57 protein-coding genes and 2 pseudogenes (2 of these 59 running past the window's edge) are annotated in these 55,811 nt (G+C 57.0%); 22 read left to right on the top strand and 37 right to left on the bottom strand.

Features of this window, described 5'->3' with window-relative positions; translation table 11 throughout:
* A pseudogene (locus BLM14_RS05900) lies at window positions 1–127 on the bottom strand (SDR family NAD(P)-dependent oxidoreductase) (its annotated part extends 294 nt beyond the left edge of the window); the annotation flags it as partial.
* Window positions 128–168: 41 nt separating this feature from the next.
* Window positions 169–560: pseudogene (locus BLM14_RS05895) on the bottom strand (DoxX family protein).
* A gap of 130 nt (window positions 561–690) precedes the next feature.
* Between BLM14_RS05895 and BLM14_RS05890 the strand changes: the two are divergent.
* Window positions 691–1,071, top strand: a complete 381-nt coding sequence (locus tag BLM14_RS05890) for a winged helix-turn-helix transcriptional regulator (protein WP_099998531.1) — start codon at window positions 691–693, stop codon at window positions 1,069–1,071.
* Window positions 1,072–1,108: 37 nt separating this feature from the next.
* Here the strand turns inward: BLM14_RS05890 and BLM14_RS05885 are convergent, their stop codons facing one another.
* Window positions 1,109–3,034 carry a potassium transporter Kup gene (locus BLM14_RS05885; RefSeq protein WP_099998530.1) on the bottom strand — a complete coding sequence of 642 codons (1,926 nt, stop codon included), beginning with the start codon at window positions 3,032–3,034 and terminating at the stop codon, window positions 1,109–1,111.
* A gap of 204 nt (window positions 3,035–3,238) precedes the next feature.
* Here BLM14_RS05885 and BLM14_RS05880 point away from each other — a divergent pair, with 204 nt between their 5' ends.
* The 4 genes from BLM14_RS05880 (at window position 3,239) to BLM14_RS05860 (ending at window position 7,878) form a co-directional block, all read left to right on the top strand.
* Entirely contained in the window at window positions 3,239–3,511 is a 273-nt protein-coding gene (locus BLM14_RS05880; protein WP_099998529.1) for a hypothetical protein, read from the top strand.
* Between the two features lie 191 nt (window positions 3,512–3,702).
* Window positions 3,703–4,197, top strand: coding sequence for a nucleoside deaminase (locus BLM14_RS05875; RefSeq protein WP_099998528.1), 495 nt, complete (start codon window positions 3,703–3,705; stop codon window positions 4,195–4,197).
* Window positions 4,198–4,528: 331 nt separating this feature from the next.
* Window positions 4,529–5,941 (top strand): DUF1254 domain-containing protein, encoded by a 1,413-nt coding sequence (locus BLM14_RS05870; protein ID WP_099998527.1) that lies wholly within the window; start codon window positions 4,529–4,531, stop codon window positions 5,939–5,941.
* Between the two features lie 713 nt (window positions 5,942–6,654).
* Window positions 6,655–7,878 (top strand): alpha/beta hydrolase, encoded by a 1,224-nt coding sequence (locus tag BLM14_RS05860; protein WP_418314222.1) that lies wholly within the window; start codon window positions 6,655–6,657, stop codon window positions 7,876–7,878.
* 44 nt (window positions 7,879–7,922) lie between these two features.
* On the opposite strand, the gene BLM14_RS31695 is transcribed toward BLM14_RS05860, so the two are convergent.
* The 3 genes from BLM14_RS31695 to BLM14_RS05845 all read right to left on the bottom strand — a co-directional run bounded on the left by BLM14_RS31695 (window position 7,923) and on the right by BLM14_RS05845 (window position 9,353).
* A complete protein-coding gene (locus tag BLM14_RS31695; RefSeq protein ID WP_099998525.1) occupies window positions 7,923–8,144 on the bottom strand; it encodes a hypothetical protein in 222 nt (73 codons plus the stop codon).
* Entirely contained in the window at window positions 8,141–8,953 is an 813-nt protein-coding gene (locus BLM14_RS05850) for a DUF2092 domain-containing protein (protein WP_099998524.1), read from the bottom strand. The genes BLM14_RS31695 and BLM14_RS05850 overlap by 4 nt, the downstream gene beginning before the upstream one ends.
* 169 nt (window positions 8,954–9,122) lie before the next feature.
* Window positions 9,123–9,353 carry a hypothetical protein gene (locus tag BLM14_RS05845; RefSeq protein ID WP_099998523.1) on the bottom strand — a complete coding sequence of 77 codons (231 nt, stop codon included), beginning with the start codon at window positions 9,351–9,353 and terminating at the stop codon, window positions 9,123–9,125.
* 728 nt (window positions 9,354–10,081) lie between these two features.
* On the opposite strand from BLM14_RS05845, the gene BLM14_RS05840 reads away from it, so the two are divergent.
* Window positions 10,082–11,125: a porin gene (locus BLM14_RS05840; protein ID WP_099998522.1), complete on the top strand. Its 1,044-nt coding sequence runs from the start codon at window positions 10,082–10,084 to the stop codon at window positions 11,123–11,125.
* A gap of 96 nt (window positions 11,126–11,221) precedes the next feature.
* On the opposite strand, the gene phnN is transcribed toward BLM14_RS05840, so the two are convergent.
* The 14 genes from phnN to phnG form a co-directional block, all read right to left on the bottom strand.
* Window positions 11,222–11,836 carry a phosphonate metabolism protein/1,5-bisphosphokinase (PRPP-forming) PhnN gene (gene phnN, locus BLM14_RS05835; RefSeq protein ID WP_237143469.1) on the bottom strand — a complete coding sequence of 205 codons (615 nt, stop codon included), beginning with the start codon at window positions 11,834–11,836 and terminating at the stop codon, window positions 11,222–11,224.
* A gap of 11 nt (window positions 11,837–11,847) precedes the next feature.
* Window positions 11,848–12,987, bottom strand: coding sequence for an alpha-D-ribose 1-methylphosphonate 5-triphosphate diphosphatase (locus BLM14_RS05830; RefSeq protein ID WP_099998520.1), 1,140 nt, complete (start codon window positions 12,985–12,987; stop codon window positions 11,848–11,850).
* Complete coding sequence (locus tag BLM14_RS05825) at window positions 12,988–13,695, bottom strand: DUF1045 domain-containing protein (protein WP_099998519.1); 708 nt, start codon at window positions 13,693–13,695, stop codon at window positions 12,988–12,990.
* 67 nt (window positions 13,696–13,762) lie between these two features.
* The gene (gene phnE, locus BLM14_RS05820) at window positions 13,763–15,094 is read right to left on the bottom strand and encodes a phosphonate ABC transporter, permease protein PhnE (protein ID WP_099998518.1); all 1,332 of its coding nucleotides are present in this window, start codon (window positions 15,092–15,094) and stop codon (window positions 13,763–13,765) included.
* Window positions 15,091–16,059 carry a phosphonate ABC transporter, permease protein PhnE gene (gene phnE / locus BLM14_RS05815; protein ID WP_099998517.1) on the bottom strand — a complete coding sequence of 323 codons (969 nt, stop codon included), beginning with the start codon at window positions 16,057–16,059 and terminating at the stop codon, window positions 15,091–15,093. Before phnE (BLM14_RS05815) ends, phnE (BLM14_RS05820) begins: the two co-directional genes overlap by 4 nt.
* A gap of 74 nt (window positions 16,060–16,133) precedes the next feature.
* Window positions 16,134–17,045 (bottom strand): phosphonate ABC transporter substrate-binding protein, encoded by a 912-nt coding sequence (gene phnD / locus BLM14_RS05810; protein WP_100001054.1) that lies wholly within the window; start codon window positions 17,043–17,045, stop codon window positions 16,134–16,136.
* A gap of 86 nt (window positions 17,046–17,131) precedes the next feature.
* Entirely contained in the window at window positions 17,132–17,965 is an 834-nt protein-coding gene (gene phnC, locus BLM14_RS05805; protein ID WP_099998516.1) for a phosphonate ABC transporter ATP-binding protein, read from the bottom strand.
* Between the two features lie 118 nt (window positions 17,966–18,083).
* Window positions 18,084–18,698, bottom strand: a complete 615-nt coding sequence (locus tag BLM14_RS05800; protein WP_099998515.1) for a DapH/DapD/GlmU-related protein — start codon at window positions 18,696–18,698, stop codon at window positions 18,084–18,086.
* On the bottom strand, window positions 18,695–19,405 hold the full coding sequence (gene phnL, locus BLM14_RS05795; protein ID WP_100001053.1) for a phosphonate C-P lyase system protein PhnL: 711 nt from the start codon (window positions 19,403–19,405) through the stop codon (window positions 18,695–18,697). Before phnL ends, BLM14_RS05800 begins: the two co-directional genes overlap by 4 nt.
* Window positions 19,406–19,473: 68 nt before the next feature.
* Window positions 19,474–20,250, bottom strand: a complete 777-nt coding sequence (phnK, locus tag BLM14_RS05790; protein ID WP_099998514.1) for a phosphonate C-P lyase system protein PhnK — start codon at window positions 20,248–20,250, stop codon at window positions 19,474–19,476.
* Window positions 20,247–21,128 (bottom strand): alpha-D-ribose 1-methylphosphonate 5-phosphate C-P-lyase PhnJ, encoded by an 882-nt coding sequence (locus BLM14_RS05785; RefSeq protein ID WP_099998513.1) that lies wholly within the window; start codon window positions 21,126–21,128, stop codon window positions 20,247–20,249. The genes phnK and BLM14_RS05785 overlap by 4 nt, the downstream gene beginning before the upstream one ends.
* On the bottom strand, window positions 21,125–22,231 hold the full coding sequence (locus BLM14_RS05780; protein WP_099998512.1) for a carbon-phosphorus lyase complex subunit: 1,107 nt from the start codon (window positions 22,229–22,231) through the stop codon (window positions 21,125–21,127). Before BLM14_RS05780 ends, BLM14_RS05785 begins: the two co-directional genes overlap by 4 nt.
* A 3-nt stretch (window positions 22,232–22,234) precedes the next feature.
* Window positions 22,235–22,846, bottom strand: a complete 612-nt coding sequence (gene phnH, locus BLM14_RS05775) for a phosphonate C-P lyase system protein PhnH (protein ID WP_099998511.1) — start codon at window positions 22,844–22,846, stop codon at window positions 22,235–22,237.
* Complete coding sequence (gene phnG, locus BLM14_RS05770; RefSeq protein WP_099998510.1) at window positions 22,846–23,328, bottom strand: phosphonate C-P lyase system protein PhnG; 483 nt, start codon at window positions 23,326–23,328, stop codon at window positions 22,846–22,848. Before phnG ends, phnH begins: the two co-directional genes overlap by 1 nt.
* Window positions 23,329–23,418: 90 nt before the next feature.
* On the opposite strand from phnG, the gene phnF reads away from it, so the two are divergent.
* Window positions 23,419–24,165, top strand: a complete 747-nt coding sequence (gene phnF / locus BLM14_RS05765; protein WP_099998509.1) for a phosphonate metabolism transcriptional regulator PhnF — start codon at window positions 23,419–23,421, stop codon at window positions 24,163–24,165.
* Window position 24,166: 1 nt separating this feature from the next.
* Here the strand turns inward: phnF and BLM14_RS05760 are convergent, their stop codons facing one another.
* Window positions 24,167–24,784 (bottom strand): pyridoxamine 5'-phosphate oxidase family protein, encoded by a 618-nt coding sequence (locus BLM14_RS05760; RefSeq protein ID WP_099998508.1) that lies wholly within the window; start codon window positions 24,782–24,784, stop codon window positions 24,167–24,169.
* Between the two features lie 138 nt (window positions 24,785–24,922).
* On the opposite strand from BLM14_RS05760, the gene BLM14_RS05755 reads away from it, so the two are divergent.
* The gene (locus BLM14_RS05755; protein ID WP_099998507.1) at window positions 24,923–25,840 is read left to right on the top strand and encodes a sugar kinase; all 918 of its coding nucleotides are present in this window, start codon (window positions 24,923–24,925) and stop codon (window positions 25,838–25,840) included.
* On the opposite strand, the gene BLM14_RS05750 is transcribed toward BLM14_RS05755, so the two are convergent.
* From BLM14_RS05750 to BLM14_RS05740, 3 genes are all read right to left on the bottom strand, one after another.
* On the bottom strand, window positions 25,837–26,856 hold the full coding sequence (locus BLM14_RS05750) for an aldose epimerase family protein (RefSeq protein ID WP_099998506.1): 1,020 nt from the start codon (window positions 26,854–26,856) through the stop codon (window positions 25,837–25,839). The two genes, BLM14_RS05755 and BLM14_RS05750, sit on opposite strands and share 4 nt — an antisense overlap.
* Before the next feature lie 5 nt (window positions 26,857–26,861).
* Window positions 26,862–28,319 (bottom strand): NAD-dependent succinate-semialdehyde dehydrogenase, encoded by a 1,458-nt coding sequence (locus BLM14_RS05745; protein WP_099998505.1) that lies wholly within the window; start codon window positions 28,317–28,319, stop codon window positions 26,862–26,864.
* A 144-nt stretch (window positions 28,320–28,463) separates the two neighbouring features.
* Window positions 28,464–29,420 (bottom strand): AEC family transporter, encoded by a 957-nt coding sequence (locus tag BLM14_RS05740; protein ID WP_099998504.1) that lies wholly within the window; start codon window positions 29,418–29,420, stop codon window positions 28,464–28,466.
* 105 nt (window positions 29,421–29,525) lie between these two features.
* On the opposite strand from BLM14_RS05740, the gene BLM14_RS05735 reads away from it, so the two are divergent.
* The 6 genes from BLM14_RS05735 to BLM14_RS05710 all read left to right on the top strand — a co-directional run bounded on the left by BLM14_RS05735 (window position 29,526) and on the right by BLM14_RS05710 (window position 35,043).
* Window positions 29,526–30,110: a histidine phosphatase family protein gene (locus BLM14_RS05735; protein ID WP_157929478.1), complete on the top strand. Its 585-nt coding sequence runs from the start codon at window positions 29,526–29,528 to the stop codon at window positions 30,108–30,110.
* Window positions 30,111–30,215: 105 nt separating this feature from the next.
* Entirely contained in the window at window positions 30,216–30,497 is a 282-nt protein-coding gene (locus tag BLM14_RS05730; protein WP_099998502.1) for an acyl carrier protein, read from the top strand.
* 73 nt (window positions 30,498–30,570) lie between these two features.
* Window positions 30,571–31,755: a beta-ketoacyl-ACP synthase gene (locus BLM14_RS05725; RefSeq protein ID WP_099998501.1), complete on the top strand. Its 1,185-nt coding sequence runs from the start codon at window positions 30,571–30,573 to the stop codon at window positions 31,753–31,755.
* Between the two features lie 11 nt (window positions 31,756–31,766).
* Window positions 31,767–33,044, top strand: coding sequence for a beta-ketoacyl-ACP synthase (locus tag BLM14_RS05720; protein ID WP_099998500.1), 1,278 nt, complete (start codon window positions 31,767–31,769; stop codon window positions 33,042–33,044).
* A 31-nt stretch (window positions 33,045–33,075) separates the two neighbouring features.
* Window positions 33,076–34,101: a zinc-binding dehydrogenase gene (locus tag BLM14_RS05715; RefSeq protein ID WP_099998499.1), complete on the top strand. Its 1,026-nt coding sequence runs from the start codon at window positions 33,076–33,078 to the stop codon at window positions 34,099–34,101.
* Window positions 34,102–34,110: 9 nt separating this feature from the next.
* Window positions 34,111–35,043, top strand: a complete 933-nt coding sequence (locus tag BLM14_RS05710; RefSeq protein ID WP_099998498.1) for a lipid A biosynthesis lauroyl acyltransferase — start codon at window positions 34,111–34,113, stop codon at window positions 35,041–35,043.
* 2 nt (window positions 35,044–35,045) lie between these two features.
* On the opposite strand, the gene BLM14_RS05705 is transcribed toward BLM14_RS05710, so the two are convergent.
* From BLM14_RS05705 to BLM14_RS05685, 5 genes are all read right to left on the bottom strand, one after another.
* A complete protein-coding gene (locus tag BLM14_RS05705) occupies window positions 35,046–35,951 on the bottom strand; it encodes a dimethyl sulfoxide reductase anchor subunit family protein (protein ID WP_099998497.1) in 906 nt (301 codons plus the stop codon).
* 3 nt (window positions 35,952–35,954) lie between these two features.
* Complete coding sequence (locus BLM14_RS05700; protein WP_099998496.1) at window positions 35,955–36,722, bottom strand: 4Fe-4S dicluster domain-containing protein; 768 nt, start codon at window positions 36,720–36,722, stop codon at window positions 35,955–35,957.
* Window positions 36,719–39,574, bottom strand: a complete 2,856-nt coding sequence (locus tag BLM14_RS05695; protein WP_099998495.1) for a molybdopterin oxidoreductase family protein — start codon at window positions 39,572–39,574, stop codon at window positions 36,719–36,721. The genes BLM14_RS05700 and BLM14_RS05695 overlap by 4 nt, the downstream gene beginning before the upstream one ends.
* Window positions 39,575–39,822: 248 nt before the next feature.
* Entirely contained in the window at window positions 39,823–40,188 is a 366-nt protein-coding gene (locus BLM14_RS05690) for a hypothetical protein (RefSeq protein WP_099998494.1), read from the bottom strand.
* Entirely contained in the window at window positions 40,185–40,385 is a 201-nt protein-coding gene (locus BLM14_RS05685; protein WP_099998493.1) for a hypothetical protein, read from the bottom strand. Before BLM14_RS05685 ends, BLM14_RS05690 begins: the two co-directional genes overlap by 4 nt.
* A gap of 344 nt (window positions 40,386–40,729) precedes the next feature.
* Between BLM14_RS05685 and BLM14_RS05680 the strand changes: the two genes are divergently transcribed.
* Genes BLM14_RS05680 through BLM14_RS05660 form a run of 5 tightly spaced genes read left to right on the top strand, consistent with a single transcriptional unit; the run spans window position 40,730 to window position 46,991 of the window.
* On the top strand, window positions 40,730–42,001 hold the full coding sequence (locus BLM14_RS05680) for an acetylornithine deacetylase/succinyl-diaminopimelate desuccinylase family protein (protein ID WP_099998492.1): 1,272 nt from the start codon (window positions 40,730–40,732) through the stop codon (window positions 41,999–42,001).
* Window positions 42,002–42,054: 53 nt separating this feature from the next.
* Window positions 42,055–43,536, top strand: a complete 1,482-nt coding sequence (locus tag BLM14_RS05675; RefSeq protein ID WP_100001052.1) for an ABC transporter substrate-binding protein — start codon at window positions 42,055–42,057, stop codon at window positions 43,534–43,536.
* A gap of 34 nt (window positions 43,537–43,570) precedes the next feature.
* Window positions 43,571–44,518: an ABC transporter permease gene (locus BLM14_RS05670; protein ID WP_099998491.1), complete on the top strand. Its 948-nt coding sequence runs from the start codon at window positions 43,571–43,573 to the stop codon at window positions 44,516–44,518.
* Window positions 44,515–45,369, top strand: coding sequence for an ABC transporter permease (locus BLM14_RS05665; RefSeq protein ID WP_099998490.1), 855 nt, complete (start codon window positions 44,515–44,517; stop codon window positions 45,367–45,369). Before BLM14_RS05670 ends, BLM14_RS05665 begins: the two co-directional genes overlap by 4 nt.
* Entirely contained in the window at window positions 45,369–46,991 is a 1,623-nt protein-coding gene (locus BLM14_RS05660) for an ABC transporter ATP-binding protein (RefSeq protein ID WP_099998489.1), read from the top strand. The genes BLM14_RS05665 and BLM14_RS05660 overlap by 1 nt, the downstream gene beginning before the upstream one ends.
* On the opposite strand, the gene cbiB is transcribed toward BLM14_RS05660, so the two are convergent.
* Genes cbiB through cobA form a run of 4 tightly spaced genes read right to left on the bottom strand, consistent with a single transcriptional unit; the run spans window position 46,988 to window position 51,136 of the window.
* The gene (cbiB, locus tag BLM14_RS05655) at window positions 46,988–47,968 is read right to left on the bottom strand and encodes an adenosylcobinamide-phosphate synthase CbiB (protein WP_099998488.1); all 981 of its coding nucleotides are present in this window, start codon (window positions 47,966–47,968) and stop codon (window positions 46,988–46,990) included. The genes BLM14_RS05660 and cbiB overlap by 4 nt on opposite strands.
* Before the next feature lie 29 nt (window positions 47,969–47,997).
* Entirely contained in the window at window positions 47,998–49,008 is a 1,011-nt protein-coding gene (gene cobD, locus BLM14_RS05650; protein WP_099998487.1) for a threonine-phosphate decarboxylase CobD, read from the bottom strand.
* Window positions 49,008–50,306: a cobyrinate a,c-diamide synthase gene (locus BLM14_RS05645; protein WP_099998486.1), complete on the bottom strand. Its 1,299-nt coding sequence runs from the start codon at window positions 50,304–50,306 to the stop codon at window positions 49,008–49,010. The genes cobD and BLM14_RS05645 overlap by 1 nt, the downstream gene beginning before the upstream one ends.
* Window positions 50,303–51,136 carry a uroporphyrinogen-III C-methyltransferase gene (gene cobA, locus BLM14_RS05640; RefSeq protein ID WP_100001051.1) on the bottom strand — a complete coding sequence of 278 codons (834 nt, stop codon included), beginning with the start codon at window positions 51,134–51,136 and terminating at the stop codon, window positions 50,303–50,305. Before cobA ends, BLM14_RS05645 begins: the two co-directional genes overlap by 4 nt.
* 113 nt (window positions 51,137–51,249) lie before the next feature.
* On the opposite strand from cobA, the gene BLM14_RS05635 reads away from it, so the two are divergent.
* The gene (locus tag BLM14_RS05635) at window positions 51,250–52,365 is read left to right on the top strand and encodes a cobalt-precorrin-5B (C(1))-methyltransferase (RefSeq protein WP_100001050.1); all 1,116 of its coding nucleotides are present in this window, start codon (window positions 51,250–51,252) and stop codon (window positions 52,363–52,365) included.
* Window positions 52,358–53,116 (top strand): cobalt-precorrin-6A reductase, encoded by a 759-nt coding sequence (locus tag BLM14_RS05630; protein ID WP_100001049.1) that lies wholly within the window; start codon window positions 52,358–52,360, stop codon window positions 53,114–53,116. The genes BLM14_RS05635 and BLM14_RS05630 overlap by 8 nt, the downstream gene beginning before the upstream one ends.
* Here the strand turns inward: BLM14_RS05630 and cobM are convergent.
* From cobM to BLM14_RS05615, 3 genes are read right to left on the bottom strand one after another with little or no spacing between them, the layout of a single operon-like run.
* Window positions 53,096–53,857 carry a precorrin-4 C(11)-methyltransferase gene (gene cobM / locus BLM14_RS05625; protein WP_099998485.1) on the bottom strand — a complete coding sequence of 254 codons (762 nt, stop codon included), beginning with the start codon at window positions 53,855–53,857 and terminating at the stop codon, window positions 53,096–53,098. The genes BLM14_RS05630 and cobM overlap by 21 nt on opposite strands.
* Window positions 53,858–53,870: 13 nt before the next feature.
* Entirely contained in the window at window positions 53,871–54,260 is a 390-nt protein-coding gene (locus BLM14_RS05620; RefSeq protein ID WP_099998484.1) for a cobalamin biosynthesis protein, read from the bottom strand.
* Window positions 54,260–54,688 (bottom strand): tellurite resistance TerB family protein, encoded by a 429-nt coding sequence (locus BLM14_RS05615; protein ID WP_099998483.1) that lies wholly within the window; start codon window positions 54,686–54,688, stop codon window positions 54,260–54,262. Before BLM14_RS05615 ends, BLM14_RS05620 begins: the two co-directional genes overlap by 1 nt.
* Window positions 54,689–54,858: 170 nt before the next feature.
* Here BLM14_RS05615 and BLM14_RS05610 point away from each other — a divergent pair, with 170 nt between their 5' ends.
* On the top strand, window positions 54,859–55,668 hold the full coding sequence (locus BLM14_RS05610; protein WP_099998482.1) for a TSUP family transporter: 810 nt from the start codon (window positions 54,859–54,861) through the stop codon (window positions 55,666–55,668).
* On the opposite strand, the gene BLM14_RS05605 is transcribed toward BLM14_RS05610, so the two are convergent.
* Window positions 55,643–55,811, bottom strand: the 3' portion of a protein-coding gene (locus BLM14_RS05605; protein WP_099998481.1) for an EamA family transporter. 260 nt of this gene lie beyond the right edge of the window; 169 of the gene's 429 nt are visible here — the last part of the coding sequence; the start codon falls outside the window, past its right edge — the gene reads right to left on this strand; the stop codon is at window positions 55,643–55,645. The two genes, BLM14_RS05610 and BLM14_RS05605, sit on opposite strands and share 26 nt — an antisense overlap.

Here is a 55,811-nt window from a genome sequence, read left to right as displayed (position 1 = left end):
CATTTGCAGGCGTGAGCGAAAGCGCAGCGACCTTCGCGCCTTCGGCCGCAAATAACTTTGCTGTGGCACGGCCTATGCCGCGACCGGCGCCGGTAACGATGGCAACCTTTCCGTTGAGTCGACCCATATTAATCTCCATTCGAAAAGGGGTTGGTGTTTTTTGCCCTGTCAGAGCATTGACGCCTGCAGGTAGGACGAAGCAATTTCTCGAGCCGCGTTTTGTGTGACGAAAGAGGTGACGAGCAATGCGAGCCCCACCGCCGCCGGCACTGCTCCTCTGGGCTTGTGCGGACACCGAGGTGCGCTAAACCGGATAACAGTAGGTGATAGAAGATGCCGGCATAGGCGAGATCGCTGAGCGCAACGCTGAAGCGCGACACGATAGCCGCCACACCCAAGACCTTCACGGCGATCATGACGGGCACCAGGTAGGCCGGATAGCCGAGCTCGGAGAGGATCTGACGAACCCAGGCGCCCTTAGTCACGTACGTGATCGCGGAAGTCAGATACAGCAGACTCAGAAGTGCTGTGCTAATCCAATATGTATAAGTTGCGGCCATGTGATCTTCCTATTTGCCGCCCAGCAGCAACCTCTTTTTCGTCGACTTTCTCGCTGCGCACCTGCAGCACAGATTGAAAATGTCGTCTAAGATTGATATGTGCAAGTAGGATGAATTACTCGCAGTTAGTATGGAAAACCAGACCATGCCCGACGAAGGGATCAACATGCACGAGGAGATGCGGCGCGCATTCGCGTTGCTCTCTGGCAAGTGGAAGCTGGAGATCATGTGGTTGCTCAATCAGCGGGTATACCGCTTCGGGGAGCTGCGAAAGGCGATCCCCGGCATCACCCAGCACATGCTGACGGCACAACTGCGCGAGCTCGAAGCGGATGGGCTGGTCTCGCGCACCGTGTTCGCGGAAGTGCCGCCACGCGTCGAGTATGCGATCACGCCAAAGGCGCGTGGGCTTGGTCCCACGCTGGAAGCGCTCACCACCTGGTGGAACGAGTATGGAAAGAGCGTTCCGGCGAAGCCAAGCACGCGCGGTCGTAAACCTAGAGGCAGCTGATTTTCTTGGCTCGCCAATTCGCCGGCTAGTCTGACAGCTAGATGTTGACCTGGGTTCCGATTTCCACCACGCGGCCCGTTGGAATCTGAAAGTATTCGGTTGCATCGCTGGCTGTGTGCGCCAGAGCTATGAACAGCCGGTCCTGCCAATAGGGCATTTCAGAACGGACTGCCGCTTTCAGCGAACGGCGTGACAGGAAGAAAGACGTTGTCATGATGTCGAACTTCAGCCCTTGCTGGCGGCAGATCGCCAGCGTGCGGGGAATATTGGGTTGTTCCATATAGCCAAATGTCAGCGTCACACGCACAAACAGATCGTTGATGGGCTCAATCCGTGCACGCTCATTTTTCTTAACAACGGGCGACGCTGCAGTAACGACGGTCAGGATGACGTTCTTCTCATGCAGGACCTTGTAATGCTTCAGGCTGTGCAAGAGAGCAGCCGGACTGCTTGCTGGATCCCCGGTCAGGAAGACCGCAGTACCCGGAACCAGGGTTGGGGGACTTTGTGCCATCTTGTTGGCAATCAGATCGAGCGGCACTTCGTCCTTTCGAACCTTCGCCGCTAACTGACGGCTTCCCCTTACCCAAGTGAACATAACGATCACGATAACGATTGCGACCACCAAGGATGCCCAACCACCATCAATCACTTTGATCAGATTCGCGCCGACGAAGGTAATATCGATGATTAGGAAACCTGCTGTTACCAGAACGGAAACCCACAAGCGCCACTTCCAGATCCGGCTCATCACAATGAACAGCAATGTCGTTGTAACCAGCATATTGCCTGTGACCGCGATACCATAGGCCGCCGCAAGATTTGTCGAGCGCTCAAAGCCCAGCACCAAGAGAATGACGACGAGCCCGAGAAAAAAATTGACCCTCGGCAGATAGACCTGTCCCGATTGTTTTTCCGAGGTGTGTTCGATGGTCAGCCGCGGCAGGAGATTGAGCTGCACCGCCTGCCGGGAAAGCGAATAGGCTCCGGAGATGACCGCCTGGCTGGCGATAACCGTTGCCGCCGTGGCCAAAAGCACCATGGGCAGCAGCGCCCATGGTGGGAACATTTCGAAGAACGGATTCTTGGCCGCTTCTGCGTGAGCGAGTACGAACGCGCCCTGGCCGAAATAGTTCAAAAGCAGGCATGGAAATACGATCCACATCCATGCCGTAACGATCGGCCGGCGGCCAAAATGTCCAAGATCCGCATAAAGGGCTTCTGCCCCTGTTACAGCGAGAAACACGGTGCCGATCGTTGCAAAGGCGGTGCCTGGGTTGCGCACGACATAATCAAATCCGTAATAGGGGTTGACCGACACAAGGATGCTCAGATCATCGAACAGATGCCAGAGACCGAAAAATCCGAGTGCCAGAAACCAGATCAACGTGATCGGCCCGAAAACGATGGCCATGCGTGCCGTGCCAAAGCGTTGCACGGCAAACAGCGTCAGCAAAATCACGAGTGTAATCGGGACAATATAGGGTCCAAGCGCCGGCGCGACGACCTCAAGTCCTTCGACCGCCGAAAGCACCGAAATCGCCGGCGTGATGACAGCGTCCCCATAAAACAGCGATGCGCCAATAATGCCGATGCTCAGGATCAGGGTGGGCCGGGTTTTATAGCTGGCCCTCGCCAGGGCCATCAGAGAAAGAATACCGCCTTCGCCGTCATTGTCGGCACGCAGAACAAACAGCACATACTTGATAGTCACAATCAGCGTCAGTGCCCAAAAGATCATGGAAACGATGCCTAGTACGTCAGCCCGGATCAAACCGCCGTCGGATGAGGCGGCATGAATTGCTTCGCGAAAGGCATAGATGGGACTTGTCCCGATGTCGCCGTAGACAACACCCAGTGCGCCGATCACCAGGACTGGAAATGTCTCCCTGTGATGAACCTCCTCTCCTGCCGCGGCGGAACCCGCAATATCATAATCATCACCTATTTGCTGCTTACTCATAAAATTATTCTCTTGTTGAAATCCGCGTTGAGGTAGAGACGCTCCTAACTTTTTACAGAATCTGCTTGAATTCACCAACCAAAGTTATTTCCAAGGTCCGCTTGTGGGGCGCAAAGCGGAAATTAAGTCGGTCTATGCCGCTGGGCTGAGGAAGCTGCCGGACATCGAGCGGATCACTGCTCAGTAAACACGGAGAGCGAAGCCATGAAAAGTCTTCGCGTTCAAATCTACGCCGGCTTGCTGCTCGCCGCGGCCAACAACGCCGCACTTGCACAGGTGCAGCCCCCGCATGCACCGGCCGGCAGCGCTGTCCCGGTCACCGTCGACAACTTCAATCGCGCCGAGTCGGACCTGGTCATGGGCCAATCGTCAAAGACGGCGGCTTCGGCAAGTACATCCACCACCGCGAGCTATACCCAATCGACGCGCCCATCGTACGCCCCAACCGCGACACTCTGTATTCGTTTTCAATCTTGACCTTGATGCCGGCCCCGTCACACTAGGGCGTAGACTCATAAGCGCCTAGCCAAATGCGGATTGATGAAGGCAAGATAACTAGCGCTGGAAAGCTGGCGCTCTCTACTTGGCGGAGAACACAAATTACCCGCTCCGTTACCGGGGAAACATTGATGGTGAATGAACTGCGATAATTCTCAGGAGCTCACGAAATGGCAAGCACCAAACGGTCCTATGATAAGTCACTGTTGCGGAAGGCCTTCGATGTGGCGCGGCGTTCGCGCGAAGGCGGGGATCACCCATTTGGTTCAATTCTCGCCGACCATGATGGCAATGTTTTACTGGAACAGTGCAATGGCTACAGTTCAGAAGGTGGCGACCGCACGGCCCACGCGGAGCGGCTTCTCGCTACGCGAGCCGGCAAAGCCTATGATTTGGATTTTCTTGCCGGATGCACGATGTATACATCCGCGGAGCCATGCGCCATGTGCTCAGGCGCGATCTATTGGGCAGGCATAGGGCGCGTCGTGTTTGGCCTGTCGGAGAGAGAGATGAAACAACAGATAGGCGATAGCCAGGAAAATCCGACGCTTGATCTCCCCTGCCACATCGTGTTCGCCGCCGGTCAGCGCCCAACGGAAGTCGTCGGCCCCTTGCTTGCGAGCGAGGCGGCGAAACTCCACGAAGAATACTGGTCTGGCCGTTAATGGCCCTTCTGGGACATGCCAACGGTAGCCGATAATGCCCGCTTTCGCTTCGGAAGCAGGCATACGTGCATGATCTAGCCATGCCCGTCTGTGAGTTCACGCCAGAATCAGAGCCAGAAGGCAAATGCCGCCGGGGCCCCTATTGGCCCTAGATTGAGTTGCAAGCCCGTAGCGCATGAACAGCTCGTAGCCAGTTCCCCAAATTAACAGTTACGTACTTGCGGTTTCCTCCCAACAAGAATCCACTGACTCCGGCGGGGCGCGATGAACGGGCCAGCTTGCGGATTGTTGTTCATTGCCGTGCCTCATAAACGGGGAAGGACCGACGATCATGACAACCATAACACGCAGAGGCTTTGTCTGCGGGATCGCTCTGATCCCGGCTCTCCGGTTCACAGTTGCACGCGCCCAAACCAGCGTCACACCCGAAGAGGCCCGCGCCATCGCCAAGGAAGCCTATATCTACGGCTTCCCGATGGTGGACAGTTACCGCATCCAACACGCCTATTTCGTCGATACAAAGAATCCAGAATACAAGGGGCCTTGGAACCAGATCATCAATACTCCGCGTGTTTATACGCCAGCCGACACAGCGATCCAAACGCCCAACTCGGATACGCCCTATTCGTGGCTCGGTCTGGACCTGCGCACCGAACCGATGGTGCTCACCGTGCCGGTAATCGAGAAGGAGCGATATTTCAGCGTCCAGCTTATCGATGCCTACACTTTCAACTTTGACTATCTTGGTAGCCGCGCGACTGGCAATGATGGCGGCAACTTCCTCGTCGCCGGACCTGGCTGGAAGGGCGAGACGCCCAAGGGCGTGAAGAAAGTGATCCACTCGGAAACCGAGTTCATATGGGCTGCCTATCGCACACAGCTTTTCAATCCGGACGATCTCGACAACGTCAAGAAAGTCCAAGCCGGCTACAAAGCAGAGCCGCTGTCCAAATTCCTCGGCCAGCCCGCGCCAGCGGCCGCGCCCGCGGTTGATTTCATCAAGACGCTGACGCCGAAAGAAGAGAGAACGTCGCCCGAGTTTTTCAGCATCCTGAACTTCATCCTGCAATACTGCCCGACCGATCCGTCGGAGACCGAGCTGATGGCGCGTTTTGCCAGAATCGGAGTCGGTGCGGGGCAGACCTTCGATGCCAGCAAGCTCTCACCCGAAATGAAGACCTCGATCGAGCAGGGAATGGCCGATGCTTGGGCTGAACTCGCGAATTTGGAGAAACAAAAAATCGACACGGGGGAAGTGACGTCCGGTGACGTCTTCGGGACGCGCGAGTATTTGAAGAACAATTACCTCTACCGCATGGCCGGTGCCGTACTCGGCATCGGGGGCAACTCGAAGCAGGAGGCGATGTATCCGGTCTATGCCGTCGATGCCGAGGGTAAAAAGCTTGATGGCGCTAACCAATACGCGCTTCACTTCACGCCGGGGCAACTGCCGCCTGTCAATGCCTTCTGGTCGCTCACCATGTATGAGCTGCCACAAAGCCTTCTCGTGGCCAATCCGATCAACCGCTACCTGCTCAACTCGCCGATGCTGCCGCAGTTCGTGAAGGACGCCGATGGCGGCCTGACGTTCTATATCCAGAACGAGTCCCCCGGCAAGGATAAGGAGCCGAACTGGCTTCCTGCACCCAAAGGTCCATTCATTGCTTTCATGCGCCTCTACTGGCCGAAAGAAGCAGCGCTGGATGGCACGTGGAAGCACCCGCCGATGAAGCGGTCGGCATAGGAAGGATGGGGCGGGCTGAGCATGGGCTAAATCGGGTCGCAGAACGCTGACCTGACGGCCGCTTTTGGCGCAGAGCGGACATCGTTCAACTTCTGCTATTGCCGCAAAGTTGCGGTATTAGGTAGCAAAGACCACCAAATTCCTCTATATAGTTGAAAAATAATCAGTTTGTGGACCCCGCTGTGATGCATAGCGAACCAAAAATGCCTAGGGGGCTGGTCAGGGCAACCAAGGTTGCGTGGACAGTTTCCGTGATTGCCATCGCAACTGCGTTGGGAGCCTTGCTCGGATGGGAGAACCACGGACTCATTGGGGCCATTGCGCTAGGATTTGTCGGTTTCGTCGTCGGTATTTTTGTCAGTTATCCGTCCATGATTTTGCAGTTGTTGACTTGATTAACGTCTTCCCGAGCGCAAGGCGGACACAATGGAATGGCCGCTTCTGGCCCAATGCAGACATTGAGCAAATCCATCGCAGCCTAACATTCATGAAACCAACGACGTTTGCGGCAATAGTGTTCATCTGGTATTGGTGGGTTACCAGTTTCTACTTTATTTATTTGGAATTTGTGATTGCGCTTGTCGCTTGAGCCGCAAAGAACCGGAGGTTCTGTTCAATCGGTGATACGATGGTGTGGGGAGTTTCGCCGAATGGCCAGAAAGTCACTTTTGCTTGTCGGTTGTCTACGATGGTTCTCGATCCTCGCAGTGCTGATGCTTGTGGGAGGCTGTGCGGGACGTCCGAAGAACGTCTTGCTGCCGGTGGCCGATACTGCTCCTACGTCGAGCCGGGTCGATATGCTGGTGACCACGACCCGTAGCCGCTCCACCAATCGTGGTGAGATGTTTACGGGTGAACGGGGGCTGATGCCGGCATTTGCCGACATCACCGTGTCGATCCCGCCAAAAAATGTCCGCAAAGAAGGTGAAGTAGCCTGGCCGAAAAAGTTGCCTCCAAACCCGGCGACCGATTTTGCCACATTGAAAGCGGATGAGTTGACGCGGGAGGAGGCCATAAAATGGCTGAACGTCTCTGTCAAGAAGAGCCCGGACCACAGCGTTCTCGTCTTTATTCACGGGTTCAACAATCGGTTCGAAGACTCCGTCTACCGTTTCGCGCAGATCGTTCAAGATTCGGGCGTGCACAGTGCGCCTGTACTGGTGACTTGGCCATCGCGTGGCAGCTTGCTTGCTTACGGCTACGACCGCGAGAGCACGAACTATACCCGGAACGCTCTGGAAAATCTGTTCCAATATCTGGCGAAAGATCCGGAGGTGAAGGAAGTCTCGGTGCTTGCCCATTCAATGGGAAACTGGCTCGCCCTGGAGTCCCTGCGTCAGATGGCAATCCGCAACGGCAAACTGCCAGCGAAATTCAAGAATGTCATGCTGGCGGCTCCTGATGTGGACGTCGACGTATTCCGTTCGCAGATTATCGACATGGGAAAACAGCGTCCACAGTTCACCTTGTTCGTTTCCCGTGACGATCGCGCGCTGGCCCTTTCGAGGCGTGTGTGGGGCAATGTGGCCCGGCTTGGGTCCATCGATCCCGAGGAGGCTCCGTATAAAAACGAACTCGAAGACAACAAGATCGCCGTGATCGACCTCACAAAAATCAAGGCTGGCGACGACCTCCATCACAGCAAGTTCGCCCAGTCTCCCGAGGTCGTTCAACTCATCGGCCAACGCATTTCGGAAGGCCAGACGCTCACGGACAACCGGGTAGGACTAGGCGACCAGATACTCGTGGCGACAACCGGCACGGCGGCCGCGGCAGGAAATGCCGCAGGCCTGATTCTGGCCGCTCCCGTTGCTGTCGTCGATCAAAACACCCGCGATAACTACGGGAGCCAGGTCGGTGAGCTGACCGGCCCGAGCGCTGCGAGAAAACCTGTCGAAAAAGGCTGCGATGCCCGACTGACAACGAAGTGCAACTGAGACAGTTCAGCTATTGCCTCTACACGGTAATTTAGTCCCATAGGCTAACAAACATATACACCAGCCACGCAGCGCCGAACGGTGCGCCTCGCACTACGCCGTGCAACGCCAGCGACACTGACCGGCGTGAGCGGACGCCCAACCCGGGCCTCTGCCGACGTGACAAAACTAAACCCTGGAATCGGCAGCTCCATTCCCACTTCCAGCAAGAATGATGAGACGACCCCCGTCACCAGGGCAATCTTGAGTTTACTTGAAACGCTCATTTGGTGCCTCCCACAGCAAAATGGTCCGGAAGTTCATCGATGTTTACAAGTTTTTTCGGATCGTCGACCTTCTTGGCATCTGTTGAGTTCTTGAACGAAAAATTGTCCGCAACGACGTCTGCCCCGGTCTTCCAATCGCTGATTTGAATGCTGTATTGCGGACCTTGATCGGCTTTAGGATCGGTGATGACATACCTGCAAGGATAGGGTTGCTCGCCTTGGGCAATCCAAATCTGCCAGTCAACTTCCTTCGCCCGGAATGCTAGATGATCGCATTCAATGCCTCCAATCACACCGCTGCCAAGGTCCTTTACGTCGACAACATCGTGCATCAATTCACCGTAGACATCCGGCAGGAGGAGATCAGCACCCGGCACAGGCCTGTTGTAAGTGTAACGCAACTCGTCGATCAAATGGTCGATCGTGCCCGGCACTTCGAACTGGGCGTAGAGATTGGCATCCTTGCCGAGCAGCGTCAGAGTCTTTCCGTCGAATGTCATCTCGACATTGGCAAATCCACCGGCGCGCGTTGCACGAATTTTGTCTGGCCTACCCACTTCCATCGTGCCCGAACTTGCCAGTAGCAGTTTCTGGTGGTCCTTGGTCACGACTTCGAGATTGGTGTCGTAGTTGAAGGAGATCGCCTTTTGCGCCGCCAGATAGTCGGACATCGCCTTGAGGATAGTTTTGGCTTCGGCCTCGCCGGCCGATGCTCCCGTGGCCGTTCCGGACGCAATGATTAGAGCCAGCACCGCTGATGAGAGCGCTGTCGCAGTGAAATCCATGGTATTATGAGCGGTTGTGATCATAGAAGCATGCCTTCCTTTTTGTTATTGCACATCCCTCGGATGGTGCGTCCCTTGTTGGCAATGCCAGTGCACTCGACAAAGCGTCTGGATACAAATTCCGATTACGCTGCGCACCGCCGCATCAGCAATCAGAGCCTTGTGCTGGCGACGGGGCAATCACGAATTCACGTTAACCCAGTAACCTCTGCAGCGGATGGCGGCGTACCCTTGTGGTGATCCAGGCTTTGATTTCCGGATCGTCCAGGAGTTTGATCAGTTCCTCAACATTGGCCGGCAGTGGTGATGGTGTGGAAGTCGGCTGCGCTTGTGAAACCGCGATAGAGGCACACCAAACAGCCAAGCTCAGTGCAAGCATGACGCTCCCTCTGGCGGTCAAGTCCAGGATTGCAGCAATGTGCATTCAAATCCCCTGACATGCAGTTTCAACACCATACGCTTAAGATCTCGGCGTGTCTCAAAAACAATGGGTGCGGGGGAGCCTCCGCTAAAGGGTTAGCTTAGGGAGAGACACAAGCCAACCTCGGTGTCTGCTATTGGCTGCTATTGCTGCAAAAGTTGCGGGTGGTGGTCCGTTTGTCGAGTGATGCCTCAGGCAGTTTCTGCCAAATTCTGATACCAGGATCGACAGGGGCCTTAGCCTGCGGGTACGACAATAGTACGACATTCAAATATACCTGCAACCAAGTATATGATTATATTATCAAATTTCGAACATCATTCCAATCGATCATCGGCGCTACAGCAAAGCGATTGCGCTTGTAGTCGCTATATTTTTTTGTCGTTTCAATCACTTGCTGGCAATTCCGGACTGTCTCGCTGACCGCGGTTCGGGCCGTTCCTGGCATTTCCCCTTATAGCGGGAAAATCAAAAACAGGCACTATCGACTAAACTGCTCAAATCGTAATCGAGCGCATAGGTAAAATTGTCCATCGTGAGCGCGGTCAGCCCCGTTTACCAAACGAAGCCCAAATAGCTCCGTTTATTGACCGCGTGATAAAACCGCAACACCGATTTCCGAACCCGTGGTTCGATGACAGATCGGTTTTGCACCGACCGGAGAACAGGAATAAGCATCTCGCGGGGACATGAGCTTATTGACAAACTTTCTCGATCGGAGATCTGAAAAAATGAAAATCAAGAGCCTTCTCCTGGGTTCCGCTGCAGCCTTGATTGCAGTTTCCGGTGCACGTGCCGCGGATGCGGTTGTAGTGGCTGAACCAGAGCCCGTTGAATATGTCCGTGTGTGCGACGCCTATGGCGCCGGCTTCTTCTATATCCCCGGTACAGAAACCTGCCTCAAGGTCAGCGGCTATGTCCGTTACGACGCACAGGGCGGTGATGACGTCTATAACGGCGGCGAGCTCGGCACATGGGTAAAGCACACTCGTGCAGAGGTCCGCTTCGATGCCCGTTCGGAAACCGAACTTGGCACGTTGCGCTCGTATATTCAGACCCGCTTCGACTTCGAAGATGGTATAAACGAAGGCGCTAGTATTCCCCAGGCGTACATCGAGCTCGGCGGCTTCCGCGTCGGTATTGCCGATGAAATCTTCGGCTCCTGGAACGGTTATGCTGGCGATATCATCAACGACGATGTGATCAACTACAACAGCTGGGAAACGAACCAGATCAGCTATACCTTCTCCGGTGGGAATGGTTTCTCCGCAATCATCGCCGCTGAACAAGGCTCCATCAACGACGGTTATGCCGATTACGTCATCGAGGACTACATGCCGCATGTCCTTGCCGGCGTGAAGTATGAACAGGGTTGGGGCACCATTTCAGCCATCGGCGGCTATGACTCCAATGTTGAGGAATTTGCCGGCAAGGCTCGCCTGGATGTGAAAGTCACCGACGCCGTGACAGCTTGGGTTATGGGCGGCTATCAGTCCAACTATGACGACACACGCACGAACCGTAACTTCCTCGCGCCATGGCATGGTGATTGGGCCGCATGGGGCGGCTTGGCCGCCAAGGTTACCGACAAGGCAACCGTAAACGCCCAGCTCGCTTATGAATCCGAAGGCACAATCGCTGCAGCTCTGAACGTGGCTTACGTGCTTGTCCCCGGCTTCACAGTAACGCCGGAAGTCAACTACACCAAGCTTGATGGCGATCGCGGCAACGACGATGCCGTGGGTGGCATCATCCGCTTCCAGCGCGATTTCTAAACGTCAAACGCTCAAGACAAATCCGGAGGCACTGCCTCCGGATTTTTTTGTTCTGATTTCCGTTGAGAATTGGCCAAAGGCGGTTTCGAACAAGACTTATATCTGTTCCGAAACAGCTACAAATGCTGCAGACTTTTTCAATACTGCGACGAGTTCATTGCCTGCGTCACTGACGGATCCGGAATTATCGATCATGACCGCATCGGCCGGATCGCATGGATTGGGTGCAGCCCGCATTAGACGACGCCGGATTTCCTCGGCATCCTCGCGTCCACGTGAGGCCAATCGTTCCGCCAGAACCTCATGCGAAGCGGTGATATGTACAACCAGAAAATTGGCATAAGACTCACGAAGCGCGGGCAGGATGCCGCGCGAGACATTGGCAATCGTCACGGCGCCGCGTTCAATTTCATCATCGACAGATTTTGGCAGCCCGTAGTGCAAACCATGAGCCTTCCAGAAATGGCAAAACGCCCCTGCCCGCTTTGCTGCCAGAAACTGTTCTTCACTCAACGTGTCATGATCTTCCGCATCGGCGGATGACGGGCGTGTCACCACACGGCGCACGAAATGATATCCGGGCTGGTCTGCAAGCGCAGTCCGAGCGAAATCGATGATCGTATCCTTGCCTGCACCGCTCGGCCCAACAACGGCAATGAAAGCGCCGTTACGCAGCGGCGCAGTCGCGGGATTGAGCGCGCGTTCAATCATAGCAGCCGCCATCATACGACCCGGCGGCCTTCCCGCCAGACGGTACGCACCACCGGAATATGTTCATCGACACGCACTCGCACGAGATCAGCGCGCTTGCCGACCTCGATGACGCCGCGATCGTCGAAGCCGACGGCCTGTGCAGGATTCTTTGTCACCAGACGCACCGCATCCGGCAAGGTAATGCCATCGACAGCCTCGCTCAGGAAGAACGTCGACTGGATCAGACTGAACGGAATGTAGTCAGACGATAGAATATCGAGATAACCATGTTCGGCCAGCTCGCGTGCCGAGACATTTCCGGAGTGCGAGCCGCCACGCACCACATTCGGCGCGCCCATCAGCACCGACAGTCCTGCTTGTTTTGAGGCAGCGGCAGCTTCCAGCGTTGTTGGAAATTCAGCCACATGAATGCCTTGCTCGACCGCTTCATCGACATGCGCAAGGGTGGCGTCATCATGGCTCGCCAGCACGATTCCGCGTTCGCGGCACAAATCCGAAATCGCCTTGCGTTGCGGAGCGGAATTCCGGGCCGATTCCGCTATGCGTTTTTCACAAAATGCATTGAACTCCTGATCAGAGAGTTTCAACTTGCGCTGATAGTAATAGGTATAAGTTTCCAGATTGACGAACTGGCGCTGACCTGGCGCGTGGTCCATCAATGATGCCAGCCGGACGCGGCTGTCATTATCAAAATGGGCGAAACCTTCCAGGCAATCCGGCACTGAAACTTCGCACCGCAAGTGGAAATAGTGATCGGCACGCAAACGGCCCTCTTTGACGCTGTTTTCGATCGCGTCGGCCAGTTTGCGGGTTTCTGTCGCTGTAATGTCCGCATCCTCGTCCAAACCTACCCGCAAGGCATCGAGTACGGTCGTGATGCCCGACGTCGCGATCTGCCCATCATGTGCAAGCACGGCGGCAATCGGGTTCCATCGAACCCGCGGGCGCGGCAAATAATGACCTTCGAGGTGATCGGTATGCAGTTCGATCAGACCGGGAATGAGAAAATCGCCCTCAAAATCCTCGCCGCCTGCAACGGAGCCTTCTGAAATGTCAGCAATTTTGCCGTCACGGATCATAACCGATCCCGAGATCACTTCATTTTCGAGAACGATTTTCGCATTGTTCAAGGTCAGTTCGGCGGACATTTATGCAGTCTTTCTTCGGTTGGTTCCTGCGAGCGGGTGCAGCGAGTGTATTTCAAAAGGAAACCTGGGCTCAGCTTCAGTGAACAGAGCGAGATTGTTAATTTCGACCGGTTCTTCGAGAACCGGCTCAAGGAATTCGCTCAGGATATGTTCAATTTTCGGCCGATCCCGTTCAGGCACCGGACCCGTGAGTGTCATGTGAAAGCGAAAATCCTCGAAAACATAGGGGTAGCCCCACTGTTCGAGATTTCGGCGCTGTGCAGCACTCATTCCATCGGGATTGCGACGTTTGATTTCCTGCTCGCTTGGCGGCGCGCGAAAGCGGTCGAATGCAACAACCACATCGTTTGCCAGTTGATTGAGACGATTGAGCGGCTCTGCCGGTACGAGCGCAAAAAAACCGTCGAGGCAGGCAATCTGCAATTTCGGAATTTCAACCGGGTCAATCGAAGAGGCAAAATGCATCAGCGCCGACAGGAGTTCGCGTTCCTCGATGCCATCAGCAAGGTGAAATGGCGCTTTCAGCGTCGCATGAAATCCATAGCGGCGCGGCGATCCCGTCAACTGCGCGAAATCTTCGTGCGCAAGATCGCGGATCTGCGGTGCCTTTACCGGTTGACCAGTAAAGGCATTCCGGCCGAGCCAGTTCGCCGCTACTTTGAGCAGCGGATCACTTGAAGGCGGCGTGAAATAGATGGCATAGCGCATTTTGATTCCTCCGGAACACTCTCGCGTTACGCTCCGATTATGACAAGCCTTTGAACACAACCATATCTCAATGCTGCTTTCCGGTCAGTCGCGACCGCAACGCATTGGATATGTTATCGAAGATGAAGATCACAGCCAGAATGAGCACCACCATATAGGCGACATTATGCCAGTTGGTGTTTGTACGCATGGCTTCCCAGAGCTTGAGACCAATGCCACCTGCCCCCACCGCACCGATGATTGTCGCCGACCGCGTATTCGACTCCCAGAAATACAGCGCCTGGCTGGCGAAAACCGGCAGAACCTGTGGCACGACGCCATATCGCTGCACATTCACAGGCGATGCACCAACCGATTTGACCCCTTCTCGCTGCTTGTCATCGATATTTTCCAGTGTCTCGGAATAGACCTTTCCAAGCGTACCGGTGTCGGTAAAGAATATCGCCGAGATGCCGGCGAGCGGTCCCGGCCCAAAGGCCCGCGTAAAGAACAGCGCCCAGATCAGCATATCGACCGATCGCAAAAAATCGAAGAAGCGCTTGGTGATCTGGTTGGCAAAGAAATTCGGCATGATGTTGCGGGCAGCGATAAAGGCGAGCGGAAACGAAACCAGAGACGCGAGCAGCGTGCCCATGAAAGCCATGACGATGGTCTGCATCAGTTTCGTCCAGACGTCGCCGTGCTGCCAGGACGAATTGTACCAGATATTGTCGAATGCGAGAGCGGCATTGGACATTTCCGGCTTGATGCGCTCTCCGCCGATGATCATCGACGCCACCTCGCCAAAGGATTTGTTCCAGAAAGGCGAAGCGGTGTCGAAAACAAAATTCGCCCAGCCGAGAAACCGCCGGCTCACCACAACGCGCTCCGGAATAATGTCCGCCTGTCCGGCAAAACCGAAAGTGACCGTTACCTGATCCTCCTTCAGTGTTGCCCATTTTGGCAGCGCCCCTTGAGGCTTGGCTCCGTCGGCTGCAATCAGAACCGTAAGGCTTTCGCCATTGCGTGTCGCGATCACGCGCTGGTCGTTGATATCGAGCGATTTGCCGGCACCGAACAATATCGTGACATCGTTGCCATTCCGAACAACCCAATCCGGTTTTGGATTATCGCCGAGTTCGGAAAATCGGGGATAGGTCACTGTCGTCGCCGCCGGCGACATACGTACTGTCGTCTTGATCGCATAGGATACCCAGTCGCGTGCATAGAGTTCGGCACGCTGCCACTGGCCACTGGCCAGGACGGTTCCGATGGAAAAGAACCACCAGCAATAAACGACATAGAGAACAATACCCGCCGCAATCAGAAGCGGCATGAAGCGCTTCCAGACGGGCGGGTTGAAAACCGCTGGATGCCGGGTTTCTAAATCGGTGATGGCAGCGGAAGAAAGTGCGTTCATGATTGCTTTCCACCAAAGGCGAAGGCCTGATTGCCGACGAGACGGCGGCGCAACCAGGCGGAAAATTGATCGACAGCGATGATCGTCACCAGCAATAACAGCACGATGGCGAGCGTCTTAGCCTGATGGCCCCGGCCGATCGACAGCCGCAACTCCTCGCCAATTCCGCCGCCACCGACAGCACCGATAATGGTCGAGGCGCGGACGTTAATTTCCAGACGGAGCAGCGCGTAGGACATGAAGTTCGGCATGACCTGCGGGACAATGCCGAAGCCGACCCGTTCGAACCAGTTGGCTCCAACGGCCCGCAACCCCTCATCCGCCTTCATGTCCGCATTCTCGACCACTTCGAAGAACAGCTTTCCAAGGGCGCCTATCGTGTGAATGCCGACGGCGAACATGGCGGGGATTGGGCCCAGCGATAATATCGCCGCAAAGAAGCCGGCAATGACTATCTCGGGAAAGGCGCGCAGGATTTCCATATAGCGACGCGCGACGAAGCGGATCAGCTTGCTTTTCACCAGATTTTTGGCGGCGAGAAAGCAGAGAAGGAAGCCAAAAATGAAACCAATGAGCGTGGAAAGGATCGCAATATTGAGCGTTTCCAGCATTTTGTAGAAATATTCTGGAAAATAGAAGGCGCCAAACAGATAGACCCGGCCTTCTGGATAATCATATTTCAGGCTTCCGTCGAAATAGGGCGATGGCAGATCGAACATGGCCCGCCATACTTCCCAGCCGTCGCGCGGAATAAGATCGCCAGCAAAGTCAAAAAAATGCGGCAGGCGGTCGAAGAATTTGCCGGCATTGGATTCATTGGCGAACCAGAGGGAGCCAGCGACCGTAACCAGAAGGCAGATCGAAATAAGCCAGGAATAGGCGCGGCGGCGCGCGGCAAGTTCCTGCCAGTGCCGTTCGATCTGGATGCCTTCGGCTGAAAGCTCGGCGGAAATGGCTCGGCTCATAAACTTATCCCTCCAGAGCACAAAAAATCACGGCCAGATCCCGCAGGAACCGGCCGTGATCAGATTTTGTGGCGTTATCCGCCGATCTGAGCTTTGCGTGCGTCGATGATCGGCTGATAGAATTGGGTGTTCACTTCCGTATAGCCCTTGAAGTCACCGCCCATTGTTGCTGCGAAGCAGGCGGGATCAGACTTCGGCAAGTTCATCATGTAGTCCTTGAACTTAGTCTTCAGGTTGCTGTCGAGCGAAGTGCGGATAACGATCGGGCCGTTTGGAATGAGCGGCGACTTCCACAGTTCGACGAAGTCCTTCATATCGATAAGACCCTTGTCGACCATCTTGCGCAGATTGCCTGATGTGTAGCCTTCGTCAAACTTGCCCACACCCGAACCGAAGGTCGTGCCGGCATCGAACTTGCCGTCCTTGACAGCGAGAACGAGGTTCTCATGACCGCCGCCGAAACCCGTTTCGCTGAAGTAGTCCTTGACCGAAGTCTTGATGTCTTTCGGCAGCGAAGTCACTGGAATGAGATAGCCGGACGTGGAATCCGGATCAGCAAAACCGAGTTTCTTGCCCTTCATGTCGGCGAGCGTCTTGATGCCGCTGTCCTTGCGGGCAACCATGATGGAATAATAGCCGGTCGCACCATCGGTCTGAACAGTCGTCAGGATCGGTTCAACAGCCTTGGGATTGGTAAGATAGATCTTAGCGAAACCGGAAGCGCCAAGCTCTGCATAATCGAGCGTGCCGCCGAGCAGACCCTGGATGACGCCATCATAGTCGGTGGCCGGGAAGAGCTTTACTTCCTTAACGCCCAGGACCTTCGGCAGTTGATCGACAATGCACTGATAATTGCGCAGGCGATCAGCTTCATTTTCGCCGCCGATGATGCCGACGCGGAATGTTTCGAGATTTTCAGCGCGGGCCATCGAACCAGCGAGCATTGCGCCGATTGCGATTGCACTGAGTAGGGCTTTCTTGAGCAACATGGTTCTCTCCTGTCAAACGTCCAAAATGGGTTTGCGATCTGTTTTCATATGAGCCCGTACGTGGGCGAGACGATCTCTTTGCGCTAACGCGCGGCCAGAATGGCCTCCAGCTCAGGAATTGGCTTTGGTACGGCACGACCGATGCTTGTCGATGTAATGGCTTCTGAAAACGCGTCCTTCATGCCGTCAGCGCCGTAGATGCGGCGGGCAGCTAGTTCTGTTAGGTCATCCGGGGTTCCGTCGAAGACAACCTTGCCGCCCTGCATACCGATGATGCGCTGGCAGAAGTGCCGCGCAGTATCGAGCGTGTGCAGATTGGTGATAACTGTCAGACCTTCCTTCTCATTGATGTCACGCAGCGACTCCATCACAACCTGCGCATTGCGCGGATCGAGCGAGGCTATGGGTTCATCGGCGAGAATGATTTTGGGGTTTTGCATGAGGGCACGGGCGATGGCGACACGCTGCTGCTGCCCCCCGGACAGTGTCCCGGCCCGTTGCAGCGCCGTCTTGGCGATATCGAGCCGCTCGAGAGCAGCGATTGCCATGGCGCGTTCTTCACGGGAGAACATTCCCAGGAGGCTCTTGATCGTCGAACGATGGTTAAGGCGGCCAAGAAGCACATTGGTGAGAACGTCTAGGCGCGGCACCAGATTGAACTGCTGGAAAATCATCGCACAATCGCGTTGCCAATTGCGCAGTTGCGCCCCTCTCAATTGCGCGACATTGGTTCCCTCGAAAAAGATCGAACCTTCTGAAGGATCAACCAGCCGGTTGATCATGCGCAGCAAGGTTGATTTGCCTGCGCCTGAACGACCGATAATACCAACCATCTGGCCTTGCGGGATTTCCAAATTGACATCGTCGATGGCCGTAAACTTGCCAAAACGCCGCGTCACATTTTCAATCTTCAGCATCAGTCAATCCCTTTTGGCGTCGCTCTGTCCTAGGACACGGATGTGAAGGTGCGATGTCGTTTTTGTTTCAGTTGAATGACAACTGTGTGTCGCGCGCAGCGGGTATAATACCTTTGGTTTAGACGTCGTGTTTCTCGAGAAAAGCCTCGATATCCAGCGTGCGGAAGTCATCGAGAGTATTGCGCAACTTTGCGTGATCCCAGTCCCACCATGCGAGGATCTGCAGGCGTTCAGCTGTTTTTCCATCAAAGCGATCGCGGATTTTCCGGGCAGGAACCCCACCGACAATGGTGTAAGGCGCAACATCCCTGGAGACGACCGCCCCTGCCCCGATCACGGCGCCTTTGCCCACTGTGACACCCGGCAAAATGGTTGCGCCATGACCGATCCAGACGTCGTGGCCAATGGTGACGAAGTTTGTTCTGCGCCATTGGAAAAATGCCTCGTCGACACCGGCACCTTCCCAATAGTCGCCGGACCGGTATGTGAAGTGATGCAGTGTCGGCCGCCATGTCGGGTGATTGGGCGCGTTGATACGAACGCTTGCAGCAATGTTCGCGAATTTGCCGATGGTTGCGCACCAGACAGCACCGTCCTGCATGATGTAGGAGTAGTCGCCAAGAGTGGCTTCGCTGATGCGGCAGCGCTCGGAGATTTCCGTGTATCGACCGAGTTGGCAATCATGAACAGACGCGGTCTCGTGAATAAACGGCGTTTCTGAAAGCCGGGTCATGCTGCAGCCTCGTTTGGTACCGAAAACGCCGTGACATCGATAATGCGATCTGCCACAGCCTCACGCACATCCTCGTCGTGGAAGATCCCGAGCATGGCAACGCCGGAAGCCTTCTTCTGCTGGATCATCGAGACAACCACATTGCGGTTTTTGGCGTCGAGAGATGCTGTCGGCTCGTCGAGCAGCAGGATCGGATGATCGGTGATGAAGCCGCGCGCAATATTGACGCGCTGCTGCTCACCGCCAGAAAATGTGGCGGGTGGCAGTGACCACAAACGCTCGGGCAGGTTGAGCCCGGCAAGCAATGACGCTGCCTTGTCGCGTGCCTCGGTGCGCTCCACACCCCGAGCGATCAGCGGTTCCGCCACTACGTCCAAGGCCGAAACGCGCGGCACCGTGCGCAAGAACTGGCTGACGTAACCGATCATGTCGCGGCGAATGCCGAGCATCGTGCGTGGATCGGCAGCGGCAACATCAACCAAACGGTCGCGGTAGGGCACGATGATCTGGCCCCCATCCACGGCATAATTGCCATAGACCATTTTCAGGATCGAGCTTTTGCCAGCGCCGGACGGACCACCAAGGACGGCACATTCACCGGCCTTGATGGAGAAGGAGACATTTGCCACCACAGGCAGACGAATGCCGTCGCGCAGATGCATGGTGAAGCTCTTGGCGACATCGGCAACAACGAGAGGTGTCGGCATGATTTTACCTTTTTGTTTTATCGCAATTCCGGACAGAAAACCGCTGCACACTTTTCCTGGAATTGCTTCTAGACCTGCAAAATGGAAGAAACGAGAAGCTGTGTGTAAGGCGCCTGCGGGTCGTCCAGCACGCGGTCGGTGAGACCTGTTTCGACGATATGGCCATCCTTCATCACCATCATGCGGTGCGAGAGAAGACGTGCCACGGCAAGATCATGCGTAACGACGATTGCTGCGAGACCGAGATCACTGACAAGGCCGCGCAGAAGATCGAGGAGCCTTGCCTGCACCGAGACATCGAGGCCACCCGTTGGCTCGTCCATGAAGACGAGGCGTGGGTTTGTCACAAGGTTGCGGGCGATTTGCAGGCGCTGGCGCATGCCGCCGGAAAAAGCGCGTGGCTGATCGTCGATACGGTCCTCGGCAATCTCGACCCGGTCCAGCCAATCGGTCGCGGTTGCGCGGATCTTGCCATAGTGCCGGTCGCCGACTGCCATCAACCGTTCGCCAACATTGGCGCCGGCAGAGACGGTCATCCGCAATCCATCGGCAGGATTCTGATGGACAAACCCCCAGTCGGTGCGCATCAGGAAACGCCTTTCTGCCTCGCTCATCCGGTAGAGGTCGCGGAATTGGCCATCGCGCATCCGGTACTCCACCGACCCGGCTGAAGGCGCAAGCCGCGTCGCCAGGCAATTGAGCAGCGTCGTCTTGCCCGAACCGGATTCGCCGACGACAGCAAGGACCTCACCCGGCCATAACTCGAATGTGACGTTCTGGCAGCCGATCCGGCTCCCGTAGAATTTTGAAAGCGAATTGACTTTCAGAAGTGGTGTCTCGCTCATTCTGCTGCCTCCGCCGGATTTGCCGAAAGGTGGCCGCGATGGCCCTTCGCCTGCCGGTCTTCACAAAAATCCGTATCCGAACAGACAAACATGCTGCCGCCTTTGTCATCCAATATGACCTCGTCGAGATAGCTGCCCTTCGCACCGCACAGGGCACAGGGCTGCGAAAATATCTGGATCTCGAAGGGATGGTCCTCGAAGTCGAGGCTGACCACCTCCGTATAGGGCGGGATGGCATAGATCCGCTTTTCGCGCCCTGCCCCGAACAGCTGCAGCGCCGGTGAATTGTGCATCTTCGGATTGTCGAATTTGGGCGTCGGCGAAGGGTCCATTACATAACGGCCCTCGACCTTCACGGGATAAGCGTACGTCGTGGCGATGTGACCGTGGCGCGCGATATCCTCATAGAGCTTCACATGCATCAGCCCGTACTCTTCAAGCGCGTGCATCTTTCGCGTTTCCGTTTCGCGCGATTCAAGAAAGCGCAAAGGCTCAGGAATTGGCACCTGATACACAAGCGTTTGCCCGGCTTGCAGTGCCACCTCGGGAATGCGATGGCGCGTCTGAATGATCGTCGCTTCGGTTGTTTTCGTGGTTACGCGAACATTGGCGGTCTTCTGGAAGAAGGCGCGGATCGATACGGCGTTTGTCGTGTCGTCAGCCCCCTGATCGATAACCTTCAGCGTGTCGTCAGGGCCAATCACCGCGGCAGTCACCTGCACGCCGCCGGTGCCCCATCCATAGGGCATCGGCATTTCGCGAGAGGCGAAAGGCACTTGATAACCCGGAATGGCAATGGCCTTGAGAATGGCACGGCGGATCATCCGCTTCGTCTGTTCGTCGAGGTAGGCGAAATTGTATGTCGCAAGCTCGGTCATTCTGCTGCCTCTTGAGTACCATTGTTTTCGGTGTGGCGGCGCTCATGCTCGGAGCGCATGCGGCGAACCAGGTCGAGTTCTGCCTGGAAATCCACGTAATGCGGCAGTTTCAGATGTTCGACGAAGCCAGTCGACTGCACATTGTCGCTATGGGAAATGACGAATTCCTCGTCCTGCGCTGCAGCGGTAACGTCTTCACCCAATTCCCGTGCGCGCAAAGCGCGATCGCACAACGCCATTGACATGGACTTGCGCTCGCTCTGGCCAAAAACCAGGCCATAGCCGCGCGTAAACTGCGGCGGCTGCTTCGATGAACCCTTGAACTGGTTGACCATCTGGCATTCGGTTACCCGAATACGACCGAGCGTCAGCGGAAAATCGAGCTCGGCAACTTCAAGTTCGATCTCGACTTCGCCGATTCGGATTTCACCGGCGAACGGATGGCTGCGGGCGTAGCCGCGCTGTGTCGAATAGGCGAGCCCGAGAAGAAAACCTTCATCGCCCCGCGCCAGCGCCTGTAATCGCAAGTCGCGCTCCAGCGGAAACGACAAGGGTTCACGCGTCAGATCGCCGGTATCAGCCCCTTCTGGCATATCGCCATCAGATTCGATCATGCCGTCATGACCAAGAATGTCGGTGACGCGCGGTGTATGCTCATGCGACGCAACACGGCGCTCAGGAGCTTCTACCGCACTATCACCTGCAAGTTCTGGATCGAGCAGGCGATGGGTGTAGTCGAATGTTGGTCCGAGCAATTGTCCACCCGGCAGGTCCTTGAACGTGGCCGAGATGCGGCGTTCGATCGCCATCTGCGAGGTCTCAACGGGCTTGGTGTAGCCAAAGCGCGGCAGCGTCGTGCGATAGGCACGAACCAGGAAGATCGCCTCGATCATGTCTCCCCGCGCCTGCTTTACCGCCAGCGCCGCTAGTTCCGTATCGTAAAGCGAGCCTTCCGCCATGACGCGGTCGACGGCCAGTGCCAGCTGCTCAACGATCTGCTCTAGCCCGATCGCAGGCACGGAGCGATCACCCCGGCGCCGGTCAGCCAACAGTTTGTGCGCATTGCGAATGGCGGCTTCACCGCCCTTGACTGCTACGTACATGGCTCAAGCCTCCCTTTTCGAAATGCGCGTCGTGCGCGGCAAAGCAGCGAGCGCACCCTTGCCGGCAAAGATCAGATCAATACCCCGCGGAAAGGCACCGCGATTGGCTGTCCATTGATCGATGAACATTTTCGGCAACTGACTGGGCGCAAAGGTCTGGATATCCTTGATCCCAGGTCCCCCGAGCGTCAGTTCCTCGGCACCATCGAAACCGTCGATCTGTAGGATAAGGGTCGTCGAGCGATCCGGATATTCGGACGTCCCCTTGGCAAAAGCATCGAACGACGGCATGGCCGGGATGTCACGGATCAGAGCAAACTGCGCGTCCGATGGATTCGTTGTCAATTCAAGTCCGGTGTGAAACTTCAGCCAACCAATTGCAGCTTCTGAACCGGCGATTGCCTTGTCGCACCAGACCGTCGCATCATGATCGAACAGCGTGGCAGCAATGGATGCCGCAACCGGCGACAGCGGCGCCGGCGCGTTGACAAGATCGCGCACGGGGATGACGCGGCCAGGGTTGGCCATAGCGTCCATGAGTGTCCGAAAAACCGCCTGTGAATTGAGAACGGTATCGTTGAAGCCGCCTTCAAAAACCTGTGTCGCTGCACGCATCAATCATCACCCCGCACCATCGTGAAGAAATCGACCTTGGTTGCAGCCGTTTCCGCTCTTTTGTCCTCAAGATCGCCATTCAAACGCTGTGCAATTGGAGCAAGCACTGCGTCCTCAACTGCCTGGCGATGAACCGGTTCCTGCCAGAGCGCGTCAAAGACAGCCGCAAGCCGAACCTTTTCGCCCTGCCGTCCCAGCGCATAGGCATGGCCAACTGCGCCATTGCCGAGCCGTACGGTCGCACGCGTCACCGTCGCTTCGCCAAGATTGAAGGGGGCGCCGCCGCCGCCGATCCGCCCGCGCACCATCACCAAGCCCGTTTCCGGACCGCGCAGGGTTTCAACCTGCGGTTTGTCGGTCCACTGCAACCAGAAATGACTCATCTCCTGCGCGGTTGCCTGCGCCAACAAAGCCATTGCGGTTTTGCGTCCGAAATCAGGTTCGCCAGCGGTCGGGGTGGCCCCAGAATGTTCGTTGCTCATTGACACCTCGCTTATATTTGTCTATTCATCTATACAACTAGACAATAGACCTAGCTATAAAACCCGTCAATGACAGGAGCATGACAAAGCGTGGTTTCAGGACGATTCATCACCCGGAACAGTGGCGTCGCGATCTGGCGCCAGATTGCCGATCAAATTCGCGGCGATATCACAGCGGGGAAATTGGCGAGCGGCTCGCGCATGCCGCCGGAAGTCGAATTGGCGACACGCTTTGACGTCAATCGCCACACCATTCGCAGCGCCATAGCAGCCCTGACCAAGGAAGGTGTCCTGCGGGCCGAACAGGGGCGCGGCACCTTCGTTGCCAACAGCAAGAAGCTGACGTACCGCATTGGCGAGCGCACGCGCTTTTCGCAAATTCTGGCGACGCAAGTGCGTGAAACCAAGGGTATTCTGCTCGCACACGGAGTGGAGGATGCAACAATCGAGGTCGCCGAAGCGCTGAACATGCGATCCGGACAGGTCATAAGGATCGATACGATGCACACGGCCGACGGCAATCCCGTGTCCTGCGCCACGGCATGGTTCGATGCGGCACGTGTACCTCATGTCGTGGAAGATTATCGTTCATCCGGTTCGATAACATTCGCGCTTAAGGCTGCGGGAATAGAGGATTATCTGCGCAAATCGACAATCATAGCAGCACGCCATGCGGACGCGGAAGACCTGCGGCATCTGCGCTTGTCGCCCGGTGCGATCGTTCTTGTCGCCACGGCCATCAACATCGATATCGATGGCCACCCAATTCAATATTCAAAGACTCGCTTTGCCGCCGACCGGATGGAAATTGCCATCGACAACAAACCTGCCGGCTAGCCTACCACATCGTCTTTGCGGCGCGCTCCGGCCATTCGCGATCATAGGTCTCGCCGCCCACACGATCTTCACTGAGTGCAGCCAATATCTGTCCCGGCGATGGAAACTCCTTGGGCGAGCGGTGTTTCGCCGGATTCCACAATTCGGAACGGATCAGCGCACGGGCGCACTGGAAATAGGCTTCCTCGACCTCGACGACGATGACCGAACGCGGTGCCTTGCCATCGACGATGAAACTGTCGAGCAGTCCCTGATCGGTATCGAGAAAAGCTCGGCCATTCACACGAAATGTCGTGGTAAGCCCCGGAATGAGGAAGAGCAGTGCTATGCGCGGGTCGCGGATGATGTTGCGCAGCGAATCGACACGATTATTACCCCGGCGATCCGGCATCATCAGTGTCTGCTCGTCGTGAATCCGGACGAACCCCGCAAGATCGCCGCGCGGGGAACAATCGAGTCCTTCTGGACCGCTTGTAGCCAGAGCCACAAATGGCGAACCCTCGATCAATTGCCGGTATTCCGGCGCGATTCGATCCGCCACCTTTGCGGTCGATGCCTCCGCAATGCCGCTATATATGGCTTCGAGCTGCTCAATCGTCGTAATCCGCGACTTCACCATCCCTACCTGTCGTGCAAATTGCGTTCGCCGACTAACATGGCATGACGAAGTGAATATGACAGCCCCGAAGTTTTAAGAAATGACAGCGGCGGCGCACTCGTATATCAGTCGCAACCGACCGGAGTTGTGGAGGATTTCATGAGCGGATTTGCGGCTATTGGCGAGTGCATGATCGAACTGTCCGGCGCCAATGGCGACCAGTGGCGTATGGGTTTCGCCGGCGACACGCTGAACACCACCTGGTATGTCCGCGCCCTCACCGATCCGGATTTTGCAGTCGATTACGTCACCGCCTTCGGTGATGATCCCTTCTCGGTCAAACAGCGCACATTCCTGCGCGATAACGGCATCAACACTGCCCACAGCCCGACTACCGTTGGCGCGCGTCCCGGTCTTTATGCCATCACGCTGACAGGGGCGGAACGCTCCTTCACCTATTGGCGCAACGATGCCGCCGCGCGTCACCTTGCCGACGATCCGGAAGCATTGGCGAAAAGTCTCGACGGTCGCCAGATCATCTATTTTTCCGGTATCACTATGGGCATTTTGAGCCCGAGAAGCCGTCAGAACGTCCTGAATGCGGTCAGCAACGCTCGCCGCCAGGGCTCGCGTATCGTCTTTGATGCCAATTATCGTCCGCGCCTGTGGGAAAATACCGAGACAGCAAAGCAGGTTCTGAGCAACGCCTTTCATGTGACCGACATTGCCCTGCCGACCTTCCCGGATGAAAATGCACTGTTCGGCGATGCGACACCGGCAGACACTGCCAATCGAATTGCGAGCTATGGCGTGCGCGAGATTGTCGTAAAGGATGGTACCGACCCGGCGCTGGTCGTAACCGGCGATACGCGCAAGGAGGTTCCGGCCTCACGCGCCAAGGCCGTGGATACGACAGGCGCAGGCGACAGTTTCAATGGCGGCTACATCGCCGCCCGCCTCGCCAATCTGGATCCAGTGACTGCAGCTGTCCACGCGCACAAGGTTGCTGCCCGCGTGGTGGAATTCCATGGCGCGCTCGCGCCCATGGACGCAGCACGCAAGGCGTTCAAGGCCTAAGCCTTCTTGAAGCTGTATTTTGTCATCTGGCTGTAGGTTTCGTCAGGGCGCAGGATTGCCTGAGGGAAATAGGGAAAATGCGTGGAATCGGGCCAGATCTGCGCTTCAAAACAGAATCCAGCGTAATTGCCATAGGTATTGCCAGTCAGACCGATTGGCGGGCGTCCCCCAAGCGTATTGCCTGCATAGAATTGAACACCAGGTTCCGTGGTCAGCACATTCATCTCGATACCTGAATAAGCACCCTTGGCGGAAGCAACGAGACGCAGAGGCTGACGCTGGCTGGCAAGGCAGAAATTGTTGTCATAGACGATCTGCTGGCCGTTTTCATCGCGGCGGATCGTACGGTATTCACGAAAATCATGGGTCGTTCCAGCAACCGGCAAAACCCGTCCGTCCGGAATAAGATCGGCATCGACCGGAAGATAGGCCTGCCCATCGATCCGGACCTGATGGCCAAGCGCATCGGTTGCGCCACCATCATCGAGATTGAAATAGCTGTGATGAGCTAGGTTGCAGATCGTCGGCTTGTCCGTAACGGCATCCATGCGGATCGCCAGCGTTCCCTTCGATTCCAGCATGTAAGTGCAGGTGATGCTCAGATTACCTGGAAAGCCCATCTCACCGTCACCAAGCTGGATGGTGAGCGTCACGTAATCCGGACCAACTGCGACGACTTCCCAGTTACGATTGCCCGCACCCTCGCTGCCGCCGTGGATGTTGTGCAGGCCGTGAAAATTTCGCTCAAGCGCATAGGTCTTGCCATCGATCGTCAGTTCGCCATTGCGAATACGGTTGATGGAGCGGCCAACCGTCGCACCCAGATAGGGCGAATGCACCGGATAATCAGCAAAATCCTGATAGCCGAGAACCAGCGGATACTCGTGACCTTTGAGACGCAGATCCTGAATTACTGCGCCCCATGTCAGGACTTTGGCGGTCAGCCCGCCGCCGGAAATCGTAATGCGGTGGACTGCCTCGCCATCAGACGTGTGGCCGAAAACTTCTGTGTTCATTTTATTTAGAGCCCCAGACCGCCAACGCATACATATTTGGTATCGAGATAATCTTCGATACCCTGATGGCCGCCTTCCTTGCCGAGGCCGGATTCCTTCACGCCACCAAAGGGCGCTTCCACCGTTGTGATCATGCCTTCGTTAACGCCGACCATGCCATATTTCAGCCCTTCGGAAACGCGAAACACCCGGCCGAGATCCTGTGTATAGAAATAGCTGGCTAGGCCGAATTGCGTGTCATTGGCGAGATCGATCGCCTCTTGTTCGGTCTCGAACTTGTAGATTGGAGCGACGGGGCCAAATATCTCTTCCTTGGTGAAGAGCATGTCCGGCTTCGCGTCACCGATCACTGTCGGCTCAAAGAAACTACCCCCCAGCGCGTGACGCTTGCCACCCGTGATCACCTTGCCGCCCTTTTGCTTTGCGTCGGCAATGAATTCCTCGACCTTCTCGACAGCTTTTTCGTCGATCAGCGGCCCCTGCTGGGTGCCAGCTTCCAGGCCATCGCCGACCTTCAGTTTCTCCGTTGCAGCAGCAAATTTTTCGACGAATGTGTCGTAGATTCCAGACTGGACGAGAAACCTGTTGGTACAGACGCACGTCTGACCGGAGTTGCGGAATTTTGCCATGACCGCACCATCGACCGCGCGATCCACATCCGCGTCATCGAAGACGATAAACGGTGCATTGCCGCCCAGCTCCATGGATACTTTCTTGACGGTGTCGGCCGCCTGCTTGATCAGGATTTTGCCGATCTCGGTCGATCCGGTGAAGGTGATCTTGCGCACGAGCGGATTGCTGGTGATCTCACCGCCGATTTCGGAGGCAGAGCCAGTCAGAATATTGACGACACCTTTCGGGATACCGACCTCTTCGCAGAGCGCACCCCAGACCAGACCGGAATAAGGCGTCTGCGTCGCAGGTTTGACCACCGCTGTGCAGCCGGCTGCGAGCGCCGGCCCGATCTTGCGGGCTAGCATGGATGACGGGAAATTCCATGGCGTAATGGCCCCGATGACGCCAACCGGCTCCTTCGTGACCAGAATGCGTCGATCAGCCCAGGGCGACGGAACGACATCGCCATAGGTCCGGCGCGCTTCTTCGGCATACCAGAGGATATAGGCGGCTGACATGCCGACCTCGCCCCTGGACTCGGCCAGCGACTTGCCCTGTTCCAGGGTAAGAAGCTCAGCGAGGGCATCCTGATTGTCCAGGATGGCATCGTGCAGTTTGCGCATCAGTTTCGAGCGCTCAAGCACCGATGTCTTGCGCCATGTCTTGAACGCTTCCGCGGCGGCATTGATCGCGCGTTGCGCTTCTGCCCTGCCTGAATTGGGCACGGTGCCGATTTTCAAACCGGTTGCAGGGTTGATGACGTCGATCGTCTTGCCCGAATCGGCGGCCACCCACTCACCATTGATGAGGTTCGCCTGCTTCATGAACTGGCTGGATTTCTGCAACATCATATTTCTCCCTGTGTTCGAAGGGTTATTGTTGTTCGTGAGTTCCGTGAAGGATAACCCTGCACTGCGCGCGGCAATGTGCGCCTTGGTCAAGGCGATGCGGTTACCCTGCTCCTTTTTGGCAAAAGCTGCAACAGGCTTCGGCTAGCCAAATATATGCGTAACGACCGAAATCCAGAACGCCATCGTGATAGCCGACAAGGCGGTTGCCATGACCATGGAATTGGAAGCCAGTGCTTGGCCCGTGCCGAAGCGAGTTGCTATCAGATACGAGTTGACGCCCGCTGGCAACGCCGCCGACGCAACGGCGATTTTCGCGGTAAAGGGCGGCAGGCCGATGAACCATGCAGCCGCCAGTACGACGGCGGGCATGACAAAGAGCTTGATCGCTGACATGACCAGTGATGCAGCGATATGGCCAGAAATTCCAAACTTCTTCAGCCCCATCCCCATGGCGAACAACGCGACAGGCCCGGCAACGCTTCCTAATGTCTGGATAAGTGAATCGGCGATCATTGGCATCGGCAATCCGGTGAGACGCCAGATCCAGCCAGCGAGGATGCCAAGCACAAAGGGATTACGCAGCAGGCTCTTGAAGAACGAGAGCACAACCGAAGCAAAGTGCCCCTCACCTTCGAATACGCCGTCCCGGCGCATCGCGATTTCATGCAAGGTTATGGATGCTGCCATCATGATAGGCATGTGGATGGCGACAATCAGCGACAGGATAGCAAAGCCTTCCTGACCGAAAACACCGAGCATGAGGGGCATGCCGAGAAATACGAGATTGGAAAAGGCTCCCGAGACCCCGGCAACAACGCCAGCGCGATTATCGCGGCCAAAGATCACCTTGATTGCAAGGTCGGACACCGCCCAGGCGACAATGACACCGGTGAAATAGGCAATCCACAATTGCCACGGCGCCGTTCCATGGAAATCGGCTGTCACCATGGTTCTGAAGAGCAGCAAGGGCGCGGCGATCATGAAGACAAAGTCCGAAAGGCCATCGCCTACCCGCTCATCCAGCAGCCTGAAATGCGCTGCTGCATAAGCGATGGCAATCACACCGAAGACAACGATGATTGTTTGAATCAGACCCATCGTCGTCCGGAATAGGCTTGCAAGAAGTGTCACGCAAGCGGTTCCAAAGCCTTCACTTTATTTTTCTTCACCAAATCACCATTTCGGCTGATAAGGAGACTGATGTTGAAGCGATTTCACTCTCAGGCAATTTCTGCACTCACTCTGATGTTGAGCGCATTCCTCGTCGTTTCGCCAGCACTTGCGACGGATGCCGCCTGGGCGAGAGTGGCGCGGGGCGGCTATACGATTCTCATCCAGGGTGCCGACGCATCCGGAACATTGAGTCCCACTGTGGATAACTCCGTCGATTGTTCAGCAACTCAAACGCTATCTGACCGCGGGCGGCAACTCGCCCAGAAACTGGGTGCCAGATTTGCCGCGCGCGGTGTGCGAATCGACAAGATTCTCACCAGTTCCACTTGCAACGCACGGGAAACGGCCCGTCTTTCCTTCGGTTCGATCCCGGCCGAAGTTTTCAAACCCCTTGATCCAATGGCCAATGACGCCGCAGCGAAGCAATCCCAGGTAGACGAGATTCGCGCAGTGATCATCAAGTTCAAGAGTTCCGGCAATCTGGTAATGATGACGGATCGTGCCAATATAACGGCTCTGACAGGGATTATCCCGCGCCCGACCGAAGCTGTTGTGGTCGGTCCAGCCGAAGAAGGTGAAACAATTCATATCGCCGGAAGAATCATATTCGACTAATCAGCATGCAAGCTTTGGTCTTTCCCTAAGCCGTGAAAAACGCTAGATACCGGCTCATCAGACATCAGTGCCGTTCAAAAGGCACGGTAAGCAAAGGAAAATCAATTGTCCGAAACATTCGACAAGGTCGCCGATATCATTGCCGAAACCAGTGAAATCGACCGCGATTCCATCACGCCGGAAAGCCATACGATTGACGATCTCGGCATCGATAGCCTTGATTTTCTCGACATCGTTTTCGCGATCGACAAGGCCTTCGGTATCAAGATCCCGCTCGAGCAGTGGACGCAGGAAGTCAATGACGGCAAGGTTCCGACCGAAGAGTACTTCGTGTTGAAGAATCTATGCACCAAGATCGACGAACTGGTCGCTGCCAAGAAGGCCTGATACCGGCACGATTTCGGACAGGTTTAATCAATCCACCTAACCGGGTGCACCGTATCAACGGTGTTGCGAGACAATGCAGAACAACACCGTCGTTATCACTGGTATCGGACTGATTTCATCGCTTGGCGAAGGCGCCGACGCTCACTGGCAAGCCTTTAACGGCCAGGCTGAGCCTCGCACCGACAGCGAGACGTTCAAGCCTTACACGGTCCATCCTCTGGGTGAGGTCGACTGGAATAACCAGATTCCGAAACGTGGCGACCAGCGGCAGATGGAGACCTGGCAGCGCATCGGTACGTATACCGCCGGTCTCGCGCTCCAGGACGCTGGCATCAAGGACGACGAAGCCCTCTGTGCCACGATGGATATGGTGGTGGCAGCAGGCGGCGGCGAACGCGATGTCACCGTCGACAAGCAGATACTGGCCGAGGCGCGCGTGCGCAATGATCTCGGTACGATGCTGAATGAAAAGCTGTCAACGGAACTGCGCCCGACGCTGTTCCTGGCACAGCTTTCCAATCTGCTCGCCGGTAATATCTCCATTGTCCACAAGGTTACCGGCTCCTCCCGCACCTTCATGGGTGAGGAAGGCGCCGGCATATCGGCGATCGATACCACTGTCGCACGCATCCGGTCGGGTCAGAGTACGCATGCACTTGTTGGCGGTGCCTACAATTCCGAACACCCCGACATGCTGCTCGGCTATGAGTTGAACGGCATGTTGAAAACGGATGGCTGGGCCCCCCTTTGGCAACGAGAGGGTGCTGCAGGCGGCGGTATCATTACCGGCTCTGGCGGTGCATTCCTCGTACTGGAAAGTGCGGATCACGCGAAGAAGCGCGGCGCGCGTGCTTATGCCGCTATTGATGGCGTCTACGGCACGCAAATCCGCCGTAGCCGGGAAAACTTGGGCGAGACGATCGCCAGGCTGGTTGGCGCTGCCAGCGCTGACAAAGCTGCCGATTTGATCATTTCTGGCGCTTCTGGTGCGAAGGGCATAACAGCGGCGGAAAAAGCTACGCTCGATACATTCTCCAGTTCAGTGGTGCGCGGCGTTGCGGGTAAACTCGGCCATCTGCGCGAGGCGCAGTTCCCGCTTGTCGTTGGCCTTGCTGCGTTGAGCCTTTTCAAGGGCTCGGCTTTCCCGCCAATCGATACTGAGAACGAAAAAGCTGGACCGGCCAGCATCAATACCGCGCTGGCGACCTCCATTGGTGGAACCCGCGGCGAAGGCGTTGCCCGCCTGGTCAAAGCTTGAAGGATATTTCCATGTCCAAATATACAGATCATCTTGGCCGCCCCCTCGTCGCCATCACCGGGCTCGGCGTTGTCTCGTCATTGGGACAAGGCAAGGAAGAAAACTGGGCTGCGCTGACTTCCGGAACTTCCGGCATTCACACGATCACGCGGTTTGCGCTGGACAATCTGCGTACGCAGATCGCTGGAACTGTCGATTTCCTTGAAGAAAGTAGCAAAGGCGCCTCGGCGCTGTCACAGAAATTGGCATCGCTTGCGGCCGAGGAAGCGATATCCCAGGCCGGTTTCCCCATCGATGATTTCGGCGGACCGCTGTTTCTGGCAGCACCGCCGGTCGAACTCGAATGGCGCAACCGTTTTGCGCTGGATGCCCTGGTCAGAGCCGAGGGTGAACCGGGATATGACCTGCTTCTTGCTGCTTGTCGCCGTGGGCCGCAGGTCGACATGTTCAACACTGTTGAATTCGGTTACATCGCCGAATGCCTTGCCGACACTTTCGGCACACGTGGCCTGCCTGTTACACTTTCCACAGCCTGCGCATCGGGCGCGACGGCCATTCAGCTTGGCGTCGAGGCAATCCGGCGCGGCGAGAGTGATCGCGTGCTGTCGATCGGCACTGATGGTTCTGTCTCGGCCGAGGCGCTGATCCGGTTTTCGCTGCTCTCGGCACTTTCCACGCAAAACGAGCCAGCTCACAAGGCAGCCAAGCCATTCTCCAAGGACCGCGACGGTTTCGTCATGGCCGAAGGCTCCGGTGCGCTGGTGATGGAATCGCTGGAATCTGCCGTTGCGCGCGGAGCGAATATTCTCGGCATCATGCGCGGTTGCGGCGAGAAGGCCGACGACTTCCACAGAACCCGCTCGAAGCCCGACGGCTCACCGGCTATCGGTGCGGTTCGTGCCGCACTGGACGATGCCGGTATAAAGGAAGATGCGATCGACTATATCAACGCTCACGGTACCTCGACGCCGGAAAACGACAAGATGGAATATCTGGCACTGTCTACCGTTTTCGGCGACCGCATCTCGTCGCTTCCCGTATCGTCCAACAAGTCGATGATCGGCCATACACTGACCGCAGCGGGCGCCATCGAGGCCGTGTTCTCGGTGCTCACCATCCAGACGGGGACGATCCCGCCAACGATCAACTATGACAATCCGGATCCGGCAATTCTCATGGACGTTGTGCCCAATGTGAAGCGCGAAGCAAGTGTCTCCTCGGTGCTTTCCAGCTCGTTCGGCTTTGGCGGACAAAATACGTGTCTTGTCATGACGGCAGAACCGAACTAATCCGTGGCCTGAACAGGAAACGGATATTGATATGCGTGCACTACAGCTGATTGAAGACCGCAAGCTCGAGATTGTCGACGTTGCGCCCCCACCCCCGCCCGGTCCGGGTGAAGTCACGGTCAACATCAAGGCTGTTGCGCTCAATCATATCGATGTCTGGGGCTGGCGCGGCATGGCTTTCGCCAAGCGCAAGATGCCGCTGACGATCGGCGCGGAAGCCTCCGGCGTCATCGAAGCGATCGGCCAGGGCGTCAGCCTGCTCCCGGGTCAGCTGGTTTCCATCTATGGCGCCCAGACCTGCGGCCTCTGCCGTCCCTGCCGTGAAGGCCGCGACAACCTTTGCGAGCATGTCTCGGGGGTGCACGGTTTCCATCTTGATGGCTTTGCCCAGGAGAAAGTGAACCTCAAAGCCCGACTGCTCGTTCCGGCACCTCCCGGCGTTGACGAGATCGGTGCTGCCGTGGCTCCGGTTACCTTCGGTACGGTCGAGCACATGCTGTTCGACAATGCAAAACTTGAGCCAGGTGAAACCATTCTCGTTCACGCGGGCGGCTCGGGCATTGGCTCGGCAGCCATTCAGCTTGCCAAGAAGATCGGTTGCACAGTGATCACCACCGTCGGCTCCGACAACAAAATCGAAAAAGCCAAGGCGCTCGGCGCCGACCACGTGATCAATTACCGCGAAGACCGCTTCGAAGGTGTCGTGCGAAAGCTGACGAAGAAGAAGGGCGTCGATGTGGTCTTCGAACATGTCGGCGCTGATACATGGGCCGGTTCCATGCTGTCATTGCGGCGTGGGGGACGCCTTGTCACCTGCGGTTCGACATCGGGCGTTTCTACCAGCATGAACCTGATGATGCTGTTCCAGCAACAGTTGAAACTGCTCGGCTCGTTCGGCTGCCGCATGGAAAACATGGCCGATGCCATGCAGAAAATGGCGCGCGGCCTGGTCCATCCGGTCATTGATACGGAAGTCGGCTTCGACGACATCGATACAGCGTTGAAGCGGATGGAAGGCCGGGATGTTTTCGGCAAGATCATCCTGCGCGTCAACTGATCCAATATTATGAAACTTAATACAAAGCTCGCTCTATATCGTTGGAGCCAGAAGTTGAAGTCGTTCAACTACTGGCTTTCGGCAAATGTCATTTTCGGTATCCTCTGGCTCCTACGGCAACTACCCGCCAAAGCCGCCATGGATTTCATGGACGCCGCTGCCCGCAAAATCGGTCCTGTGATGGGACGTCACCGCGTCGCCATGAACAATCTGCGCAAGGCCTATCCCGAAAAATCCGAAGAAGAGTTGCAAGTGATCGCACGCGACATGTGGGGCAACATGGCGCGCCTCACCGCTGAATACGTCTATCTCGATGCCATATTCGACTACGATCCTTTCAGCGACAAAGTCGGTCTGATCGAAGTAGAGGGCCGCGAAATATTTGAACGGTTAGTACTGGAAAAAGACCGTCCTCATATTTTCTTCACAGGCCACACCGGCAATTTCGAGCTCTTGCCCATATGCGCCGCCACATTCGACCTGAACGTGACAGTGCTGTTCCGACCGCCGAATAATCCCTACGTCGCCAAGAGGATCCTGGGCGCACGCCGCACCAATATGGGACATCTGGTGCCGTCGAAGGCCGGTGCCGCGTGGTCGCTCGCCAGCGTTCTCAATATCAATGGCAATGTCGGCATGCTCGTCGATCAGAAATTCCGTCGCGGTATTCCGTCGACCTTTTTCAATCGTCCCTGCAAGACCAATCCGCTGCTGGCGAAACTGGCGCGGCAATATGATTGCGATGTTTATCCGGCTCGCTGTATCCGTCTGCCAGGTGGCCGCTTCCGGCTCGAACTCGAAGAAAAGATGGAACTGCCCCGCGATGAAAAAGGCGCGGTCGATCTGGCCGCAACCGTGCAGGCGTTGAACGACAAGGTCGAGGCCTGGGTACGGGAATATCCCGGCCAATGGATGTGGTTCCACAAGCGTTGGAACAGCTGACCTCAGTAATAATTCATCACCGCGTGCTTGGCTTCCGCGAAGAACAGCCAACGCTCGACGAAAACTCCAAGAAAATGCGCAATGACGCCGATGACAAAGACAAGTTGCCCAGCTAATCCGCTGCCGACAGCCATGGCAATGAGCAGCGCCAAAATGGGCAGAATCGCACCGCAAACGAATGCGATCACCCAAAGCTTGGCGGCATGCTTGCGCGCGACGCGGAAGCCCATTTCCCGGGTCAGATAGTTGTCCAGCGCATGCGGCCGCTCGAACAACCGCACCTTGCCGATGAAACCGAGGCCTGTTGCACTTTCAGGCGTTGAAAGCGGTGCAAGCGTTGTGGCCCGGTTACGCCAGACCATCTTGGCAATCAACGCCAGCAACAGCAGCAACAGCGCCAGCAACTCTACGATCAGCGCATCTCCACCCGCAAAAGCACTCGCAAGCAGAAACCCGCCCGCCAGTGAAATCAGGATAAAGCACAGTGGCGTCAGTTTCGTATGCCATGAGCCAACGGTCCGGAGCGACGCATAGATCATTGATGTGCAATAGACCGTGCCCAGCGCGCCGAGAACGCCAATCAGGCCCAGAAGCGCGTCGTACCTGCCAGAGAAGATCGCCAGCGCCGCATTCAAAGTCAGCGGAACGAACGTCGCAATGGCCATGACGCCTTCGCGCGACAACCAGCTGGAGCGCCATTGGCTCAAGGCCCGCCATGCACGCTGCGGATTGCCGAGATGCAACAGCGACGACAGAAGCCCTATCCCGATCAGCGAAAGCGATGCAACATAGAGGAGCTTGGTCGATAGCAGTGACGGATCAAGAAAACCAAGTCCAAGCACAACCGCAAGCCCATAGCCCAGACCTGACAGAGTGGTGAAGACAATAATCGAGTACGCTGGATGCATGAACTAAATCCGGTCCAGCGTCTTGTCGAGCCAAGCGAAAAACCCATGCGCGCCTTCGGTGTTTTCGGCAAGCGGGATCATCGGCACGCTGTTGCTCAGGGAAGTCCGCGGACGTGGCGGTAGGTACTTGTTTGTCGGTCGCGTTTCCTGTTCCGGCATCAGGTCAAACCCACCGCGTTCAGCCACCATGATCGAGACGTCGGAATTCGGATCGCCAAGATCGCCAAAATGCCGCGCATTGACCGGACAGGTCCTGACGCAGGATGGTGCGCGGTCTTCCTGCTTCAAGGTCTCGTTATAGATGCGGTCGACACACAGCGTACATTTCTTCATCACACCCGCCGCCAGATCCATCTCCCGCGCGCCATAGGCGCAGGCCCAGGCACAAAGCCCGCAACCGATACACTTGTCCTCATCGACCAGAACTATGCCGTCCTCGGCGCGCTTATACGAAGCGCCTGTTGGACACACCGTCACGCAAGGCGCGTCTTCACAGTGCAGGCAGGACTTCGGAAAATGCACCACACGCGCGTCGCCGGCTTCGCCAATGATTTTCCCGCCTTCCGGAACCACCTCGAAACTGTGAATGCGGTTGAGAAACGTACCCGAAACGTCTTCTCCATAAGGATCTTGGTCCGATAGCGCATTGCCATAGCCTCCGGTATTCCATTCCTTGCAGCTGATCACACAGGCATGGCAACCGACGCAGACATCGAGGTCGATGACCAGCCCGAGCCTTTTGGCGGTGCGGTTTTGCGGCAGGCTGGTCATTTGCTTGTCCACTCTTGTCCAAAACGCAATTCATCAGTCGGTTGCTTCTGGCTGCCGGGCCGTTTGATCGTACCGAAATGCGGCTCGCTGATTTCCGCCCCCCCCTCGGCTTTTTCGATACGCACACGCAAATCGTACCAGGCCGCCTGCCCGGTGATCGGATCGGAATTGGACCAGCGCATGCCATCAGCCTTGGGCGGCAGGAGCTCGTGGATGAGATGGTTCAGCAGGAAGCCCTTCGTCGCCTCGGGCGCATTCGGATCAAGCGCCCAGGCACCCTTGCGCTTGCCGATCGCGTTCCATGTCCACATGGTTTTCCCATTCACGGCATCGGTCCGCGCAATCTCGCACTTGATGCGTCCGTGATGGGACGTAACCCATGCCCAGTCGCCATCCTTCAAGCCCAGCTCGTCGCAGATATTGCTGGGGACGTAGAGAGGATTTCTTGTATGGATCTGCCGCAGCCAGGCGTTTTGCGAGCCCCAGGAGTGATACATCGCCATCGGCCGCTGTGTGATCGCATGATACGGAAATTCAGCGGTATCGATGCCCTGCTCCTCGAAGGGTCGGTACCAGTCCGGCAGCGGATCGAAACAGTCGAGCAAGCGCTGTCGGTATTGCTCCGGCGCGACCGGCCGGCGGACACCCTGAGCCGACAACCGGAATTTCTGCAAGGTCTCGACATAGAGCTGGATGGTGACCGGCTGCGGCGCATCGAAGAAACCCATATCGATCGCAAACTGCTGGTACGCTGCGTTGTGATGTTTGAAATACAGCGCCTCTTCGGGAATGTGCTTCATCCAGAAAGCGCCATGGTTGATATAGTTCTTCAGCTGGTCCGCATTGGGTGCCCCGCGACCCTCACCCTGCGCATCCGCGCCACGCCAGCCGGACAACGGGCCGATTCCCGGCTTACGCTGGTGATTGACGATATAGTCCGCATAATCCTTGTAGAGGGCATTGCCCTGAGGATCGACAAAACCGGGAAGCTTCAACCGCGCGCCAAGATCGATCAGCACGGATTGGAAGCCGCGTACATCGCGGTCCGGCTCCAATACAGGCCAACGGATCGCATCGCAGGCGGCTTCCGGCTCGGAAATCGGCCGATCGAGCAGGGAAATACAGTCGTGCCGCTCCAGATAGGTCGTATCTGGAAAGACCAGGTCGGCATAGGCGACCATTTCGGATGAATAGGCGTCGGAATAGATGATCTTCGGGATCTTATATTCGCCGGTCGCCTCATCGCGTTCTTCCAGCATCTTGATCGTGCCGCGCGTGTTCATCGACGAATTCCACGCCATGTTCGCCATGTAGAGAAACAGCACGTCAACCGGATAAGGGTCCCCTGCAGCGGCATTGGCGATGACCATGTGCATCATGCCATGGGCCGACAACGGTGCTTCCCAGGAAAACGCCTTGTCGATGCGCTGCGGTTTGCCGTCACTGTCGACCAGCAGGTCCTCCGGTCCCAACGGATAGCCGAGGTGCGGGCCTGCCAAAGGCTGGCCAGCTTTTACGTGTTCGGCCCTGCCATGCGGCCGCGGATGGGCGGTCGCGGGCTTCGGATATGGCGGCTTGTAACGATAACCGCCAGGGCAATCGATGGAGCCGATGATGGTCTGCAGCACATGCAGGGCACGCGCCGACTGGAAACCATTGGAATGGGCCGAGATGCCACGCATCGCATGAAAACTCACAGGCCGGCCGATCATCACGTCGTGCTGTTCGCCCTTCATGTCGGTCCAAGGCTGTTCGATCACAATCTCTTCTTCGAACGCCACACGGGCAATTTCAGAAGCCAGTCCGCGGATCGTTGAAACGGCAATACCAGTCTCCGCAGCAACGGCCTCCGGAGCATATTTCGGATCGAGATATTTTTCTGCCATCAGCCGCAGCACACTGCGCACGTTCCGGCCATCAGAAGTGACGAAATCTGCATTGAGATCGGCAACGTGACCCGGTTCGTCAAATCGCACCAGCGCACCCGTTTTGCGGTCACGCACCAGCGCCTTGCCGAGGTCGTCGCGCAGAAAGAGGCCATGATCTTCCTTGCCTTCGTCATCGATCACCAGCCATGGCGCATTGGTATAGCGCTGCAGGTAATCGAGATCGATCCTGCCGGTACGGAAGAGTTCGTGAATGATCGCCAGAATCAGCAATCCATCCGTGCCCGGCCTGATACCGATCCAGTTATCGGCAACCGCAGAATAGCCGGTGCGAACCGGATTAACCGAAACAAATCGCGCGCCTCGCTTCTTCAGTTTGGAAATGCCGATCTTGATCGGATTGGAATCGTGGTCTTCCGCGACCCCGAACAGCACGAAGAGCTTCGTCTTGTCCCAATCAGGCGCGCCGAACTCCCAGAATGCACCGCCGATCGTGTAGATCCCCGCCGCCGCCATGTTGACCGAACAGAAACCGCCATGCGCAGCATAGTTCGGCGTGCCGAAATTCTGTGCCCAGAAACTGGTCAGCGCCTGGCTTTGATCACGGCCGGTAAAAAATGCCAGCTTCTGCGGCGCGGTCTCGCGCACGGGTTGCAGCCAGTCGACAGCCAGCGACAGAGCTTCTTCCCAGCTGATTTCCTTAAACTCGCCGGAGCCACGCGGGCCGGTGCGCAACAGCGGTGCACGCAATCGCGCCGGCGAATAATGCTGCATGATCCCCGCAGATCCCTTGGCGCACAGAACGCCTTTGTTGATGGGATGGTCTCGGTTGCCTTCGATGTAGCGGACCTTGCCGTCCTTGATGTGCACATCGATGCCGCAGCGGCAAGCGCACATATAGCAGGTGGTTTTGCGAATTTCATCACCAACCGGCTCCGACAAAGCAAGGATTGGTTCTGAATTCATGCCTGACACGCCCCCGCTAATCACATGGCCGTTGATTGCTCACCAAGACAAAACCAGAGCGCTGTCTCGGTCGTTTTGCGGCAGTCTTGCAAGAAATCTGCAGGTTTTGCAAAGAGCATGCGCGTTCGACTCGACAGCATCTTAGCGCGTTTGCGAGGTCGCGTTGTCAGGAAAACGGCACCATGTCCTTATTCGGACAGGTAAAATTATTGCGCCGATCGCGCTACCGCGGCGGTTGAACAGCGGCTTTATTCCCATAGCCCCGTTGTATTGGCACTCCATGAGCCTTGCCGGATCAAGCGACGGCGCGTTCTAAGGACAAGAAATGCCACCAACGCGGATACCAACAATCCCGCGCCAAGGTTCCAGATCAGCGTGATGGCAACGGCGATGACCGCGACGAGCACCGGAAGCAGGCGCCGGAACCATGTTTCAATTCTCGCATCGCGCTCTACGTTGAGGCGGCGCTCGCGCATCAGCTCCGCTTTCTCGTGCTTGGTCATGACAACGCCCTCGAACATGACCGCGCAGGGGTCATAGCCCTCGGTCTCCGGATCGAATGCCTCGTCAATGCGCCGCTGCCGGCGATATTCTGCCAAAGTCCAGCGTGTCACCGGACCAGCTCCAATACGGGCCGCGCTACAGGTTCCATGGCTCGCGCCGGCGCGAGGAGCGCAACTGCGACGATGACGCCGATCACGCAGAGAACACCAAGAATACATGTGCCGCCCCGCTTTTCGGAGTGTCCGGCGTCGTCGTCCTGGTCGATGCGTGCAAATTCTTCCTCTGCTACTCTTTTTTCGCGGAGCATTGCTTGGTCCTGTCGATGAATTGGAACCGCTATATCGCGGCGACCAGCAGATGGCCCTTATTGAACTGCAGTTCAACCCGGGTGCGACAAAGCTGCACAAATGTGAAATTTTCTTGCGGGGGGCCGATGATTTCCAGTGCCATAGTTACGTCAACCGCGCCTCCACAGTCGAAATCGCAAAGTTGCAATTCGCGCTCACCAAACACCTATCCGCCCGAAGGCGACGTTGGTCACGACGCCACAGCGTAGGCTTCCCGGGTTGCAGAGTGGTTGCCGGGCCATTCCTCGGTTAGGCAAGAAGTTGCCTCTTGCCAAGTCACGATATGGACTGATTTGATGGGTGAATGGACGAAAAGCTCTCCCGTGCCATCGAGAAACGACGTGATGACCTGATCGCGCTGACGCGCGAACTCATCCGTTTTCCCACTATCAACCCGCCGGGCGAGGCCTATACGCCTTGCGCAGAATATCTCGCGCAACGATTGCAGAATATCGGCTTCGAAACCCAGTTGATTCGCGGTGAAGGCACACCCGGCGATACGGACCGCTATCCACGCACTAATGTCATCGCCCGTTTTGACGGCCGTACCCACGGCCAGACCGTGCATTTCAATTCGCATATCGATGTCGTTGACACCGGCGAAGGCTGGACGGTCGATCCGTTTGAAGGTGTCGTCAAGGATGGCAAGGTCTATGGGCGCGGCGCCTGCGACATGAAGGGTGGGCTTGCGGCCTCCATCATCGCGGCGGAAGCATTTCTCGAAGTCTATCCCGATTTTTCCGGTGCCATCGAGATTTCAGGCACGGTGGATGAGGAGTCGGGTGGGTTTGGCGGCGTCGCCTATCTCGCCGGCAAGGGTTTCTTCTCCAAGCCGCGCGTCGATCACGTGATTATTCCCGAACCGCTCAACAAGGACCGCATCTGCCTTGGTCATCGGGGTGTCTGGTGGGCGGAAATCGAGACCAAGGGTGAGATCGCCCATGGCTCCATGCCATTTCTTGGCGACTGCGCGGTCCGCCACATGGGCGCGGTGCTTGAAGCGTTCGAAAAGGAACTCCTTCCGGCGCTCGACAGGAAACAGACGCGCATGCCCGTGGTGCCGGAAGGCGCGCGCCGGTCGACCATGAACATCAATTCAATCCATGGCGGCCAGACCGATGACTATTCTGGCCTGCCCTCGCCCAATGTGCCGGACTCGTGCCGGTTGACCATCGATCGCCGCTTCCTGCTTGAGGAAGACATTGCCGAGGTGAAGCGCGAGGTCACCTCAATCCTCGACCGGCTGCAATGGGAGCGGCCTAAATTTCACTACAACATTCGCGACATCATGGAGGTGCAGCCGCTGATGACCGAGCGCGACGCGCCAGTCGTGACAGCCGTCGCCCAAGGCATTCGCGCCGTCTTCGGCAGGGAGCCGGACTATGTGATTTCGCCTGGCACCTATGACCAGAAGCACATCGCGCGCATAGGGCTGCTGCACGACTGCATTGCATACGGGCCCGGCATTCTCGACCTCGCGCATCGGCCTGATGAATATGTCGGTATCGAAGACATGATCGAGTCGGCCAAGGTCATGGCACTTGGATTAAAGGTACTGCTGTCCGGGTCGATCTAGACGAGATAGATATCCATTCCAGCTACGGCAAAGTGTTCGGGAGACGTTGAATGATGAATTTCTGGAAGTCAGCCCTCGTAAGTGCTGCCATCGCGCTACTCACATCCACCGCTTCCGTTGCGGCAAAAACCCATCTGGTGCTTGGCATCGTGCTGGAACCGCCGCATCTCGATCCGACAGCAGGCGCGGCCGCGGCGATCGACGAGGTCGTCTACGCCAATATCTTCGAGGGCCTGACGCGGATCGGATCGAAAGGCGAGGTTCTCCCTGCCCTCGCCGAAAGCTGGACGCTGTCCGACGACGGCAAGATCTATACATTCAAACTGCACAAGGACGTGAAATTCCACGACGGCACGACATTCGATGCCGAAGACGTTAAGTTTTCGCTCGATCGCGCCCGCGGCGACAAATCCACCAATGCGCAAAAGGGTCTGTTTGCCGCCATCGACACTGTCGAGGTTGTGGATCCACTGACAATCAAGGTCTCCTTGAAGCAACCCAACGGCGATTTTCTCTACAATCTGGGCTGGGGTGATGCGGTGATCGTCGCGACGGAAAGCGCCGGGACCAACAAAGAAAAGCCGATCGGAACCGGCCCCTTCAAGTTCGACTCCTGGGCCAAGGGCTCGCAGATCGTCATCTCGAAAAACCCTGACTACTGGGGTACGCCAGCAGCATTGGAAAGGGCCACGTTCCGTGTCATCCCCGATCCGGCGGCGGCCACAGCGGCACTCATGGCCGGCGACGTGCAGGCCTTTCCGGTTTTCCCGAGCTATGAAACGATCGCGCAGTTTCAGGCCGATCCGCGCTTCAAGGTGGTCATAGGCACCACCGAAGGCGAGACTGTGCTCGGCATGAACAATAAGAAGCCACCCTTCGACAATCTGAAGGTGCGCCAAGCCATTGCCCACGCCATCGATCGCAAGGCGCTGATCGACGGCGCGATGTTTGGGCTCGGAACGCCTATCGGCTCATTCTTTCCGCCGCATCATCCAGCCTATCTCGACCTGACGTCGGAAACCGCCTACGACCCGGAACTTTCAAAGAAGCTCCTGGCCGAGGCTGGTCACGCTGATGGCTTCAAGACAACGTTGAAATTGCCGCCACCCACCTATGCGAGGCGCGGCGGCGAGATCATTGCGGCACAGCTCCGGGAAATCGGCATCGAAGCCGAGATCATCCCGCTGGAGTGGGCGCAGTGGCTCGAACAGGTGTTCAAGGGCAAGGATTACGACATGACGATCGTCTCCCATACCGAGCCCAACGATCTCAACATTTTCGCTCGCGATGATTACTACTTCAATTATGACAATCCGGCCTTCAAGGACCTGATCAAGCAGATCGAAGCGACCTCTGACGCGGAAAAGCGTACGGAACTCTACCAGCAGGCGCAGAAGATTCTGGCGACCGATGTTCCCGCAGCCTTCCTGTTTCAGTTGCCAAAAACCGGCATCTGGGATGCGAAGATCGAGGGCCTTTGGGAAAATGGCCCGATTCAAGCCAATGATCTGACAGCGGTGAAATGGGCAGAGTGATGCTCGCCAAAGTCGGCACAATCGAGGCTGATTCATGCTGAGTTACGCGTCGAAACGCGTTCTGATCGGCTTCGTCACGCTGCTGGCAGCATCCATCATTGTGTTTGGGGTGCTCGAAGTCGTGCCAGGCGACCCGGCCCGCCTGATGCTCGGCATAAATGCGACCGACGATGCAGTCCGAACGCTGCAGGAGCAGATGGGGCTCAATCAGCCATTGATCACTCGCTATCTTGGCTGGCTTGGCGGATTGCTGACCGGAAACCTCGGCAAGTCCTATACCTATTCAGTCCCGGTTATCGATCTGATCACCGAACGCGTCGCGGTTTCGCTGCCCCTTGCCCTAATCTCTTTGGCGCTGTCCACCCTGATTGCCATCCCGGTCGGCCTATTTTCGGCCTCGCGGCGTGGGTCCCTTTCGGATACCGCAACCATGGGTATTGCACAGGTGGGCGTCGCCATTCCGAATTTCTGGTTCGCCCTCCTCCTTGTCTATATTTTCGCGGTGACACTCCGGCTTGTTCCGGCAGGAGGTTTTCCCGGCTGGAATGCCGGTCTATGGCTGGGCCTTAAATCCCTGATCCTGCCGTCCATCGCCCTTGCCTTGCCACAGGCCGCCATCCTGGCACGCGTCACCCGCTCGGCCTTGCTCGACGTGCTCGGCGAAGACTACATCCGCACGGCACGCGCCAAGGGCCTTACCCGCCGCAAGGTGCTTTACCGCCATGCCTTGCGCAATGCACTCATCCCGGTTCTGACCATTCTCGGGTTACAATTTGCCTTCCTGCTCGCCGGTACGATCATCATCGAGAATGTTTTCTACCTGCCTGGTCTCGGCCGTCTGGTGTTTCAGGCGATCACCCAGCGCGACCTGATCGTCGTCGAAGGCGTGGTCATGGTGCTTGTCGCCACCGTGATCCTCGTCAATCTTCTGGTCGATCTCTCCTATGCCGTCATTGACCCGCGTCTGCGGAGCCGCCCATGAACGCCTCCGCAATATGGCGCGAGAATATCGCCAAGGCTCTCTCCAACAGGTCATTTGCCATCGGACTGGTCATCACGGGCCTTCTCGCATTGATGGCGGCGCTATCCTTCGTCTGGACACCCTATGCGGTCGGCACGTTCGACATCGTCGGCAAGCTGAAACCGCCATCCGCAGCGCACTGGCTCGGTACCGACCATTTCGGACGCGACATTCTCTCCATGATCATGGTCGGCAGCCGTAATTCCATAGCCGTCGCCTTCGTGTCAGTCGCCATCGGCGTTGGCGTCGGCGTGCCGCTCGGACTTTGGGCGGCGGCACGCGGGGGTCTGCTTGATGAAGTGCTGATGCGCTTCAACGATCTGGTTTTTGCCTTTCCCGCACTTTTGTCCGCAGTCATGATCACCGCCGTCTTCGGCCCCGGTGCCATCAACGCGATCATTGCCATCGGCATATTCAACATTCCTGTCTTTGCCCGTGTCGCGCGCGGGGCAGCCCTGTCGCTCTGGCCCCGCGAATATATTCTGGCGGCCCGTGCGTCCGGCAAAGGCGCGGCGCGCATCACCGTCGAGCACATTCTGCCTAACATGGCGAACCTCCTCGTCGTGCAGGGAACCATCCAGTTCTCGCTCGGTATCCTTGCCGAAGCTGGTCTTTCCTATGTCGGCCTTGGCTCGCAGCCGCCAATGCCCAGCTGGGGCCGCATGCTGTTCGAGGCGCAGACGATGATCAGCATCGCCCCGCACATGGCGCTGTTTCCGGGCCTCGCCATCGTCATCACCGTTCTTGGTCTCAATTTGCTCGGTGACGGTCTGCGCGATGTCCTGGATCCCAAGCTGCGGCGGGAACGTTGATGGCTTTGCTCGAAATCAAGAACCTGTCGTTGAAAATCGGCGCATTTCCAGCCCTGAAGGGGATCGATCTTGCCATCGAGCCGGGAGAAATCCGTGCACTGGTTGGTGAATCCGGTTCAGGCAAATCCATGACTGCGCTCAGCATCATGAAACTGCTGCCGAGCGGCGCTAAGGCAGAAGGACAAATTCGCTTCAACGGCAAGGACATTCTGGCTGCAAGCGAAGCCGACATGTGCCAGTTGCGCGGCGACGACATCGGCATGGTGTTTCAAGAACCCATGACGGCGCTCAATCCGGTGAAGACCATCGGTGAACAGGTTGCAGAAGGGATCCGGCTACACACAGGGGCGAGCCGCGCCGTTGCCGAAGAGCGGACACTCGGCATTCTCGACAGAGTTGGCCTTCCGACGGCAAAGTTTCCGCTCAGTCGCTATCCGCATGAACTCTCCGGTGGCCAACGGCAGCGCGTCGTCATCGCCATTGCCTGCGCGTTGAAGCCGAAACTGTTGATCGCCGACGAACCGACCACGGCGCTTGATGTCGTCCTGCAGGCACAAATCCTCGACCTTCTGCAAAGTCTCGTCGATGAAGAAAAAATGGGCCTCTTGCTCATCAGTCATGATCTGGCAGTGGTGGCCGACATGGCCCATTCGATCACCATTCTCCGCCATGGGGAGGTGATGGATAATGGTGAGACAACGCAGATCCTGACAGAGCAGACACACCCTTATACGCGTCAGCTGGCGCAGGCCTCGATGCATGTTCCGGAACGGACCAGCCACCATCACAGTCGAACCAACGGCCCTCTGCTTTCGGTCCGCAATCTTCAACGGAGCTATCGTGGAAGTCGCAGCCGCTTTTTTGCCCGGAGCGAGGATACGAAAGCGGTTGACGATGTCACTTTCGATATTCAGTCCGGTCAATCGATGGCGCTGGTTGGCCGCTCTGGTTGTGGTAAATCCACCTTGGCCCGCATGATCCTTGCGCTCGATCGTCCAACGGCCGGTGAGATAGAGTTTGGCAGTCAGCGCATCGACCATCTGAAAGAAGATGCGCTGCGGCCGGTCCGTCAAAATATGCAAGTGGTGTTTCAGGATCCATACGGATCGTTCAATCCGCGGCATAAGGCGGAACGTCTTGTCTCTGAACCGCTCTACCTGCTGGATCGGCCCCTGTCACCGGCCGAAAAGCGCGATCGTGTCGATGTCGCGCTGGAACGAGTCGGCATTCCGCGGCAAGACCGGGACAAGTATCCGCACGAATTTTCCGGTGGTCAGCGTCAGCGCCTTGCCATCGCCCGCGCCATCATCACAGAACCGAAGCTGATCGTTGCCGATGAGCCGGTTTCGGCGCTCGATGTGTCGATCCGCGCGCAGATACTTGACCTTTTCGCCGATCTCAATGGTCGGCTCGGCATCGCCTATCTGTTCATCACCCATGATCTCGCGGTGGCCCGCGCCATCACGGATACGGTCATGGTCATGTCCGACGGCAAGATCGTCGAGCGCGGCAACACCGACGAAGTCTTGCGAAATCCGCAATCCGACGCCGGGCGCGCACTTGTTCAGGCGTCACCCGATCTGCATAAAGCCCTGGCGCGACGTATTGGCGAACAGGGTTAGAACAGCAGTCCCACGAGGAAAAGGACAAAGATAACGCCAGTGAAGGTCGCAGTCGCTACGCTGAAAATATTGAGCGCATCCTCGATGTTTTCAGCCCCTGCATCACGTCGCCCTGCGCCATTCAGCATCGGCTCATTGGCGGTAACACCGCCGTAAACGCGTGGGCCTGCCAGCGCCACCTCGATTGCCCCAGCCATCGCCGCTTCCGGCCATCCGGCATTGGGCGAGCGGTGCAGGCGGGCATCGCGCATCATCACGTTGAACGAGCGAAGCGCCGCGTCGTAACCATGTACGATCCAGGCCGCCGCAGAGATCAGCAAACCCGTCAATCGCGCGGGAATCCAGTTGGCCACGTCATCGAGTTTTGCGGCAAACCGGCCAAAATCACGATGCCGGTCGTTCATATGACCGATCATAGAGTCAGCCGTGTTCAGCATCTTATAGGCAAGCAGTCCGGGAAGCCCCAGCAAGGCATACCAGAATGCCGGCGCGATGATCCCATCGGAAGTATTCTCGGCGAGGCTTTCGATGGCAGCACGGCTGACGCCGGCGTCATCGAGCACTTCCGGGTCTCGTCCGACAATCATCGAGACGGCCCGCCGGGCGCCTATTATTCCCTCGTCGCGGAGCGCATTGGCAACGCGGGAGACGTGATCACCAAGGCTTTTCTGTGCGAGGAACACCGCCACGATAAGGGCTTCGATCAGCTCGCCAAGAGGGGAGATGGTTCGCAGCACCAGATGCACGAGCCAGCCAACCACGGCTGCCAGCACAAGCAAGCCCAGCATGGCGAGAAACCCGTCGCGTCGCCGCTCATAGTCTGAATTGGTCGCCTTGTTGAATCGTTTGTCTACGAGGTCGATCGCTTTGCCGAAGAGGACAACCGGGTGTGGAATCTTTTCCCACAGCCAGTCAGGATCGCCGAAATATCGATCCGCAAGTAACGCAAGAAACAGAATCAAGAGATTGATTTCCATGAATGATTCGATCCCGTTGAATCAGAATATCAGCTTGAAACTGTGCTTAGAGCCTTCCTCAGGCGTTGGCGCAAGATGTCAGCCGCGTTTTCATCCAATGGCAGACCAAAACGTAGCCATTGTGGCGCATAGCCGAATTTTCGCGTGAGAACATGCTGCTTGCAAAGTTCTTCGTAAAGCAGATGCGCTTGCCTGAACTCTACCAGCGAAAACAACATCGTTCCACCAATCTCAACACGGCCTGCTTCAGCAAGGGCATTGGTGAGCAGCATGCGGCGTGCGCTCAATCGGGCCATATAGGCTGCCAGCAGCTCCTTTTCTGAAAAGGCATGTATTGCGATAGCCAGCGCAGGGCCGGATACCGCCCAAGGCCCCAGGCGCAAGCTGAGCGTCTGTGCAATATCGCTCGTCGACAGCGCAAAGCCGAGACGCAACCCGCCAAGGCCGAAGAACTTGCCGAAGGATTTGAGGACAATGAGCCCGTTCATGCTCGCATGTGCGCAGATGCTCACCTCGGGATGCGGATCGGCAAAGGCTTCATCCACAATGAGAAATCCGCCTTTGCCGTCCAGTCGTTTCGCCAAATCAAGCAGAACATCTGCAGCAATCACGCGTCCATCCGGATTGTTCGGATTGACGACAACTGCAACCTTTGCAGATTGGGGGATGTCGTCAACGCTTCGGCAATTCGAAACAGTCCAGCCCGCCTGCCGGAATGACTGCTCATGTTCCTGATAGGTTGGACCAAGAATAGCCACTTCGCCCTTGGTCACGAGATCAGGGATGTTCTGGATCAGCGCCTGCGTTCCCGGCGCGGCAGCGATTCCGGCTTCGCTCCGCGCGCCGTAATAGTCGCTTGCTGTGCGGAGCGCTGAAGCCAGCAGCTGTTCATCCGGTAAGCGATTCCAGATTTCGGGACCGATCGGCGGCAAAGGGAACACTTCCGGATTGATACCTGTCGAAAGGTCAATCCAATCGTCGATTGCACCGCCGAAGCGCTCCATGGCGCCGTCGAGCGCGCCTCCATGTTCAATCTGCATTATCCCGCCAAATCAATTACATGCATGTAGGAGCCACAGACCGATCCGACACGCAGACCCGCCTCACCCAAGTCCTCACCGAGTGCGTCCCGGACGCGGAAAAGCCGCGCTGCGCCCCCCTCCCGGACGATGCTTGCGTAGTGAAATTCGTGGCCAGTCAGCGGAGCCTGGAATGGCCAAGCGGTAAGCGGTTCGAGTCGGCGATAGCCAAGATGCATCCTTCGCTTCGCAAAGCTGGTTTCGACTGGCAGGAGCCCCAGCATCTCGTGCCTTTCGCCCGCAGCATCCTCGATGCTTTCACCCAGAACCATGTACCCGCCGCACTCGCCATAGATGGGAACACCCTTGGCCGCTGCCTTCCTTGTGCCCGCCGCAAAATCTGCGGCATGTGCGAGCCGCCCTGCATGAAGTTCGGGATAACCGCCGGGGAGGTAAATTGCGTCGTTGTTCTCGGCTGGCGCTTCATCGGCAAGCGGCGAAAAGAAGCTGATCTCTGCGCCGCGCCTGCGCCAACCATCCAGCAGGTGCAAATAGGAGAAGGCGAAGGCATTATCGCGGGCAACCGCAATGCGTTGACCCAGTGGCGGAATCCGCGCGATATTGGCCATGGACTCGGTGGAACCGTAACGGCCAGCGATTTGTTGAATGCGATTAAGATCGATCCGTTCGCCGATGACTGAAGCAGCATAAGCAATGAAATTGTCGAGATCGATGTGTTCGCCTGCCTGAACCAGGCCGAGATGTCGTTCCGGCAATTGCAGTTTCTGGTCGCGAGGCACTGAACCGAGGACCGGTATGCCCACTGGCTCCAGCGCCGATCGTAGCATGGCCTCATGACGCGCACTGCCGACGCGGTTGAGGATTAGACCTGCAATCATCACATTGCCGCGAAAATCGCGAAATCCGCTGACGAGCGCAGCGATCGAGTGCGATTGCCGGGCGCAGTCCAGGACGAGAATGACCGGTAGAGACAGATGCGTTGCCAGATCTGCCGCAGAGCCGCGCCCGTCCATGGCCCCGTCGAACAGGCCCATCATGCCCTCGACGACAAGCATCTTGCCGCCTTCGGTATGACGAGAAGCGAGTGCGCTGATGAGATCTGGCCGCATAGCCCAAGGATCGAGATTGACACAAGGTACGCCGCTTGCGACCGCGTGATAGGCGGGATCGATATAGTCAGGACCGGCCTTCGCCGGGGCAATCTCGACGCCGAGATCGCGTAGCGCGCGCAAGAGACCCAGAGTCACTGTGGTCTTGCCGCTGCCTGAAGCTGGCGCGGCGACAATCAAGCCTTTCATCCCGCGTCCTTTTCCCGGCGAGAGCCGAGAGGATCCTGCTTGAGCACGCGGCCCTCGACAGCACCGAGCCAGTCAAGGGCAGCACGCAGGCGTACAACTTCACCAACCACCACGATGGCGGGTGGCCGTAGTCCGGATCGGTGAACGTCCGCTTCGGCGTTCTCTAAAGTCGTCTCCAGGACCTGTTGGCCGCCCGTCGTTGCGTTACAGACAAAGGCTATGGGCTCATCTTTAGAACGGCCCGATGCGATCAGCCGTGAGGCGATCAGGCCTATATGCTTCATGGCCATGTACATGACGATGACCGAGGAGCCCTTGGCGATACTGCTCCAGTCCATCGAATCAGGCACCAGACCGGTAGCATCGTGCCCGGTCAAAAAGGTGACGCTCTGGTTGGTTTCGCGATGGGTGACAGGAATGCCCGCATAGGCAAGTCCGCCGATCCCGGCGGTGATTCCGGGAACAATCCGGAAAGGCACACCATGTTCGACCAGCGTCAGCGCCTCCTCGCCGCCACGCCCGAACACGAACGGATCGCCGCCCTTCAACCGCAGGACGCGCTTGCCGGAATGTGCGAGCTCGACCAGCCGCAGCGAAATGTCGCGCTGCTGCGGCGAAGGTTTGCCGCCACGCTTGCCCGCATATTCAAGCGCTGCCGCCGGGTTGGCAAACGACAGGCAGTCTTCATTGACCAACGCGTCGTAGACGACCACATCCGCCTGTTCGAGTCCATTGACTGCATGCAGTGTCAACAGGCCGGGATCACCCGGCCCTGCTCCAACCAGCCAGACATGACCGGCTTCAAACTTTGGCAGAATTTTCGACTTCATTGCGCCCATCGCCCAACCTGATCTTTTGCGCATAACACAATTTTTCTAACTGTGAGCATGAACTTATCGGAAAAATCATGCAACGTGCGTGGAAGCTGGTCTATAAGACGCCCATGAGCGATGAACCCGATGCAGGATTGCGCAAACCAGACGAGTCGAATGAACGGCCCTTGCGCCGCGGCTGGACCACCGGTGCCTGTGCCACAGCCGCAACAAAAGCCGCGCTGATCGGCCTCATTACCGGTGAATTTCCTGATCCTGTGGCGATTATCCTGCCCAAGGGTGAGGTTCCGCATTTCCAGCTGGCGATCGAATCGATCGGTGATGGTTATGCCATGGCAGGCATTGTGAAAGATGCCGGTGATGATCCTGATGTCACGCATGGCGCAACCATAATCTCGACCGTGTTTCCCGCACCGCCCGGAAGCGGCATCCAGTTTGCCGCGGGCGAAGGCGTTGGTATGGTTACTCTGCCTGGCCTTCCGATCCCGCCAGGCGAAGCTGCGATCAATCCGGTGCCGCGTCAAATGATGACTAAAATCTGCGAGGAGATTTGCGCGCAATATGACTTGCCCGCGGATATCATCATCACGATCTCTGTGCCCGAAGGCGAGGAAATCGCCAAGAAAACCTGGAACCCGCGCCTTGGCATTGTCGGTGGCATCTCGATCTTGGGCACCACCGGTATCGTTCATCCTTTTTCCTGTGCAGCCTGGATACATTCGATCCACAGCGGCATCGACGTGTCGCGTGCGGCTGGCCTGACACATGTCCTTGCTGCGACTGGCTCCACTTCCGAAGATGCTGCGCAGGCCATCTACAATCTTCCGGAGATCGCGCTTCTCGATATGGGCGATTTTGCCGGCGGACTGCTGAAATATCTGCGTGTTCATCCCATCGACAAGCTGACCATAGCGGGCGGCTTCGCCAAGCTGACGAAACTGGCACAGGGGGCACTCGATCTTCATTCGGGACGCAGCCAGGTCAGCATGACCTTCCTTGCTGACGAGGCCGAAAAACTCGGCTTCGAGCCAAACATGAGGGAACGGATTCTCAATGCCAACACGGCGCAGGAAGTGCTTGAAATGACTCAAACTCTGGGAATCGATCTCGCCAGCCCCATCGCGACGAAGGCCAGGCAGACAGCGCTCGCCACTCTCAAGGGAGCGCCGGTCGAGGTGGAAGTGATCGTTACCGACCGCAAGGGCGCGGTTCTTGCCCGTGTCTGATCGTCCAATCCTCATTCTTGGTGGCACCGCGGAAGCCTCGAAACTCGCCACGCGGCTCGTGGCGCAGGGCTACCGCGTTATTTCATCACTGGCGGGTCGTACGCGCGAGCCAGCGAAACTCGAAGGCGAAATGCGCATCGGCGGTTTCGGCGGAGCAAGAGGGCTCACCGGTTACATTGCACGCGAGAATGTATCGCTGCTCATCGATGCCACCCATCCTTTTGCAACGCAAATCTCTGACAACGCCCTCGTAGCAGTGGCTTCAACCAGAATTCCGTTCGTCCGGCTAGAGCGCCCGGCATGGCAACCAAAACCCGGCGACAGATGGACAAGCGTCACATCACTTGAAGAGGCAGTCTCGGCTATCCCTGCAAAGGCACGTGTACTGCTGGCGCTTGGAAGGCAGCACATTGCACCCTTTTCCCGCCGGGGCGACGTACATTTCGTCGTGCGGATGATCGATCCGCCGGAAACGCCACCCGATCTCATTGATTTCGAACTGGAACTGTCAAAGCCCGGCAAGGTTGAAGACGAGACCGCCTTCCTGACCAAGAAACGTCTAACACATATCGTCTGCCGCAATTCCGGTGGCTCTGCGTCCTACACGAAGATCAAAGCAGCTCGCGACCTCGGTCTTCCCGTTATCATGATTGACCGGCCGCACCGCCCCGGCACATACACATTGCCCGATATTGAAAGCATCGGTCATTTCGTCGATGAGACTTTGGGTTCACTCCGAGCGCGAACGTAGCGTATGGCTGTGATCCTTGTGGTAGAGAGCCGAGTCGCGAAATGCGCCTGCCGAAAGCCCTCGTCCGACAAAGATCATTGCCGAGCGGCTTAGGCCTGACGCCTTCACCTTGCCCGTTATATCGCCAAGCGTTCCATGAATGAACTGTTCGTCCGGCCAACCTACGCGGTAGGCAACGATCACGGGACAATCGGCCCCATAGAGCGGCGTGAGCTCGGTTTCGATGCGCGTAAGATTGCGGATCGACAGATGAATGACCAGCGTCGCGCCGGATTTGCCCAACGTTGCCAGATCTTCACCCTCCGGCATAGCCGATGATTTCATCGACGTGCGTGTCAGGATGATCGTCTGACACACTTCCGGGACTGTCAGTTCCTTCTTCAAGGCAGCGGCGGCGGCAGCGAATGCCGGAACGCCCGGCGTCACATCATAATCGATCCCAAGAGCGTCGAGGCGACGCATCTGTTCGGCCACCGCACCATAGATCGACGGATCACCGGAGTGAACGCGAGCTACATCCTTGTCTTCCGCGTGGGCGCGTTCGATCTCACCGATGATCTCGTCGAGCGTGAGCGATGAGGTATCAATCACTCGCGCGCCCTCTGGCACCTCCGACACCATTTCCGGTGGAACCAGCGAGCCCGCATACAGGCAGACAGGGCAGGATTGGATCAATTTCAACCCACGCACGGTGATGAGGTCAGGCGCGCCGGGGCCTGCGCCGATAAAGTGAACTGTCATTGTCTGAACTCGTTTATTCCTTCACGGCCAGCGCCGCGGTGGCATGAGCTGATTTGGTCTTTCCGATTAGCAGTACGCCATCTGAACCCACAGCCACAAGCGCCGCTGCTTCCGCCACACCGTGACAGCCTATGAGTGCAAAGACCCGTTCGGATGGGTTGAGCAAACGCGGGGTTTCTTTTTCCAGGATTTGAGCGTTGAAGCAGGTGACGGGCAAACCCAGTTGTTCCGCTGTTTGCACGATTGCCGGCTCATCCTGGCGTTGATCGATCGAAAAGACGCCGACCAAGTCGCTCGCTGCGACCTGCGCCTCCTTCAGAACACGTTCGGCCAGGGAAAGGACTTCTTGCGGATCGCATCCACGCTCGCAACCGAGACCAAGCGCGTAGATTGGCTTGGGCATCAGCGCTTCTTGTGCAATTCTTCAGGTGTTACACCCAAAAGATCGGCGGTCGTTCGGATCAGATTGGCTTCTTTGGGATCGAGGTCATTGTCGGCATTGGCAATGACCAGAAGATGACGCAGCAGCAGAACCTTACGATCAAACGGTACATCGGCAAAGGCGAGTGCAGCTTGTTTGCTTGTCGTCTCGTAGCCGAAGTCCTTGAGATACTCTGCCACTTCAGCAAATTCATCAGGCGGAATACCGAAATCACTCTCGGCAATACCCAGGATGGCTGCATACTCGGTCTTGTCCGTCTTGCCATCAGCCAGTGCCACATGCAGCAGAAGCAGAAGCTCTGCCATCAGCACCGGATCATCGGCGACCTTCTGCACCGCACTTTTTGCTCCGAGATAAGCGGTAATCCGATCAAAAATGCTTTCGCTCATTGTACCCCCAACTGTCCTAAAAGATTGATTGCAGTGCAGACCCCCAAATTCAAGTGCCGAAACAACACACTGGCCAGCGATTCGCATAATGCGATTGATCCAACCGCCAAAACCGCTCGCCAAACGTCAAAATCTGGCTATGGTCCGCCGCGTTCACAGAGTCCCCCCGCATGTCTGCCTTCCTCGAAAATGTTCCCCCGCTCCTGATTGTTGCTGCCTTTATCGCAGGCTTTATCGACTCCATTGCTGGAGGAGGCGGCCTTGTTACCGTCCCCGCACTGCTTCTGGCAGGTTTCTCGCCCGTTGAATCTCTCGGGACGAACAAACTGCAGTCACTGTTTGGCTCGGCCTCGGCCACGATTGCCTATGCTCAGCAGGGTCACGTACATCTTAAGAAGCAATTGCCGGCGGCGTTGATGTCGGCACTTGGGGCAGTCGGCGGTGCTCTCTTGGCAGGCTTTCTGCCTGGGGAAGTACTGCGCGCCTTCTTGCCGATCCTGTTGATCGCAATTGCCATCTATTTCGCGTTGAAGCCCAATATGGTGGATGTGGACCGCGCGCAACGTGTCACGCCATTCCTGTTCGGCCTTACCGTCGTGCCGCTCATAGGCTTCTACGATGGGCTGTTTGGCCCGGGCACCGGCTCCTTTTTCATGCTGAGCTTCGTCTCGCTTGCTGGCTACGGCCTGCTCAAGGCTACGGCTCATACCAAGCTCCTGAATTTCGCATCCAATCTTGGCGGCTTCATCACTTTCGCTTTTCTTGGCGTGATCAACTGGAAGATCGGTTTGCTGATGGGCATCGCTCAGTTTGCCGGGGCCCGCTTTGGCGCCAGCCTGGCGATGAAATCCGGCGCAAGAATCATCAAGCCGCTATTGATCGTCGTCTGCTTGGCGCTGGCCACCAAACTTCTCTATGCCGACAATCCCTGGGGAGCATGGCTGGCGGCGCTCTTCAGAACCGCAGGCTCAGTAGGATAACGCCTCCGGCGATCAACAAAACGCCGAGCCAGTTGAGCCCGGAAAGCTTCTCTCCGAGAAACGCGACGCCAAAGATCGCCACCATGACGATGGAAAGCTTGTCGATAGGGGCGACCCGCGCCGCATCGCCGATCTTGAGCGCG

Origin of the sequence: Phyllobacterium zundukense, assembly GCF_002764115.1 — a bacterium.
In the GTDB taxonomy this organism is placed as follows: Bacteria; Pseudomonadota; Alphaproteobacteria; order Rhizobiales; family Rhizobiaceae; genus Phyllobacterium; species Phyllobacterium zundukense.
This window is presented reverse-complemented; position numbering and strand designations above follow the sequence as displayed.

Coding starts and splice junctions, on each gene's coding strand:
- BLM14_RS05890 (WP_099998531.1), top strand. CDS start 691: ATGGAAAACCAGACCATGCCCGACGAAGGGATCAACATGCACGAGGAG.
- BLM14_RS05885 (WP_099998530.1), bottom strand. CDS start 3,034: ATGAGTAAGCAGCAAATAGGTGATGATTATGATATTGCGGGTTCCGCC.
- BLM14_RS05880 (WP_099998529.1), top strand. CDS start 3,239: ATGAAAAGTCTTCGCGTTCAAATCTACGCCGGCTTGCTGCTCGCCGCG.
- BLM14_RS05875 (WP_099998528.1), top strand. CDS start 3,703: ATGGCAAGCACCAAACGGTCCTATGATAAGTCACTGTTGCGGAAGGCC.
- BLM14_RS05870 (WP_099998527.1), top strand. CDS start 4,529: ATGACAACCATAACACGCAGAGGCTTTGTCTGCGGGATCGCTCTGATC.
- BLM14_RS05860 (WP_418314222.1), top strand. CDS start 6,655: ATGCTTGTGGGAGGCTGTGCGGGACGTCCGAAGAACGTCTTGCTGCCG.
- BLM14_RS31695 (WP_099998525.1), bottom strand. CDS start 8,144: ATGAGCGTTTCAAGTAAACTCAAGATTGCCCTGGTGACGGGGGTCGTC.
- BLM14_RS05850 (WP_099998524.1), bottom strand. CDS start 8,953: ATGATCACAACCGCTCATAATACCATGGATTTCACTGCGACAGCGCTC.
- BLM14_RS05845 (WP_099998523.1), bottom strand. CDS start 9,353: ATGCACATTGCTGCAATCCTGGACTTGACCGCCAGAGGGAGCGTCATG.
- BLM14_RS05840 (WP_099998522.1), top strand. CDS start 10,082: ATGAAAATCAAGAGCCTTCTCCTGGGTTCCGCTGCAGCCTTGATTGCA.
- phnN (WP_237143469.1), bottom strand. CDS start 11,836: ATGATTGAACGCGCGCTCAATCCCGCGACTGCGCCGCTGCGTAACGGC.
- BLM14_RS05830 (WP_099998520.1), bottom strand. CDS start 12,987: ATGTCCGCCGAACTGACCTTGAACAATGCGAAAATCGTTCTCGAAAAT.
- BLM14_RS05825 (WP_099998519.1), bottom strand. CDS start 13,695: ATGCGCTATGCCATCTATTTCACGCCGCCTTCAAGTGATCCGCTGCTC.
- phnE (WP_099998518.1), bottom strand. CDS start 15,094: ATGAACGCACTTTCTTCCGCTGCCATCACCGATTTAGAAACCCGGCAT.
- phnE (WP_099998517.1), bottom strand. CDS start 16,059: ATGAGCCGAGCCATTTCCGCCGAGCTTTCAGCCGAAGGCATCCAGATC.
- phnC (WP_099998516.1), bottom strand. CDS start 17,965: ATGCTGAAGATTGAAAATGTGACGCGGCGTTTTGGCAAGTTTACGGCC.
- BLM14_RS05800 (WP_099998515.1), bottom strand. CDS start 18,698: ATGACCCGGCTTTCAGAAACGCCGTTTATTCACGAGACCGCGTCTGTT.
- phnL (WP_100001053.1), bottom strand. CDS start 19,405: ATGCCGACACCTCTCGTTGTTGCCGATGTCGCCAAGAGCTTCACCATG.
- phnK (WP_099998514.1), bottom strand. CDS start 20,250: ATGAGCGAGACACCACTTCTGAAAGTCAATTCGCTTTCAAAATTCTAC.
- BLM14_RS05785 (WP_099998513.1), bottom strand. CDS start 21,128: ATGACCGAGCTTGCGACATACAATTTCGCCTACCTCGACGAACAGACG.
- BLM14_RS05780 (WP_099998512.1), bottom strand. CDS start 22,231: ATGTACGTAGCAGTCAAGGGCGGTGAAGCCGCCATTCGCAATGCGCAC.
- phnH (WP_099998511.1), bottom strand. CDS start 22,846: ATGCGTGCAGCGACACAGGTTTTTGAAGGCGGCTTCAACGATACCGTT.
- phnG (WP_099998510.1), bottom strand. CDS start 23,328: ATGAGCAACGAACATTCTGGGGCCACCCCGACCGCTGGCGAACCTGAT.
- BLM14_RS05760 (WP_099998508.1), bottom strand. CDS start 24,784: ATGGTGAAGTCGCGGATTACGACGATTGAGCAGCTCGAAGCCATATAT.
- BLM14_RS05755 (WP_099998507.1), top strand. CDS start 24,923: ATGAGCGGATTTGCGGCTATTGGCGAGTGCATGATCGAACTGTCCGGC.
- BLM14_RS05750 (WP_099998506.1), bottom strand. CDS start 26,856: ATGAACACAGAAGTTTTCGGCCACACGTCTGATGGCGAGGCAGTCCAC.
- BLM14_RS05745 (WP_099998505.1), bottom strand. CDS start 28,319: ATGTTGCAGAAATCCAGCCAGTTCATGAAGCAGGCGAACCTCATCAAT.
- BLM14_RS05740 (WP_099998504.1), bottom strand. CDS start 29,420: ATGGGTCTGATTCAAACAATCATCGTTGTCTTCGGTGTGATTGCCATC.
- BLM14_RS05725 (WP_099998501.1), top strand. CDS start 30,571: ATGCAGAACAACACCGTCGTTATCACTGGTATCGGACTGATTTCATCG.
- BLM14_RS05720 (WP_099998500.1), top strand. CDS start 31,767: ATGTCCAAATATACAGATCATCTTGGCCGCCCCCTCGTCGCCATCACC.
- BLM14_RS05715 (WP_099998499.1), top strand. CDS start 33,076: ATGCGTGCACTACAGCTGATTGAAGACCGCAAGCTCGAGATTGTCGAC.
- BLM14_RS05710 (WP_099998498.1), top strand. CDS start 34,111: ATGAAACTTAATACAAAGCTCGCTCTATATCGTTGGAGCCAGAAGTTG.
- BLM14_RS05705 (WP_099998497.1), bottom strand. CDS start 35,951: ATGCATCCAGCGTACTCGATTATTGTCTTCACCACTCTGTCAGGTCTG.
- BLM14_RS05700 (WP_099998496.1), bottom strand. CDS start 36,722: ATGACCAGCCTGCCGCAAAACCGCACCGCCAAAAGGCTCGGGCTGGTC.
- BLM14_RS05695 (WP_099998495.1), bottom strand. CDS start 39,574: ATGAATTCAGAACCAATCCTTGCTTTGTCGGAGCCGGTTGGTGATGAA.
- BLM14_RS05685 (WP_099998493.1), bottom strand. CDS start 40,385: ATGCTCCGCGAAAAAAGAGTAGCAGAGGAAGAATTTGCACGCATCGAC.
- BLM14_RS05680 (WP_099998492.1), top strand. CDS start 40,730: ATGGACGAAAAGCTCTCCCGTGCCATCGAGAAACGACGTGATGACCTG.
- BLM14_RS05675 (WP_100001052.1), top strand. CDS start 42,055: ATGAATTTCTGGAAGTCAGCCCTCGTAAGTGCTGCCATCGCGCTACTC.
- BLM14_RS05670 (WP_099998491.1), top strand. CDS start 43,571: ATGCTGAGTTACGCGTCGAAACGCGTTCTGATCGGCTTCGTCACGCTG.
- BLM14_RS05665 (WP_099998490.1), top strand. CDS start 44,515: ATGAACGCCTCCGCAATATGGCGCGAGAATATCGCCAAGGCTCTCTCC.
- BLM14_RS05660 (WP_099998489.1), top strand. CDS start 45,369: ATGGCTTTGCTCGAAATCAAGAACCTGTCGTTGAAAATCGGCGCATTT.
- cbiB (WP_099998488.1), bottom strand. CDS start 47,968: ATGGAAATCAATCTCTTGATTCTGTTTCTTGCGTTACTTGCGGATCGA.
- cobD (WP_099998487.1), bottom strand. CDS start 49,008: ATGCAGATTGAACATGGAGGCGCGCTCGACGGCGCCATGGAGCGCTTC.
- BLM14_RS05645 (WP_099998486.1), bottom strand. CDS start 50,306: ATGAAAGGCTTGATTGTCGCCGCGCCAGCTTCAGGCAGCGGCAAGACC.
- cobA (WP_100001051.1), bottom strand. CDS start 51,136: ATGAAGTCGAAAATTCTGCCAAAGTTTGAAGCCGGTCATGTCTGGCTG.
- BLM14_RS05635 (WP_100001050.1), top strand. CDS start 51,250: ATGAGCGATGAACCCGATGCAGGATTGCGCAAACCAGACGAGTCGAAT.
- cobM (WP_099998485.1), bottom strand. CDS start 53,857: ATGACAGTTCACTTTATCGGCGCAGGCCCCGGCGCGCCTGACCTCATC.
- BLM14_RS05620 (WP_099998484.1), bottom strand. CDS start 54,260: ATGCCCAAGCCAATCTACGCGCTTGGTCTCGGTTGCGAGCGTGGATGC.
- BLM14_RS05615 (WP_099998483.1), bottom strand. CDS start 54,688: ATGAGCGAAAGCATTTTTGATCGGATTACCGCTTATCTCGGAGCAAAA.
- BLM14_RS05610 (WP_099998482.1), top strand. CDS start 54,859: ATGTCTGCCTTCCTCGAAAATGTTCCCCCGCTCCTGATTGTTGCTGCC.